Origin of the sequence: Falsiroseomonas sp., from assembly GCF_041690465.1 — a bacterium.
Lineage (GTDB): Bacteria > Pseudomonadota > Alphaproteobacteria > Acetobacterales > Acetobacteraceae > Falsiroseomonas.
Map to the genome: position 1 here is coordinate 1 of NZ_JAWLHG010000034.1, position 56,375 is coordinate 56,375.

Annotated in this window: 49 protein-coding genes; 17 read left to right on the forward strand and 32 right to left on the reverse strand. The window is 72.4% G+C overall.

Annotated features, from left to right (window positions below):
• Positions 1–93: 93 nt before the first annotated feature.
• From ACESM1_RS23225 to dusB, 15 genes are all read right to left on the reverse strand, one after another.
• Positions 94–1,053: a TAXI family TRAP transporter solute-binding subunit gene (locus tag ACESM1_RS23225; RefSeq protein ID WP_372623597.1), complete on the reverse strand. Its 960-nt coding sequence runs from the start codon at positions 1,051–1,053 to the stop codon at positions 94–96.
• A gap of 20 nt (positions 1,054–1,073) precedes the next feature.
• Positions 1,074–4,211 (reverse strand): hypothetical protein, encoded by a 3,138-nt coding sequence (locus ACESM1_RS23230; RefSeq protein WP_372623598.1) that lies wholly within the window; start codon positions 4,209–4,211, stop codon positions 1,074–1,076.
• 99 nt (positions 4,212–4,310) lie between these two features.
• Positions 4,311–5,282: a pirin family protein gene (locus tag ACESM1_RS23235; protein WP_372623599.1), complete on the reverse strand. Its 972-nt coding sequence runs from the start codon at positions 5,280–5,282 to the stop codon at positions 4,311–4,313.
• 106 nt (positions 5,283–5,388) lie between these two features.
• Entirely contained in the window at positions 5,389–6,321 is a 933-nt protein-coding gene (locus ACESM1_RS23240) for a hypothetical protein (RefSeq protein WP_372623600.1), read from the reverse strand.
• A 110-nt stretch (positions 6,322–6,431) separates the two neighbouring features.
• On the reverse strand, positions 6,432–6,962 hold the full coding sequence (gene greB / locus ACESM1_RS23245; protein ID WP_372623601.1) for a transcription elongation factor GreB: 531 nt from the start codon (positions 6,960–6,962) through the stop codon (positions 6,432–6,434).
• A gap of 3 nt (positions 6,963–6,965) precedes the next feature.
• Positions 6,966–7,805 (reverse strand): inositol monophosphatase family protein, encoded by an 840-nt coding sequence (locus ACESM1_RS23250; protein WP_372623602.1) that lies wholly within the window; start codon positions 7,803–7,805, stop codon positions 6,966–6,968.
• Complete coding sequence (gene hflX / locus ACESM1_RS23255; protein ID WP_372623646.1) at positions 7,802–9,169, reverse strand: GTPase HflX; 1,368 nt, start codon at positions 9,167–9,169, stop codon at positions 7,802–7,804. Before hflX ends, ACESM1_RS23250 begins: the two co-directional genes overlap by 4 nt.
• Entirely contained in the window at positions 9,150–9,485 is a 336-nt protein-coding gene (hfq, locus tag ACESM1_RS23260) for an RNA chaperone Hfq (RefSeq protein WP_372623603.1), read from the reverse strand. The genes hflX and hfq overlap by 20 nt, the downstream gene beginning before the upstream one ends.
• 144 nt (positions 9,486–9,629) lie before the next feature.
• Positions 9,630–10,286: an HAD family hydrolase gene (locus ACESM1_RS23265; protein WP_372623604.1), complete on the reverse strand. Its 657-nt coding sequence runs from the start codon at positions 10,284–10,286 to the stop codon at positions 9,630–9,632.
• Positions 10,283–11,155, reverse strand: coding sequence for a D-amino-acid transaminase (locus tag ACESM1_RS23270; protein ID WP_372623605.1), 873 nt, complete (start codon positions 11,153–11,155; stop codon positions 10,283–10,285). Before ACESM1_RS23270 ends, ACESM1_RS23265 begins: the two co-directional genes overlap by 4 nt.
• 55 nt (positions 11,156–11,210) lie before the next feature.
• Positions 11,211–12,617: a sigma-54-dependent transcriptional regulator gene (locus tag ACESM1_RS23275; protein ID WP_372623606.1), complete on the reverse strand. Its 1,407-nt coding sequence runs from the start codon at positions 12,615–12,617 to the stop codon at positions 11,211–11,213.
• Positions 12,607–14,859: a sensor histidine kinase NtrY-like gene (locus ACESM1_RS23280; protein WP_372623607.1), complete on the reverse strand. Its 2,253-nt coding sequence runs from the start codon at positions 14,857–14,859 to the stop codon at positions 12,607–12,609. Before ACESM1_RS23280 ends, ACESM1_RS23275 begins: the two co-directional genes overlap by 11 nt.
• A 105-nt stretch (positions 14,860–14,964) precedes the next feature.
• Entirely contained in the window at positions 14,965–16,431 is a 1,467-nt protein-coding gene (gene ntrC / locus ACESM1_RS23285; RefSeq protein WP_372623608.1) for a nitrogen regulation protein NR(I), read from the reverse strand.
• On the reverse strand, positions 16,428–17,573 hold the full coding sequence (locus ACESM1_RS23290; protein WP_372623609.1) for a two-component system sensor histidine kinase NtrB: 1,146 nt from the start codon (positions 17,571–17,573) through the stop codon (positions 16,428–16,430). The genes ntrC and ACESM1_RS23290 overlap by 4 nt, the downstream gene beginning before the upstream one ends.
• Complete coding sequence (gene dusB, locus ACESM1_RS23295; RefSeq protein WP_372623647.1) at positions 17,570–18,643, reverse strand: tRNA dihydrouridine synthase DusB; 1,074 nt, start codon at positions 18,641–18,643, stop codon at positions 17,570–17,572. The genes ACESM1_RS23290 and dusB overlap by 4 nt, the downstream gene beginning before the upstream one ends.
• 150 nt (positions 18,644–18,793) lie before the next feature.
• On the opposite strand from dusB, the gene ACESM1_RS23300 reads away from it, so the two are divergent.
• Entirely contained in the window at positions 18,794–19,939 is a 1,146-nt protein-coding gene (locus ACESM1_RS23300) for a bifunctional 2-C-methyl-D-erythritol 4-phosphate cytidylyltransferase/2-C-methyl-D-erythritol 2,4-cyclodiphosphate synthase (RefSeq protein ID WP_372623610.1), read from the forward strand.
• Between the two features lie 4 nt (positions 19,940–19,943).
• Here ACESM1_RS23300 and ACESM1_RS23305 read toward each other — a convergent pair whose 3' ends face one another.
• The gene (locus ACESM1_RS23305) at positions 19,944–20,753 is read right to left on the reverse strand and encodes an acyltransferase (RefSeq protein WP_372623611.1); all 810 of its coding nucleotides are present in this window, start codon (positions 20,751–20,753) and stop codon (positions 19,944–19,946) included.
• 193 nt (positions 20,754–20,946) lie between these two features.
• On the opposite strand from ACESM1_RS23305, the gene trkA reads away from it, so the two are divergent.
• From trkA to ACESM1_RS23325, 4 genes are read left to right on the forward strand one after another with little or no spacing between them, the layout of a single operon-like run.
• Positions 20,947–22,344 (forward strand): Trk system potassium transporter TrkA, encoded by a 1,398-nt coding sequence (gene trkA / locus ACESM1_RS23310; RefSeq protein WP_372623612.1) that lies wholly within the window; start codon positions 20,947–20,949, stop codon positions 22,342–22,344.
• Positions 22,341–23,837 carry a TrkH family potassium uptake protein gene (locus ACESM1_RS23315; protein WP_372623613.1) on the forward strand — a complete coding sequence of 499 codons (1,497 nt, stop codon included), beginning with the start codon at positions 22,341–22,343 and terminating at the stop codon, positions 23,835–23,837. Before trkA ends, ACESM1_RS23315 begins: the two co-directional genes overlap by 4 nt.
• A gap of 3 nt (positions 23,838–23,840) precedes the next feature.
• Positions 23,841–25,673: an SLC13 family permease gene (locus ACESM1_RS23320; RefSeq protein ID WP_372623614.1), complete on the forward strand. Its 1,833-nt coding sequence runs from the start codon at positions 23,841–23,843 to the stop codon at positions 25,671–25,673.
• A gap of 7 nt (positions 25,674–25,680) precedes the next feature.
• Complete coding sequence (locus ACESM1_RS23325; protein WP_372623615.1) at positions 25,681–26,361, forward strand: Crp/Fnr family transcriptional regulator; 681 nt, start codon at positions 25,681–25,683, stop codon at positions 26,359–26,361.
• A 133-nt stretch (positions 26,362–26,494) separates the two neighbouring features.
• On the opposite strand, the gene ACESM1_RS23330 is transcribed toward ACESM1_RS23325, so the two are convergent.
• The 3 genes from ACESM1_RS23330 to ACESM1_RS23340 all read right to left on the reverse strand — a co-directional run bounded on the left by ACESM1_RS23330 (position 26,495) and on the right by ACESM1_RS23340 (position 29,439).
• On the reverse strand, positions 26,495–27,244 hold the full coding sequence (locus tag ACESM1_RS23330) for a SapC family protein (RefSeq protein WP_372623616.1): 750 nt from the start codon (positions 27,242–27,244) through the stop codon (positions 26,495–26,497).
• A gap of 105 nt (positions 27,245–27,349) precedes the next feature.
• Positions 27,350–28,198 (reverse strand): HpcH/HpaI aldolase/citrate lyase family protein, encoded by an 849-nt coding sequence (locus ACESM1_RS23335; RefSeq protein WP_372623617.1) that lies wholly within the window; start codon positions 28,196–28,198, stop codon positions 27,350–27,352.
• The gene (locus ACESM1_RS23340; protein WP_372623618.1) at positions 28,195–29,439 is read right to left on the reverse strand and encodes a CaiB/BaiF CoA transferase family protein; all 1,245 of its coding nucleotides are present in this window, start codon (positions 29,437–29,439) and stop codon (positions 28,195–28,197) included. The genes ACESM1_RS23335 and ACESM1_RS23340 overlap by 4 nt, the downstream gene beginning before the upstream one ends.
• Positions 29,440–29,539: 100 nt before the next feature.
• Here ACESM1_RS23340 and ACESM1_RS23345 point away from each other — a divergent pair, with 100 nt between their 5' ends.
• The 3 genes from ACESM1_RS23345 to ACESM1_RS23355 are packed head-to-tail and all read left to right on the forward strand — an operon-like array spanning position 29,540 to position 33,107.
• Positions 29,540–30,466: a polysaccharide deacetylase family protein gene (locus ACESM1_RS23345; RefSeq protein ID WP_372623619.1), complete on the forward strand. Its 927-nt coding sequence runs from the start codon at positions 29,540–29,542 to the stop codon at positions 30,464–30,466.
• A 5-nt stretch (positions 30,467–30,471) separates the two neighbouring features.
• Entirely contained in the window at positions 30,472–31,185 is a 714-nt protein-coding gene (locus ACESM1_RS23350; protein WP_372623620.1) for a cysteine hydrolase family protein, read from the forward strand.
• A complete protein-coding gene (locus ACESM1_RS23355) occupies positions 31,185–33,107 on the forward strand; it encodes a CHASE2 domain-containing protein (RefSeq protein ID WP_372623621.1) in 1,923 nt (640 codons plus the stop codon). Before ACESM1_RS23350 ends, ACESM1_RS23355 begins: the two co-directional genes overlap by 1 nt.
• On the opposite strand, the gene ACESM1_RS23360 is transcribed toward ACESM1_RS23355, so the two are convergent.
• From ACESM1_RS23360 to rpmH, 7 genes are all read right to left on the reverse strand, one after another.
• Positions 33,100–33,720: a FecR domain-containing protein gene (locus ACESM1_RS23360; protein WP_372623622.1), complete on the reverse strand. Its 621-nt coding sequence runs from the start codon at positions 33,718–33,720 to the stop codon at positions 33,100–33,102. The two genes, ACESM1_RS23355 and ACESM1_RS23360, sit on opposite strands and share 8 nt — an antisense overlap.
• Positions 33,721–33,781: 61 nt before the next feature.
• Positions 33,782–34,666, reverse strand: coding sequence for an acetylglutamate kinase (gene argB, locus ACESM1_RS23365; RefSeq protein WP_372623623.1), 885 nt, complete (start codon positions 34,664–34,666; stop codon positions 33,782–33,784).
• Between the two features lie 58 nt (positions 34,667–34,724).
• The gene (gene yihA, locus ACESM1_RS23370) at positions 34,725–35,396 is read right to left on the reverse strand and encodes a ribosome biogenesis GTP-binding protein YihA/YsxC (protein ID WP_372623624.1); all 672 of its coding nucleotides are present in this window, start codon (positions 35,394–35,396) and stop codon (positions 34,725–34,727) included.
• A complete protein-coding gene (gene yidC, locus ACESM1_RS23375; protein WP_372623625.1) occupies positions 35,393–37,219 on the reverse strand; it encodes a membrane protein insertase YidC in 1,827 nt (608 codons plus the stop codon). Before yidC ends, yihA begins: the two co-directional genes overlap by 4 nt.
• The gene (yidD, locus tag ACESM1_RS23380) at positions 37,219–37,488 is read right to left on the reverse strand and encodes a membrane protein insertion efficiency factor YidD (RefSeq protein WP_372623626.1); all 270 of its coding nucleotides are present in this window, start codon (positions 37,486–37,488) and stop codon (positions 37,219–37,221) included. Before yidD ends, yidC begins: the two co-directional genes overlap by 1 nt.
• The gene (gene rnpA, locus ACESM1_RS23385) at positions 37,485–37,883 is read right to left on the reverse strand and encodes a ribonuclease P protein component (protein WP_372623627.1); all 399 of its coding nucleotides are present in this window, start codon (positions 37,881–37,883) and stop codon (positions 37,485–37,487) included. The genes yidD and rnpA overlap by 4 nt, the downstream gene beginning before the upstream one ends.
• A gap of 25 nt (positions 37,884–37,908) precedes the next feature.
• Positions 37,909–38,043, reverse strand: a complete 135-nt coding sequence (rpmH, locus tag ACESM1_RS23390) for a 50S ribosomal protein L34 (protein WP_109870839.1) — start codon at positions 38,041–38,043, stop codon at positions 37,909–37,911.
• A gap of 271 nt (positions 38,044–38,314) precedes the next feature.
• Here rpmH and ACESM1_RS23395 point away from each other — a divergent pair, with 271 nt between their 5' ends.
• From ACESM1_RS23395 to ACESM1_RS23410, 4 genes are all read left to right on the forward strand, one after another.
• Positions 38,315–39,739, forward strand: a complete 1,425-nt coding sequence (locus ACESM1_RS23395) for a dihydrolipoyl dehydrogenase family protein (protein ID WP_372623628.1) — start codon at positions 38,315–38,317, stop codon at positions 39,737–39,739.
• A 66-nt stretch (positions 39,740–39,805) separates the two neighbouring features.
• On the forward strand, positions 39,806–40,600 hold the full coding sequence (locus ACESM1_RS23400; RefSeq protein ID WP_372623629.1) for a 3-hydroxybutyrate dehydrogenase: 795 nt from the start codon (positions 39,806–39,808) through the stop codon (positions 40,598–40,600).
• Complete coding sequence (locus tag ACESM1_RS23405) at positions 40,597–41,715, forward strand: patatin-like phospholipase family protein (protein WP_372623630.1); 1,119 nt, start codon at positions 40,597–40,599, stop codon at positions 41,713–41,715. Before ACESM1_RS23400 ends, ACESM1_RS23405 begins: the two co-directional genes overlap by 4 nt.
• Before the next feature lie 84 nt (positions 41,716–41,799).
• The gene (locus ACESM1_RS23410) at positions 41,800–42,357 is read left to right on the forward strand and encodes a hypothetical protein (RefSeq protein WP_372623631.1); all 558 of its coding nucleotides are present in this window, start codon (positions 41,800–41,802) and stop codon (positions 42,355–42,357) included.
• On the opposite strand, the gene ACESM1_RS23415 is transcribed toward ACESM1_RS23410, so the two are convergent.
• From ACESM1_RS23415 to ACESM1_RS23430, 4 genes are read right to left on the reverse strand one after another with little or no spacing between them, the layout of a single operon-like run.
• Positions 42,300–42,740, reverse strand: a complete 441-nt coding sequence (locus tag ACESM1_RS23415) for a DUF3293 domain-containing protein (protein ID WP_372623632.1) — start codon at positions 42,738–42,740, stop codon at positions 42,300–42,302. The genes ACESM1_RS23410 and ACESM1_RS23415 overlap by 58 nt on opposite strands.
• A complete protein-coding gene (locus ACESM1_RS23420) occupies positions 42,740–43,924 on the reverse strand; it encodes a class I SAM-dependent rRNA methyltransferase (protein WP_372623633.1) in 1,185 nt (394 codons plus the stop codon). Before ACESM1_RS23420 ends, ACESM1_RS23415 begins: the two co-directional genes overlap by 1 nt.
• A gap of 19 nt (positions 43,925–43,943) precedes the next feature.
• A complete protein-coding gene (locus ACESM1_RS23425; RefSeq protein WP_372623634.1) occupies positions 43,944–44,837 on the reverse strand; it encodes a DMT family transporter in 894 nt (297 codons plus the stop codon).
• A gap of 4 nt (positions 44,838–44,841) precedes the next feature.
• Positions 44,842–45,630, reverse strand: coding sequence for an aldolase (locus ACESM1_RS23430; protein WP_372623635.1), 789 nt, complete (start codon positions 45,628–45,630; stop codon positions 44,842–44,844).
• Positions 45,631–45,686: 56 nt separating this feature from the next.
• Between ACESM1_RS23430 and ACESM1_RS23435 the strand changes: the two genes are divergently transcribed.
• From ACESM1_RS23435 to ACESM1_RS23445, 3 genes are all read left to right on the forward strand, one after another.
• The gene (locus ACESM1_RS23435) at positions 45,687–46,265 is read left to right on the forward strand and encodes a peroxidase-related enzyme (protein WP_372623636.1); all 579 of its coding nucleotides are present in this window, start codon (positions 45,687–45,689) and stop codon (positions 46,263–46,265) included.
• Complete coding sequence (locus tag ACESM1_RS23440) at positions 46,262–47,515, forward strand: Zn-dependent hydrolase (protein ID WP_372623637.1); 1,254 nt, start codon at positions 46,262–46,264, stop codon at positions 47,513–47,515. Before ACESM1_RS23435 ends, ACESM1_RS23440 begins: the two co-directional genes overlap by 4 nt.
• 104 nt (positions 47,516–47,619) lie before the next feature.
• Complete coding sequence (locus ACESM1_RS23445) at positions 47,620–49,050, forward strand: hypothetical protein (protein ID WP_372623638.1); 1,431 nt, start codon at positions 47,620–47,622, stop codon at positions 49,048–49,050.
• A 45-nt stretch (positions 49,051–49,095) separates the two neighbouring features.
• On the opposite strand, the gene ACESM1_RS23450 is transcribed toward ACESM1_RS23445, so the two are convergent.
• Positions 49,096–51,747, reverse strand: a complete 2,652-nt coding sequence (locus tag ACESM1_RS23450; protein ID WP_372623639.1) for an HAD-IC family P-type ATPase — start codon at positions 51,745–51,747, stop codon at positions 49,096–49,098.
• Positions 51,748–52,497, reverse strand: a complete 750-nt coding sequence (locus ACESM1_RS23455; RefSeq protein WP_372623640.1) for a VIT1/CCC1 transporter family protein — start codon at positions 52,495–52,497, stop codon at positions 51,748–51,750. It lies immediately after the preceding gene.
• Between the two features lie 152 nt (positions 52,498–52,649).
• Here ACESM1_RS23455 and ACESM1_RS23460 point away from each other — a divergent pair, with 152 nt between their 5' ends.
• Both ACESM1_RS23460 and tkt read left to right on the forward strand, forming a co-directional pair.
• Positions 52,650–54,233 (forward strand): hypothetical protein, encoded by a 1,584-nt coding sequence (locus tag ACESM1_RS23460; RefSeq protein WP_372623641.1) that lies wholly within the window; start codon positions 52,650–52,652, stop codon positions 54,231–54,233.
• Between the two features lie 85 nt (positions 54,234–54,318).
• Positions 54,319–56,370, forward strand: coding sequence for a transketolase (gene tkt / locus ACESM1_RS23465; RefSeq protein WP_372623642.1), 2,052 nt, complete (start codon positions 54,319–54,321; stop codon positions 56,368–56,370).
• Positions 56,371–56,375 lie beyond the last annotated feature (5 nt).

Below are 56,375 nucleotides of genomic sequence, written 5' to 3' on the forward strand. Positions count from 1 at the left end.
CATGCCTGTCGGCCTCCTCGCCGACAGACAGCTTGAATCAGATCCGCCCCGCGCCGGGGAATCCCCTTCGATTCATTCAGCTCGGAAACCGCTCTAGCGGCGCAAACCCGCCTCATGGTCGAAGCGCACCCAGCCCGGCACCCTGGCGGCCAGGTTCACCTCCCGCCATTTCGGGTGCCGCGGCGGCCGCAGGAATTCCTCGAACCGCTCATGCAGCGCCTCGACGAAGCGCGACACCTTGCGGTGCCGCTCGCTGCCGGGCTGCCAGGCATAGACGGCCATCACCGCGCCGACCGCGATCGTCTCCACCTCGGCGCCCGGCGCGATCAGCGTCGAGTAGTCCGCGGCGGCAAGCGTCGCCGGCAGGTAGGTCTCCATCAGGGCCGGCGTCGCCGGGATCGGCAGGAAGTGCAGCCCGCTATCGGCTGGCAGGCCGCTGAACAGCCGCGCCGGCTTGCCCGCCACATAGACCAGGGCCGCGATCTCGCCCCGCCGGAGCTTGGTCAGCGCGAGGTCCTGCACGTCGTTCGCCGTCCGCACGTTGAGGCCGAGCGTGTCGAAGATCAGCGAGGCGGTCATCGCCGTGCCGCTGCCCGGCACATCCACGTTCACCACCTGCCCGGCGAGATCCTCCAGCCTGCCGATTCCGGGGGCCGCCAGGATGTGGATCTCCTCGTCGTAGAGCTTGGCGATGTACTGGATGAGGTTGTCGGCCCCCGGCACCAGCTGCTGGCGGCGGGCATAGGCCAGCGCGTCTGACTGCACGATGCCGATGTCCACCCCGCGCAGCAGGATGATGTCCTGGATGTTCTGCAGCGACCCCTTGCCGAGGATGGCGATGACGCGGCGGGCATTGCCGTCGTCGAGTACGGCCGACAGATCGGCCGCGATGCGGATGTAGGTGCCGTCCACGCCGCCGGCGATGATCCCGACCGTGCCGGCGTTCGCCTCCGCCACCCGCCGGTTGAGGCGCTGCACGACGTCCTGCTGTGCCTGTGCCGGGCCCGCGGCCAGGCCGGCAAGGGCGGTGAGCAGCAGGGAGCGGCGCGGCATCGCGCCTGACTGTCCGGGGGTCATCTTTCGGCCTCGAGGCTGGAGATGCGGGAAGCGGCCTCAGTCGCGCCGAGGGCCAGGGCCTGACGATACCAGAGCAGGGCGGCGCCGCGATCCGGCGGCAGTCCGATCACGCCGCGCCGGGCAAGCATCCGGGGGTCGTAGGTCTCGGCCATGGCCAGCGCCGCCGCGGCATTGCCGGCATCGGCGGCGCGCTGGAAGAAGCGGCGTGCGCCCGAGACGTCGCCGACTTCCATCAGCGCCTGGCCGCGCCGCAGCATGGCGTCAATCAGCTCCGGACGCGGCCTTGCTGGCGCCGTCGCTGGCAGGGGTGCGGCGGGTGCCGGGTTGAGCTGCGGTGGCGCGACGGCGGGTGTCTGCGGTGCAGCGAGGCGAGCCGGCGCATCGGGAGTCGGCGCAACCGACGGGTCTGCCCGCGGCGCCCGGTCGGGCGCGCCGGAGCCGGCCTGGGCGGTCTGCGTCGCCGGCGCAGAGACCGGTGTGAGAGCGGAAGGCGGCAGCTGGCCGGGCTGTGCGGGCGGATCCGCCGCGGCCTCGCGCGCCGCCGGCTCCGCGCCATTGGCGGGTGCAGGCGCCGCGGTGAGCGCGGGCGGGCTCTCCGCCACCACCGTAGACTTGGTATCGGCGGGCGGCGGCGGCGCGAGGGCGGCTGCCGCCGAATGGTCGGGCGGCGCAGCCGCAGCCGGAGCGCCGTTAGCCTCCTGCTGCTCGGGCGCGATGGGCACCTGCCGGACCGCAGCAATGCCGGCCGGGGATGCTGGCTCCCGCACGGGCGCCAGGGGCAGGTCGGGCGTGGTTGCCGTAGGGAGCGCTGCCGGGCGCTCCGACGCAGCGGTGGACGCGGTGTCGGCCGGGGGCATCGGGTCTGAAGCGGCCGCCACCAGCGGCTCGGGGGACGCAGCCAGTTCCGCGGCAGGCGGCGCCTCGGCGCCAACGGGCGCAGGCGGGTCCGCGACCTCGTCGGCTGGCGGCGCGGCGGCGAGGGCCGAGGGAGTTCCCGACGCTGGCGGTGCCGCAAGCTCGGTGCGAGGCGGCGGGTCTGGAGCGGCCGCCACCTCCGGCTCGGGGGACGCAGCCAGTTCCGCGCCAGGCGGCGCCTCGGCGCCAACGGGCGCAGGCGGGTCCGCGACCACGGCCGGCAACGGTGGCTCGGCCGCCGACACCGCAGGCTCGTCGGCTGGCGGCGCGGCGGCGAGGGCCGAGGGGGTTTCCGACGCCGGCGGTGCCGCAAGATCGGCGCGAGGCGGTGGGTCTGGAACGGCCGGCGCCTGCGGCGCGGGGGACGCAGCCAGTTCCGCGGCAGGCGGCACCTCGGCGCCAACGGGCGCAGGCGGGTCCGCGACCATGGCCGGCAACGGTGGCTCGGCCGCCAACACCGCAGGCTCGTCGGCTGGCGGCGCGGCGGCGAGGGCCAACGGGGTTTCCGGCGCCGGCGGTGCCGCAAGGTCGGTGGGAGGCGGTGGGTCCGGGACCGTTGCCACCATCGGATCCGGCGGCGGAGCCGGGCTCGGAACCGCGGCCGCCTCCTGCTCAGCGGCGACGACGGGTGGCGGCGGCGCTTCGCCGAGCGTGGTGGAATGCGCTCTGGTGGCCGCGATATCGAAGACGGATGGCGGATCGGCGACGGCTGTCGGCGGCGGGTCCAGCGACGGCGCCTGCCCGAAGCCGCCAAGCGCCTCCCCGACGGCGGCGAGCGGTGGCGCAAGCGCGATGCTCTCCGGCGATGGCGGCGCCGCAAGCTCGGTCGGGGGTTCCGGCGACATGATTGCCGGCAGCGGATCGGGCGACGGCACCAGCCCGGGGGCGACGGATGCCTCCTGCCCGGCGGCGGCGGGAGGCGGCTGCTCGGCCGCTGGTGCTACGACGGCCGGAGGCTCTGCCGCCGCGACGGTCGACGGCGCCGGATCGGCAAGTTCTGCGGAGAGCGGCCTGTGGGCCTGGTCCGCCCTCGCAGGCGCCGGCACTTCGCCATAGGCGGGCGGCGGCGCGAGCGTCCCCTCGGGCCACGCGACCGGGACCTCGGGCGCTGGCGCCGCCTCGGCGGTCGGGGCCTCGGCCGGACCGGCCGGCGCAGCGGCGGCCGCATCAGCGCCCGGCGGCGTCTCCGCCGTGACAGGCGTTTCGGCAACCGGTGGCTCGCTCTCCGGCCCCGCTGTGGCGGGGGCGGTGGGGCCAGCGAGGTCGGAGAGAAGGACCGGCCCTCCGATGGCCGGCGCATCAGGCGAGGCGCCCTCCCCCGCGCCTGCTTCCAGCGTTTCGCCACCATCCGCGGAGGCCGTGGCGGGCGGAAGCTGGCCAGGGATGTCGCCGAAGACGGGGGCCGCGGTGAAAACCGGCGCTTCCCACCCCTGATGCAGGCTCTCCTCAGGCTCCGGGCGGAAGGACGGCGCCGATTGGCTGGCCGCCGGCGCGGCATCCACGCCGGACGCCGCGTATGCCGCAGGCGGCGCTGCGCGCGCCGCCATGTCCAGCGCAGCGGGCCCGGAGGCAACCGGCTCGGGCGCGCTCGCGCCCCGATCCCGCTGCTCGACCCGCTGGGCGACGGCGACCGGCTCCTCCACCGCATCGTGCTGTGGAAGCAGCAGCAGCGACAGCAGCAGCCCGCTGCCGGCGGCGCCTGCGGCTGCGAGTGCCACCACGCGTTTGCGGCCGGGCCGGGGGCGAGCCTTGGGCGGCGGCGCCACGGCGGGCGGCGGCGGCGGAGTCAGCGCCGCCTGCACCGCGTCCTCCCACGACCCGCGGCCCTCGATCGAGATCGCGTCCTGCCAGAGGAAGGCGTCCGACACGATGGCGTCGAATCTCGGCAGGTCCTCGACCTTGAGCCGGCGGTGGACGATCGGCAGGTAGCCGGTGAAGGTCTCGCCGAACCGCCTCGCCGCCAGGCTCTGGCGCAGCCGGGTGATCGCCGTCGGCGTCCAGGCGGGGCTGATCTCGATCAGCGCCACGCCCGCGCCGGGCTTGATCAACACGATCGGGATGAGCGCGTCGCCGAGCCGGCAATTGGCCAGCAGGCGCCAGCCATTGCGCAGTCTCTCGAGCGAGAACGACGTCTCCCTGCGATCATGCGAGGGGTGCTCCGGGGCTACCGTCGCCCGCTCTTCGATCGCGGCCCGAGAAGAAAGGTCCTGGTCCCCCACCGGTAGCGCCTGATATCCAAGTGCAACCTGAGGCTAGCAGCGGACCTCCGCCTGCCACTTCGCACCATCGCGTGATTCCGGCTCCGTCGCGACGCAGACTCAGCTCGTCGGCGAGCCTTCGGAGACGGCCGTCGAACTGCCGGCGCGCACTGCCTGGCGCTCCGGCAGCGGGATCCACTCCTGCTCGTCACCGGGCACCACAAGGCCCATGCGGTCGCGTGCCCAGGCGTGCTTCGCCTCCTCGATCCGCTCGCGCGAGGAGGAGACGAAGTTCCAGAACAGGTAGCGCGGCCCGTCCATCGCCGCGCCGCCGAGCAGCAGCAACCGCGCACCGCGCAGGCCGGCCTTCAGCGAGACCGCATCGCCGGCGCGGAAGACCAGCATCCGGCCGGCCTCGAAGCGCACGCCGGCGACATCCACATCGCCCTCCATGACCCAGGCGCCGCGTTCCTCGTGCTCGGGCAGCGGCAGGGCGGCGCCGGGGGCGAGGACGGCATCGGCGTAGAACAGCTCGGAAGCGACCGAGACCGGTGCCCGCTCGCCCCACCCCTGCCCCGCGATCAGCCGCAACCTTGCGCCGCCATCCTGCAGCACCGGCAGGCTGGCGCCGGGGTGGTGGGCGAAGTCGGGCGCCACCTCCTCGCGGTCCTTCGGCAGCGCCACCCAGGACTGGATGCCGGCCAGGCGGTGCGGTGCGGCGCGGCGGGCGGTGGCGGTGCGCTCGGAATGGGCGATGCCGCGCCCGGCGGTCATCCAGTTCACGTCGCCGGGCGCGATCGGCTGCTCCGTGCCCAGGCTGTCGCGGTGCAGGATCTCGCCCTCGAACAGGTAGGTGATGGTCGAGAGGCCGATATGGGGGTGCGGGCGCACGTCCACGCCCTTGCCGGTGAGGAACTCGCCCGGGCCCATCTGGTCGAAGAAGATGAAGGGCCCGACCATCTGGCGCTGCTTCGCCGGCAGGGCGCGGCGGACCTCGAAGCCGCCGATGTCGTGGGTGCGCGGCAGCAGGACGGCCTCCAGGCCGGGCGCCGCGGGATGCGGCATCGGGTCGGTCGGGTCGGTGGCGGACATCTCGGTTGCTCCGTCGGCGATGGCGGGAAGATGGATGAACGCAGCGGCCAGGACGAATAGGCGCCGCAGATGGTCCCCATTCACCCGGCCCATGCCGCCGCCCGGCTCACTTGGCCGGGCAGCCCGCCAGCGCCTCCTCCACCGCCCGCGTCGAGCCCTGCAGCGAGAGTCGGCCCTGGATGCCGCCATTGATGGTCAGAAGCACGCTCGCGTCGCTGCCCGAGAGCAGCCGCGGCAGCGCATTGCCGCGCAGGTCGGCGAACCAGGCATTGCCCCCGCCGGGCCCGAGCGGCGCCGCGGCGCGCAGCGTCCGCCCGGCGAGGCCGAGCGTCACCGGCCCGGCCGGCGGCGGCGCGCGCAGCGCCAGCGCCATCACCGGCACGCCTTCATGGCAGAACACCGTCACCGCCTGCACCACGCCGGGCCCGGCGGCCACGGCGATCGGGCGGCCATCGGCGCCGCGACGAACCTGCCAGACCCCGGCCGGCATGGCGTCGGCCGCCAGGACCGGGCTCTTGCTGTCGGCCGGCGGCGGTGCCGGGCGGGCGGTGGGCGCGAGGGCGACGCGCGGAGGTGTCGCCGCCAAGGGGGCGCGCGGCGGCGCGGCGCCGACGCGCGCCAGCTCCCGGCCGTTCCAGGCCGTCCGCACCTCGCAGCCCGCGAAGCCGGCGCGGCCACAGCTGCCGCCATGCAGTTGCAGCACCAGCACCGGCACTGCGCCGGCGAGGTCGAGCGACCAGGCCCGCATATGGCCGAGCCCCGTGGCTGCATGGCCGCGCGGCCCGGAGAGGAAGGCGACCAGCGGGCAGCCCGCCGAGCCGCAGAAAAAGGAGGCCGCGCCCTCGCAGTCCAGAAACGTGTAGTCGAGCAGATGGTCGGGCACGCCATCGGCGTTGAGGTCGGCCACGGTCTCGAAACCCGCCTGCAGCGACGGATTGCCGCCGGCGGAGCGGCAATCGGACATGGCCTCCGCGGCTGCGGCGGCCACCGCCTGCGGCTGCTGCGCCTGCGCCGGGAGGGTATGCAGAAGAAGCGCCATAGCCGCCGCCAACTGCCAAAGCCTGCCCATCGCCCGTCTCCGTCGTGCTCCCTGCGGCAGCCATGTTGCGCAGCCGGCACGGCCTGCCGCAAGCATGCGGCCGCGGCGGATCAGGCCGCGGGGTAGGCGATGGCCACCACCTCGATCTCCTCGAGGCCGGCCGGGGTGCGCAGCCGACGGCTATCGCCGACCTTCGCGCCGAGCAGTGCGCGCGCCACCGGCGCCACCCAGGAGATGCGGCCCGCCTCGGCGTCGGCCTCGTCCACGCCGACGATGGTGATGGTGACCTCGGCATCGTCCGAGGCCCGCGCATAGGTGACGGTGGCACCGAAGAAGACCTGGTCGCGCTTCGCCTGCTGCGCGGGATCCACCACCTGCACGCGGTCCAGCCGCTTGCGCAGGAAGCGCACGCGCGCGTCGATCTGCCGCAGGCGGCGCTTGCCGTACTGGTAGTCGGCATTCTCCGACCGGTCGCCGAGGCCGGCGGCCCAGGCAACCACCTCCACCACCTTCGGCCGCTCCTCGTCCCAGAGCCGGCGGAGTTCGGCGCGCAGCGCCTCGACGCCGGGAGGCGTCATGTAGAAGGGCGTGCCGGGGGGGAGGCCGGGCGGGCCTTCCTCCTCGTCCTCGTCGTCGGCCATCGGTCAGCCCTCGCCGAGCAGGCCGGCGCGCGCTTCTTCCCAGCCGGCGCGATCGGGGGCGCAGATCAGGCCGCCGCTGCGGTGCCGCGCCGCCTGATACGGCGTGCCGTCGAACTGCGCCGAGAAGCCGCCGGCCTCGCGGTGCAGCAGCCAGCCCGGCGCGTGGTCCCACGGCATCAGCCGGTTGTAGATCAGCAGGTGCGCATGCCCGCCGGCGGCCAGGCGATACTCATGCGCCGCGCAGCGATAGTTGATCGCGGCGGCAAGCCGCGGCAGGCGGGCGGGCACGCGGCTGCGCAGCGGCTCCGGCATCCAGCCCCAGGAGACGGCGCCGACCATCTTCCCGAGCGGCACCGGCGCCGCGACGGCGAGCGCGCCGTGGTTGCGCCCGTCGGAATCCTCGATCCAGGCGCCCTCCCCGCGCAGCGCGATGGCGGTGTCGTCGCCGAGCGGATCGTGGATCCAGCCGGCCACCACCTCTCCTTTCAGGAACAGCGCCGCCATGCAGCCGAACAGCGGCACGCCGGCGGCGAAATTCGCGGTGCCGTCCACCGGGTCCACCACCAGCGCGCAATCGGCCTCGGCCAGGCGGTCGAGCAGCGCCGGGTCGGCCGAGGCGGCTTCCTCGCCGACCACCAGGGCGCCGGGAAACAGCTTCGCGAGCCCGGCCTCGATGACGCGCTCGGCCGCCTCGTCCGCCTCCGTCACCAAGTCGAGCGGACCGGTCTTGGCACGCACCGCGTCCGGCGCCAGGCGGCGGAAGCGCGGCATGATCTCGGCGCGCGCGGCCTCGCGCAGCAGGGTTGCGACCTCGCTCGCCAGCCCGCGGGTGAGGCGGGTCACGCGCTGCGCTGCTCGAAGCGCGCGCGGTCGGCGGGCGAGAGCCGCACCTTCAGCCGGATCGCCTCCTCGGCATCATCCCGGGAGAGCACCTCGCCATGCTCGTAGAGCCAGGCGATGCCGGCTCCGTCCGAGGGGGCGAGGCGGTACTCGGCCGTCTCCATCCCCGCCGCCAGCCGCTCATCCAGCGCCGCGCGCAGCTTCTCCAGCCCGTCCCCGGTGAGCGCCGAGACGGCGATGGTGCCTTCCAGATGCGGGACCGCGTCCACCCCGCCCATCAGGTCGGCCTTGTTCAGCACCTCCACCACGCGGGACGGCCAGTCGGCATCGAGCGGCGCATCCGGCCCATCGGCCATCTCGGTCAGCACGCCGAGGACATCGGCGCGCTGCGAAGCGCTGTCGGGATGCGCGGCGTCGCGGACGTGCAGGATGATGTCGGCGACGGCCACCTCCTCCAGCGTCGCGCGGAAGGCTTCCACCAGCTGCGTCGGCAGCTCGCTGATGAAGCCGACCGTGTCGGAGAGGATCACCGTGCGCCCGGAGGGCAGCCGGATCGCGCGCATGGTGGGATCGAGGGTGGCGAAGAGCTGGTCCTGCGCATAGACGCCGGCGCCGGTCAGCGCGTTGAACAGCGTTGACTTGCCCGCATTGGTGTAGCCGACCAGCGCTACGACGGGATACGGCACGCGCTCGCGCGCCTTGCGGTGCAGGCCGCGGGTGCGGCGGACCTGTTCCAGTTCCTTCTTCAGCTTGACGATGCGGTCGCCGATCAGCCGCCGGTCGATCTCGATCTGCGATTCGCCGGGGCCGCCGAGGAAGCCGAAGCCGCCGCGCTGCCGCTCCAGGTGGGTCCAGGAGCGCACCAGCCGCGTGCGCTGGTAGTCGAGATGCGCGAGCTCCACTTGCAGCGCACCTTCCTTGGTGCGCGCGCGCTCGCCGAAGATCTCCAGGATCAGGCCGGTCCGGTCGATGACCTTGCAGCCCCAGGCGCGTTCCAGGTTGCGCTGCTGCACCGGGCTGAGCGCGGAATCCACCACCACCACGGCGACGCCGTGCCGCTCCACCGCTTCCTTCACCATCTGCACCTGGCCCTCGCCGAGCAGCGTGGAAGGGCGCATGGCGCGGAGCGGGTGGATGCCGGTGTGGACGATGGTCAGCCCGATCGAGGCGGTGAGACCCACCGCCTCCGCCAGGCGCGCCTCGGCGGCGCGGGTCGCGCCATCGCTGCGGCCTTCGGCGCCCCGCCCGACATCGGCGCGACGCTCCCGCGCGCCGTCGGCGCGACGCTCGTACGGCAGGATCACGGCGGCCCTGGTGGGGCCCCGCTCCTCCGCCTGGGGCTGGTTGCTATTCGCCGCGCCCGACAGGGGTCACCTCGCGGCCGAGAGTGAGGCGGTTCTCGCGCGCCGCAGCGGCGCCCTCGCTCGGGACGGCGCCGGCGGTGCCGGTCGTGCCCGCATCGAACAGCGAGATCGGCGCACCCGGCATCACCGTGCTGATGGCGTGCTTGTAGACGAGCTGGGTGTGGCCATCCCGCCGCAGCAGGACGGAGAAATTATCGAACCAGGTGATGATGCCCTGCAGCTTCACGCCGTTCACCAGGAAGATGGTGACGGGCGTCTTGGATTTGCGGACGTGGTTGAGAAACACGTCCTGCACGTTTTGCGACTTCTCGGCGGCCACGGAGGGTTGGTCCTTCTTGTTGTTGGCCTGCCGCGCGGCTTCTCGCCACGTGCAGGGCCGACTTCCCTCAGCTTTCCAGAGGTGCGGGCGATCTGGCAAGGGAGGGTCCCCCGCGCAGCGCGCCGGCGTGCCGCCCCGGCCAGGTCAGCTCGCCATACGCTGCAAGGCATCGGCCAGCGCCTTCGCGTCATCGAAGGCAAGGTCCGGCATCGCGTTCGCCACACCCCCATCATGCGGGGCGCCCCCGACTAGCACGGCGGTGCACCCCGCGGCACGTGCCGCGCGCATGTCCAGTGCCGTGTCGCCGACATACCAGACCTGCCGACCGTCGGCGGTCGCGCAGCAGCCCAGCGCGAGGCGGAAGGGTGCCGGATCGGGCTTGTCGGCCTCGGCGTCGCCGGCGCCGACCAGCGCGGCGAAGCGCGCATCCCAGCGGAGATGCACCGCCTCCGCCCGCAGCAGCGGGCCCTGCTTGTTGCTGATCACCCCCTGCGGCCCGAGCGCCGCCGCCGCCGCGATCGCCTCCGCCGCACCCGGCATCGGCGAGAGCACATCGAGATGGCAGGAGCGCACGGCGGCGTAGAACACATCCCGCGCGCGTTCCCATTCGGCGCCGAACATGCCGGGGAAGGTGTCGCGCAGGCTGCCGCGCACGCGTGCCAGCACCGTCTCGCGGTCCCATTCGGGCATGCCGAACTCGCGGAAGGTGACGTTCAGGCCGTGCTGGATGGCCGCCCAGCCATCCACCAGCGTGTTGTCCCAGTCCCAGAGGATGCAGACGGGCGGCGCGGGATCCTTCACGCGGCGTTCTTCAGGTCGCCCTTCACGTGGCGGGCGAAGATCTCGAACAGGCGGCGAACCACCGGCCCGACCTTGCCATCGCCCACCGGCGCGCCGTCGATCTTCGTGATCGGGCGCACGAAGGAAGTGGCGGAGGTGATGAAGGCCTCGCGCGCCTTGCGCATGTCGTCCACGGTGTAGGGCGTCTCGTCCCACGCCATGCCGAGCGCCTTCAACTCCGCCATCAGCGCGGCGCGGGTGCAGCCGGGCAGGATCACATGGTCGAGATGACGGGTGCGGATCGCGCCCTTCTCGTCCACGATCCAGAAGGTGGTCGCCGCGCCCTCGGTCACGATGCCGGTGGCTTCCTCGTACAGGATCGCCTCGATCGCGCCCTTCTCGCGCGCCGCCTGGCGGGCCAGGCAGTTGGGCAGCAGGTTCACGCTCTTGATGTCGCGCCGTGCCCAGCGGAGGTCGGGCAGCGTGATGGCGGCGGCCTGCCACTTGTCCACATCCGTCGGGTAGGGCGGGATGCGCTTCACCGTCACCACCAGCGCCGGCGGCACCGGCTTGGCCGGGAACGGATGGTCGCGCCGCGCCACGCCGCGCGTCACCTGCATGTAGAGCAGGCCCTCGGTGACGCGGTTGCGCCGCGCCACCTCGCGCAGCACCAGGCTGAGCGCGGCGCGCGACATCGGCATCGGCAGCTGGATCTCGCGCAGGCTGCGCTCCAGGCGGGAAAGGTGAAGGTCCTCGTCCACGTAGCGGCCATCGTAGAGGTGGACGACCTCGTAGATGCCGTCGCCGAACTGGTAGCCGCGATCCTCGATGTTCACCGCGGCCTGTGACTGCGGCAGGTACTGTCCGTTGACATAGGCGATCTTGGACATGGTCCGGTCGTGCCCCCACCTCGACCCTCCCCGCACCTTGGGAAGGGAGAAAACCTCACCCGTTCTGTGCCGGCTGGCGGTCCTCGGCATTGACGCCGAGGAACTTCAGCTTGCGATGCAGCGCGCTCCGCTCCATGCCGACGAAGGCGGCCGTGCGGCTGATGTTGCCGCCGAAGCGCAGCAGCTGCGCCTCCAGATACTGCCGCTCGAACAGCTCCCGCGCGTCGCGCAGGGGCAGCGTCATGATCTCGCTGGAACGATCGAGCTTCAACACCGCCGGCGCCGCCGAGCCCACATGCGGCGGCAGCATGTCCGGCCGGATCGGCTCCCGCGCCTCGCCCGGCGCCATGATCAGCAGCCAGTCGATCAGGTTGCGCAGCTCCCGCACATTGCCCGGCCACTCATAGGCCTGCATCGCCGCCAGCGCGTCCTCCGTCAGCTCGCGCGGCGGCATGCCGGAGGTCTCGACCGACTTGGCCATGAAATGCCGCGCGAGCGGCGGGATGTCCTCGCGCCGCTCGCGGAGCGGCGGGATCTTCAGCGGCACCACGGCCAGGCGGTAGAACAGGTCCTCGCGGAAGCGCCCGCCAGCGATCTCGGCCTGCAGGTCCTTGCTGGTGGTGGCGATGACGCGGACATCCACCTGCACGCGCTGCGCCCCGCCCAGGCGGGTGAAGCCCTGCTCCTGCAGGGCGCGGACGATCTTGCCCTGGGTCTCGAGCGGCATGTCGCCGACCTCGTCGAGCAGCAGCGTGCCGCCATGGGCGCGTTCCAGCACGCCGGCGCGTCGGGGCTGCCCGAGCGGATCGGTGGCCGCCTCCACGCCGAACAGCTCCTCCTCGAAGCGGGCGGGCGCGAGGGTCGCGCAATTCAGCGCGACGAAGGGCCCGTCGCTGCGGCGGGAGCGGGCATGCAGCATGCGCGCCGCCACCTCCTTCCCCGCCCCCGCCGGGCCACTGATCAGCACGCGCGAGCCGGTGGGCGCCACCCGCTCGATCGCCTGGCGCAGCTGCGAGATGGCGGAGGAGACCCCGACGAGCTCGGTTTCCGCGCCGGCGCGCAGCTTGAGCTCGCTGACCTCCCGCTTCAGCCGCGCCGCCTCGAGCGCGCGGGAGGCGATCAGCAGCAGCCGGTCAGCCTTGAAGGGCTTCTCGATGAAGTCGTAGGCGCCCTGCTGGATCGCCTGCACCGCGGTCTCGATGGTGCCGTGGCCCGAGATCATCACGCAGGGGACGCGCGGCTCCTCCTGGTGCATGGCGGCGAGGATGCCGAGGCCGTCCAGGCGCGAATTCTGCAGCCAGATGTCGAGGATCACCAGCGAAGGGCGGCGCGCACGGAAGGCCGCCAGCGCCTGGTCGGAATTGGCGGCCTGGCGCGTCTGGTAGCCCTCATCCGACAGGATGCCCTCGATCAGGGCGCGGATGTCGGGCTCGTCATCGACGATCAGAATCTCATGCGCCATGGCCGACCCGCCCCACGCCCACCCCTATCTCCTCGCGCCGGCCCTGGGCCGGCGGCTCCGCCGGCAGGATCAGGACGGCCCGCGCCCCCGGACCCTCGCTTCGGTCCTCGAGCGCCAGCCGTCCCCCATGGTCCTCCATGATCTTCTTGACGATGGCAAGGCCAAGGCCGGTCCCTTTTGCCTTGTGGGTGACATAGGGCTCGGCCAGACGGCTCCGCTCCTCCCCTTCCGGCAGGCCGATCCCGTCATCCTCGACCACGAGTGCCCACCCCTCGGGCACGGGTTCGAGCCTTAGCCCGATCCGGCCGGTGCCTTCGGCCGGCGATTCGCGCGGGCGCATGGCAACGGCGTCGGCGGCGTTCTGCAGCAGGTTGGTCAGCGCCTGGCCGATCAACCGCCGGTCGGCAGGCGCCACCGGGGCGGGGTCGGGGATACGGACGTCGTAGGCGATCTCGGGGTGGGCGGCCTTCTGCAGCACCAGCGCCTCGCGCGCGATCTGGCCGAGATTCTCCGGTCGGATCACCGGCTGCGGCATGCGGGCGAAGGCGGAGAACTCGTCCACCATCCGGCCGATGTCGCCGACCTGCCGCACGATGGTGTCGGTGAGCGAGCGGAAGGTGTCGGGGTCGGAGCCGATTTCCTTGAGGTACTTGCGTTTCAGCCGCTCGGCCGAGAGCTGGATGGGGGTCAGCGGGTTCTTGATCTCATGCGCGATGCGCCGCGCCACATCGGCCCAGGCAGCCTTGCGCTGGGCCGACTGCAATTCCGTGATGTCGTCGAAGGTCAGCACGAAGCCGGCCACCCTTCCCCGCTGCATCTCGGCGCCGATCCGCGCGATCAGGGTGCGGCGGTGGCTGGGGGGGCCGATCGGGATCTCGGCCGTGCGGGGCCGCTCGGGCGCGGCGGCGGCTTCCGCCACCAGGGGGGCGAATTCCGGCGCGACGCTGGCCAGCGGCAGCCCGATCCCGGCATCGAGGTCCACGCCGAGCAACTCGCTGGCGCTGCGGTTCGGCAAATTGATCCGGCCCTCGGCATCCAGCCCCACCACGCCGGCCGAGACGCCGGAGAGCACCGTCTCGGTGAAGCGACGGCGTTCGTCGAGCTGCCGGTAGGCCTCCATCAGCTCGCTGCGCTGGGCGGAGAGCTGGCTCGTCATGCGGTTGAAGGCGCGCGTGAGGGTGGAGAGCTCGTCCTCCGCCGTCCCCTCCTCCACCCGCGTCGCCAGGTCGCCGGCGCGCACCCGCTCGGCGGCCGAGATCAGCCGGCTGATCGGGCGGGCGAGCTGGTTGGCGAAGACCAGCCCGACCAGCACCGCCGCCAGCATCACCAGCAGCGCGGCGCAGACGAAGACCAGCGCAAAAGTGACCTGCAGGCTGTCGCGGTTGCGGTCCAGCCGGTCGTATTCCTGGAAGGCCAGCTCGGTGCGGCGCAGATGTTCCAGGATGCCGGCATCGAGCGGCCGGCCGATCATCAGCACCAGCCCCGGCTCGACATCGAGCAGCGCCAGCGCCCGCACCCGCGCATCGCTCTCGCCCGGCACCACCGCGACCTCGCCCTGGCGCAGCTGTTCCAGCGCCCAGACGGAGGGCAGGTCCACCACGCCGCTGCCGACGAAGCCGGCCTGCGCCACCACCTGCCCCAGCCGCGGCTCCACCACGATCGCCTCGGTCAGGCCGCGGATCGAGGCCTGGGTGGCCAGCAGCCGCTCGAAGGCCGGCATGTTGTGCGGCAGGAAGACCTGGGCGGCGCGGTTGAGGTCGGCCGCCATCGCCAGCCCGTCCACCCGGATCTCGTCGCGGTGCTGGTCGAGCCAGGCGCGGGAGGCGACGAGCGAGGCTTCCAGCGTGTTGCGCACGCGGTCGCTGAACCAGGCCTGGATGCCGAGGTTGAAGAACACCGCGGCGAAGGCGGCGACCACCAGGGCCGGGACCACCGCGACCACGCCGAACAGCAGCACCAGCCGGACATGCAGCCGCGCGCCGGCAATGCCCTTGCGCCGCTCCGCCCAGACGCGGACCAGCCGCGCGGCGAGCGAGGCGGCGAGCAGCGTCAGCACGCCGGCATTCGCCAGCACCATGCCGACGATCTGCCCCGGCCTTGTGGGGCCGAGCGGCGACCCGCCGGCCAGCAGCACGAAGGTGCCGAGGCCGAGCAGCAGCGCCGTCACCGCAAGGCCGAGCGTAGTGGCGCGGCCGAGCAGGATGTCGCCGATGCGGCGGCGCGGTATCGTTGTGGCGGTCATCTGGTCCGCATTATGGGGGAGCGGGGCCGCCGGGCGAAGGGCGGGTGCCGGCTCCGGCTCGGAGACCGTCTCCGCCCGTGCCGCGCGATCGTCGTACTCACGCCCTCACGGCAGCCCCCGCACCACCGGCAGGTCCAGCTCCCGCAGCTTCTTGCGCAGCGTGTTGCGGTTCAGCCCGAGCATGGCCGCGGCCTTGATCTGGTTGCCGCGCGTCGCGCTCAGCGCCAGGCGCAGCAGCGGCCGCTCCACCTCCGCCAGCACGCGGTCATAGAGGTCGCGGATCGGCATGCCGTCCCGGTGCGCCGCCATGAAGCCCGCGAGGTGGCGCTCCACCGACTGTTCCAGCGTCTCCGGCGCGCGCGGCGCCTCGTCGGAGGCCGGGGCGGCCTCCGCAAGCTCGGCGGCCACCGCATCGGCGCCGATGATCTCCTGCGGGTAGAGTGCCGCCAGCCGGCGCATCAGGTTTTCCAGCTCGCGCGCATTGCCGGGCCAGGGGTGGCCCTTCAGCCGCTCCATCCCGCCCTGGTCGAGCTGCTTGGCCGGCAGCCCGGCGGCGCGGGCGCGTTCCAGGAAGTGCCGCGCGAGCAGCGGGATGTCCTCCACCCGCTCGCGCAGCGGCGGCAGGCGGATCGGCACCACGTTCAGGCGGTAGAACAGGTCCTCCCGGAACATGCCGCCGCGGATCGCCTGACGGAGGTCCCGGTGGGTGGCGGCGACGATGCGGACATTGGCCTTGATCGGCTGGCGGCCGCCCACGGTGGTGAACTCACCCTCCTGCAGCACGCGCAGAAGGCGGGTCTGCGCCTCGGGCGGCATGTCGCCGATCTCGTCGAGGAACAGGGTGCCGCCGGCGGCCTGCTCGAAGCGCCCGACCCCGCGGTTGAGCGCGCCGGTGAAGGCGCCGCGCTCATGGCCGAACAGCTCGCTCTCGATCAGTTCGCGCGGGATGGCGGCCATGTTGATGGCGACGAAGGGCCCGCTGCGGCGACGGCCATAGTCATGCAGCGCGCGCGCCACCAGCTCCTTCCCCGTCCCGCTCTCGCCGGTGATCATCACGGTGAGGTCGGTGGTCGTGAGGCGGGCGACGGTGCGGTAGATCTCCTGCATCGCCGGGCTGCGGCCGACCAGCGGCAGGCGCTCCTCCGGCTCCTCGGCTTCGGGCGCGGCGCTGGAGCTGGGCGCGGCCAGAGCACGGCCGACCACGGCCAGCAGCTCCTTCAGGTCGAAGGGCTTGGGCAGGTAGTCGAAGGCGCCGCGCTGTGTTGCCTTCAGCGCGGTGGAGAAGGTGGACTGCGCGCTCATCACCACAACGCGCAATTCCGGCCGGATGCGGCGGATGCGCGGCACCAAGTCGAGCCCGTTCTCGTCCGGCATGATCACGTCGGTGATCACCAGATCCCCCTCCCCGTCCTCCACCCAGCGCCACAGCGTGGCGGCCGAGGAGGTGGCACGGACGTGGTAGCCGGCGCGGCCGAGCGCCTGGCTCAGCACGGTGCGGATGGCGCGGTCGTCATCCGCCACCAGGACGGTGCGCGTGGTGGCCGAGGCCGGTGGGGCGGCAACGTCACTCATGGCGTGGCTCCGGGGTCGGCGCGTCGGGGAGGCATGGGAAGCGACAGGCGGAAGACGGTGCGGCCGGGCCGGCTGTCGCATTCGATCAGCCCGCCCTGGTCGGTGACGAGCTTGGCGACCAGCGCCAGGCCCAGCCCCTGCCCGCCGCGCTTGGTGGTGACGAAGGGCTCGAACAGCGTCGCGCGCACCTCTTCGGGGATGCCCGGCCCGTTGTCGCGCACCTGCACCTGCAGGGGCAGGTGGACGCGCTCCGAGCTGCCGGGCACCGCGATCCGCACGCCGTGATGATAGGCGGTGATGAGCTGGATCTCGCCTTCGCGCGGGTCCACCGCCTCGGCGGCGTTCTTCACCAGGTTGAGCAGAACCTGCACCAGCAGGTCGCGATTGCCCCAGACCGGCGGCAGCGAGGGGTCGTATTCCTGCACGATGCGCAGCTGCGCCGCGAAGCCCGTGAGCGCGATGCGTCGCACATGATCCAGCACTTCGTGGATGTTGACCTCCTGCCGCTCCACCGGGCGTTCGGAGAACATGTCCATCCGCTCGACCAGGTTCTTGATCCGGTCGGCCTCGTCCTGGATCAGCAGGCAGAGCTCGCGATCCCCTTCGCTCGCACCCTGCTCCAGCAGCTGCGCGGCGCCGCGGATGCCGGAGAGTGGGTTCTTCACCTCATGGGCCAGCATCGCCGCCATGGCGGATGCGCCACGCGCCGCGCCGCGGAAGTTGAGCTGCCGGTCCAGCATCTGCGCAGTGGAGGCGTCCTGCAGCGTCAGCACCACGCCGCCTTCGAGCTCCGGCAGCGGCGCGCCCTGGGCGCCGACGCCGAAGCGACGGAGCCTCGGGCTTTCAAGCGAGAGATCGTGGTCGGAAACCGGCGCCTCGTAGCGGCGCACCTGGTCGAGCAGGCTGAACAGCCGGTTGTCGGGAAGCAGCAGGTCGCGCAGCGAGAGCATGGCGAGGGAGGCGGCGGAGATCTGGAAGAACAGCTCGGCGGCGGGGTTGGCGAAGTGGAACCGGTCCTCGCCGTCGAGCACCACCGCCGCGACCGGCAGCGCGCCCAGCACGGCGGTGGCCTCCGGCGGCAGCGGCGAGGCGGCCGGCTGCGGCGGCGCGATGCGCCGGCGGGCGAGCAGGCCGGCCTTCATGCGGCCATCAGCCCATCGGCGCCCGCGGCCTCCTTGACGGGCCGCTCACGCGTCACCCCGCGCTCGACCAGCGGTTCGTAGAAACCGCGGATGAGGCGGGTCACCGCGTCGGCATCGTCCAGCCGGTTCACCTCTGCGCGGAACTCCGCCGAACCCGGCAGGCCCTTCGAGTACCAGGCGACATGCTTTCGCGCGAGCCGCATGCCCGGATCGCGGCCGTGATGCGCCAGCATCGCCTCGTAGTGCGCGAGCAGCGTGGCGAGCTGCTCGGCCAGCTCCGGTTCGGCCACCGGCGCGCCGCTGGCGAGGGATTCGGCCACCAGCCGCGGCAGCCAGGGCCGGCCATAGGCGCCGCGGCCGATCATCACCCCATCGGCGCCGGATTGCCGCAGCGCCTCCGCCGCGTCCTCCGGCCCGAGGATATCGCCGTTGACGATGACGGGAATGCGCACCGCCTGCTTTACCTGGCGCACGAAGGCCCAGTCCGCGGTGCCGGTGTAGAACATCTGCCGCGTGCGGCCATGCACGGTGACCAGGCGGATACCGCATTCCTCGGCGATCTTCGCCAGCCGAGGAGCATTCAGGCTCTTGTGGTCCCAGCCCATGCGCATCTTGAGCGTGACGGGCACGGAAACCGCCTTCACCGTCGCTTCCAGGATGCGCGCTGCGGCGATCTCGTCGCGCATCAGCGCCGACCCGGCGGATTGGCCGAGTGCCACCTTCTTCACCGGGCAGCCGAAATTGATGTCCACGATGGCGGCGCCCCGATCCACCACCAGCCGCGCCGCCTCCGCCATCACCGCCGGATCGCAGCCGGCAAGCTGCACCGAGGAGGGCGCGCCGAACCCGTCGACCTCCGCCATCTTCAGCGTGTTGCGGTTCTCCCGCACCATCGCGTTGGAGGCGATCATCTCGGACACCACGAGCCCGGTGCCGAGGCCGCGGGCGAGCCGGCGGAAGGGAAGGTCGGTGACGCCCGACATCGGCGCCAGGATCACCGGCGTCTCGATGCGCGCGCCGCCGAGGTCGAGCGGACGCAGCGGCGGGATCGCCGGCTTGGACGGAGACATGCTCATGATTTAGGCGATCTAACGATGAACGGGCGTCTCGGCAATCGTGAGTATCCTCCCGTGGGAGCATTTGCCATTTTTTCCGGCAGGCGCCCTGGCCACGCAGGGCCCCCTCCCGCGGCGCGACGGCCCCGCCTAGCATGGGGCGCGATGAGAACCGTGGCATTGCTTGTGGCGGCCGGGCGCGGCGCGCGCTTCGGGGGCGAACTCGCCAAGCAGTACCTCCCCCTGCTCGGCCGCCCCGTGCTGCGTCACGCGGCCGAGGCGCTGCTGCGCGAGGGTGGCGTGGCGGCGATCCAGCCGATCGCCCCGCCGGGCGAGGAAGCGGCGCTCGCCGCGCTGCTGGAGGGCCTGCCGATCCTCCCCCCGGTCGCCGGCGGCGCCACCCGCCAGGCCAGCGTGCTGGCCGGGCTGGCGGCGCTGGAAGCCGATCCGCCCGATTGCGTGCTGGTGCACGACGCCGCCCGCCCGGTGATCCCCCCCGGCACCGTCCCTGCCCTGCTCGCCGCGCTGGCGGAGGCGCCGGGCGCCATCCCCGCCATGCCGGTCTCCGACACGCTGAAGCGCAGCGAGGGCGGGCGGATTGTCGGGACCGTCCCCCGCGCCGGCCTGTTCCGCGCCCAGACACCGCAGGCCTTCCGCTTCGCCCCGCTGCTCGCCACCCATCGGGCGGGTCCGGCCGAGGCCACCGACGACGCGCAGTTGCTGGAGGCGGCGGGGCTTCCCGTGGCGCTGGTGGCCGGGCACGACAGCAACGTGAAGATCACCTGGCCCGAGGACCTCGCCCGGGTGGAGGCCGCCATGCTCGCAACCATGATCCCGCGCACCGGCACCGGCTTCGACGTGCACCGCATTGCCGAGGGCCGGCCGATGGTGCTGTGCGGCGTGGTGGTCCCCTTCCCCTTCGGCCTCGATGGACATTCGGACGCCGATGTCGGCATCCATGCGCTGTGCGATGCGATCTACGGCGCGCTGGCCGAGGGTGATATCGGCCGCTGGTTTCCGCCCTCCGAGGCGCAGTGGAAGGATGCCGACAGCGCCCGCTTCCTGCGCCACGCGGCCTCCCGCATCGCCGCGCGGGGCGGCGTGCTGGCGAATGCCGATGTGACGCTGATCTGCGAGCGGCCGAAGATCACGCCGCACGCCACCGCGATGCGCGAAAGACTTGCGGAACTGCTGGGCGCCCCATTCGACCGCGTCTCGGTCAAGGCCACGACCACCGAGCGACTCGGCTTCGCCGGCCGCGGCGAGGGCATCGCCGCGCAGGCTGCGGCGACGGTGCTCGTGCCGGCGTGACGCCTCATCCCCCCGGCAGGTCGCGCAGCATCGCCTCGATCTGCGCCGCGGTCGGTCTGGACTGGCGGGTCCAGGTGACGCCCTCGCGGATCACCCGCGCCGGCACGCCGGCAACCATGGTGCGCGCGGGGACCTCGCGCGTTACCACCGCGCGGCCAGCGACGATCGCGCCGGCGCCGATCCGCACGCCCTTCATCACCAGCGCATCCTGACCGAGCCAGACATGCGGCCCGATCAGCACCGGCCGCGGTGCGTTCACCTGCCTGCGGCTGGCAATGTCGATGACTGCATGCGAATCCGATGTGCGAAGCGCGGTGCCGACCGCGAACATCGCGTCATCGCCGACCAGGATGGCGCTTTCCGGCCCCTCGGCGAGGAAGCTCGTGAGGTTGGAGGTCGCGCCATGGCCGATCAGCACCAGGCAACGATCACCGCGGAAGGTGCTGCGAAGATGGAACGGAACCGCCCCGCCCTCCCCGGCCGCCGCCAGCAGGCTGCCGGCCCCGGTGGCAGCGACCTCCCCAGCCAGCCGCGCTGCAGGGCCGAGCAGCAACGTGAAGTCACGCGCCCGGGCAAGATCCAGGGTCAGCCGCTGCACCGGCGTCGCTGCGTCCAGCAGAACCCGGCAGCCCGGCCCGGGCGCAGTGCGCAGCCGGATGCCCAGCGTCTCCAACGTAGCTGCGTTGGCCGCCTCGATCGGTATCTCGCGCGGGGCCGCGAGTGCAGGCGCGCTCCAGCCCTGCCCCGGCGTCAGTGCCGCCGGCCAGGCCGGATGCGCGTGCAGCAACTCGGCCCCCTGCGTCCCCCCGGACATGTCGCCTCCCGCCGTCGCGCCGCGACCATCCCGCGCGGCAAGGCCGCGACGATCCCGCGCGGCAAGGCCGCGACGATCCCGCGCGGCAAGGCCGCGACGTGCCGCGCCTGCCCAGTCATCGTCAAGGCATCCCGCTTGCGGCGCAGCGCCTGGCTGTGCAGCATCCCGCCCCCCCCCGGGAGAGCATGGCGGCATGAGGGTTATCGTCTGCGGCGCCGGCCAGGTCGGCTCGACCATCGCGCGCCACCTCGCCGGCGAGCGAATCGACGTGACGGTGATCGACAACTCGCCCGAACAGGCGCGCCGCGCCGACGAAAGCTATGACGTGCGCGGCATGGTCGGCCACGCCTCCCACCCTGAAGTGCTGGAACGCGCCGGCGCGCGGGATGCCGACATGCTGATCGCGGTGACGCGCTCGGACGAGGTGAACATGGTGGCCTGCCAGGTCGCCTACTCGCTGTTCGGCGTGAAGCGCCGGATCGCGCGGGTGCGCCACGCCGGCTACCTGGAGCCGATCTGGCGCGGCCTCTACGCCGACAACCAGCTGCCGATCGACGTCATCATCTCGCCCGAGGTCGAGGTGGCGCGCGGCATCGCGCGAAGGCTGCGCACGCCCGGCGCCTTCGACATGGTGCCGCTGGCCGGCGGGCGCGTGCAGCTGCTCGGCATCCACTGCACCGAAGCCACCTGCCCGGTGGCGGGGATGCGCTTCCGCGACCTGCCGGACCGCCTGCCGGATTGCGGCTTCGTCGCGGTGGCGATCCTGCGGGAGGGCCGCGCCTTCGTCCCGCGCGGCGAGGACCAGGTGCGCTGCGGCGACGACGTCTATGTCGTGACCGAACCCGCCGCGGTGGACCGTGTGATGGCTGCCTTCGGCCATGCCGAGCGCATCGCGCGCCGCGTGCTGCTGGTCGGCGGCGGCAATGTCGGGCTGCATCTGGCGCAGATGCTTGCAACGGAGGCGCCGCAGGTCATGCTCAAGCTAATCGAGCATGGCCGCGAGCGCGCCGATTACGTGGCGCGCGAACTCGGCGCCGGCGCCGTCGTGCTGCACGGCGATGCGCTCGACGCCGAGGTGCTGGAGGAGGCGAATGTCGCCGCCGCGGAGACCGTGGTTGCCGTCACCAATGACGACGAGACCAACATCTTCGCCTCGCTGCTGGCCAAGCGCGCCGGCTGCGGGCGCGTGGTCACGCTGGTGAACAAGGCTTCCTACCAGCCGATGCTGCCCTGGATGGGCATCGACACAGTGGTGAGCCCGAGCGCCATCACCATCTCCTCCATCCTGCGCCATGTCCGCCATCGCGCGGTTGCCGCGGTCTATACGCTGCGCGAGGATTTCGGCGAGGTTATCGAGGCGGAGGCGCAGAAGGGCTCGCCGCTGGTCGCCGCGCCGCTGCGCAGCGTCGGCATGCCGGCGGGGATGCTGGTCGGTGCGCTGGTGCGCGCGGGAGAGGTGATCATCCCCAATGGCGAGACGCTGGTGCAGCCCGGCGACCGGGTGATCGCGGTCGTCTCCTACAATGCGCTGCACGCGGCGGAGGAGATGATCGCCGGCGAGCCTTCAGCGCCGGCGGCCTCGCCCGCATGAGTGCTGCCGCCGGTGCGCGGCGCACCGCCTGGTCGCCGCCGCAGCTGCGGCCGGTGCTGTACCTCGTCTCCGGCATGCTGCTGGCACTCGGCGCGCTGATGCTGCTGCCGATGGCGGTGGACCTCTGGGCCGGGCACCGGGACTGGCAGGTCTTCGCGGCTTCGAGCCTGCTCACGCTGGTGCTTGGCGGCGCGCTGTTCCGCGCCACTCGCTGCCGGCTCGCCGGCGGGCTCACCTTGCGCCAGGCCTTCGTGCTGACGCCCTTGTGCTGGACCGCGATCGCCGCGGTCGCCGCGGTGCCGTTCTACCTCTCGGCGCATCCGGGGCTCGGCGGCCACGCCGCGAATGCCGCCTTCGAGGCGATGTCGGGCCTGACCACCACGGGCTCGACGGTGGTGACGGGGCTCGCTGGCGCGCCTCCGGGCATCCTGCTGTGGCGGGCGCTGCTGCAATGGATCGGCGGCATCGGCATCATCGCCACCGCCATCGCCATCCTGCCCGCGCTCGGCGTCGGCGGGATGCAGCTGTTCCGCACCGAATCCTCCGACCGGTCGGAGAAGGCGATGCCGCGGGTGCGGCAGATCGCGGCCCGGATCTCGGCGGTCTATCTCGTGCTGACGCTGCTCTGCGCCGCCGCCTATTTCGCCGCCGGGATGACCGCCTTCGACGCGGTGGCGCATGCGCTGACCACCATCTCCACGGCCGGCTTCTCCACCTCCGACGGCTCGCTCGGCAACTGGGACAATGCGGCCATCCACTGGATCGCGATCCTGGGCATGCTGGCCGGCGCGGTGCCCTTCGTCCTCTATGTCCGGCTGCTGCAGGGCGAGCGCGACAGCCTGCGCGATGCCCAGGTGATCACATTGCTGGCCTTCCTGGCGGTGGTGATCGCGGGACTCACCGCAACCCTCGTCGCCGGCGGGCGCTACGGGCTGGGCGACGCCCTGCGACATGCCGCCTTCAACGTCGTGTCCGTGGTCACCACCACCGGCTATGCGACCACCGACTACCTGCTTTGGGGCAATGCCGCGGCGGGGCTGTTCTTCGGCCTGACCTTCATCGGCGGGTGCACGGGCTCGACCACCGGGGGAATGAAGATCTTCCGCTTCCAGGTGATGGCGGCAATGCTGCGCGTGCAGTTCCTGCGGCTGGTGTTCCCGCGTGGCGTCTTCCCGCGCGCCTATGCCGGGCGCGTGCTGCCGGATGACGTAGTGGGCTCGGTCGTCGTGTTCTTCTCGCTCTACTTCGTCTGCTACGGGATGCTGACCATCGCGCTGATGGCGCTCGACCTCGACTTCGCCACCAGCGCATCGGCGGCGGTGACCGCGCTGTCCAATGTCGGCCCCGGGATCGGCGAGGTGATCGGCCCCGCCGGCAATTTCGCGCCGCTGCCGGATCTCGCGAAATGGCTGCTCTGCTTCGCCATGCTGCTCGGCCGGCTGGAGCTGTTCACCGTGCTGGTGCTGTTCATGCCGCGCTTCTGGCGCGGATAAGGCATGGACCGCGACCAGGCCACCATCCTTGCCATCCTGGCGGCGGCGCTCGTCATGTTCGTCTGGGGGCGCTGGCGGCACGACATGGTGGCGATGGGTGCGCTGCTCGCCGCCGTTGCCGTCGGGCTGGTGCCGGCAGCGGATGCCTTCGCCGGGTTCGCCCATCCGGCGGTGATCACGGTGGCCTGCGTGCTGGTGCTGAGCAGCGGGCTGCAATCCACCGGCGCGGTGGATGCGCTGAGCCGCGTGTCGCTGCCGCGCGCCGGCGCGCCGCTGCTGACGGTCGGCGCGCTGACCGCGCTCGCCGCGCTGCTCTCCGCCTTCATGAACAATGTCGGCGCGCTGGCACTGCTGATGCCGGTGGCGCTGCAGGCGGCCGAACGGGAGAAGCTGCCACCCGGACGGGTGCTGATGCCGCTCGCCTTCGGTTCGATCCTCGGCGGCATGACCACGCTGATCGGCACCCCGCCCAATCTCATCGTGTCCGCCTTCCGCACCGAGATCGCGGGCAGCGGCTTCGCGATGTTCGACTTCGCGCCGGTCGGCATGGCGGTGGCCGGCAGTGGCGTGTTGTTCGTCGTGTTCGCCGGGCGCTGGCTGGTGCCGGCACGCAGGGGCGCCGGGACCGAAGGCTTCGAGACCGGCGCCTACCTCACCGAGTTGCGCGTGAAGGACGACAGCAAGGCCGACGGCAAGTCCGTCCGCGAGGTCGAGGATGCGCTCGAGGAGCACGACGCGCAGGTGATCGGCCTGGTGCGCGACGAGGTGCGCATCACCGCGCCGCTGGCCTACCAGCAGGTGCGCGCCGGCGACATCCTGGTGGTGGAGGCCGGTCCCGAGGCGCTGGCCGCCACCATCGCGGCACTCGGACTGGTGCTGGAGGAGGATGTGCGCGAGGCGGACGGGAAGGAAGCCGCCGACCAGAAGCCGGCGAGGCCGAAGGAGGCCGCCCCCTCCGGCCGCGAGGCACTGCAATCGGAAGAGCTGGCGCTGGTCGAGCTCGCCGTGCTGCCCGGCGCCGCCATCGCCGGCCGCTCGGCCACCGGCATCCGCTTGCGCGACCGCTACGCCATCAACCTGCTGGCGGTCTCACGCCAGGGCCGCCGCTCCGTCTCCCGGCTGCGCACCACGGCGATTCGTGCCGGCGACGTGTTGCTGGTGCAGGGCCCGCCGGCGGCGATCAGCGAATTCGCCGCGCTGTTCGGCTGCGTGCCGCTGGCCGGCCGCGCGCTTCGCATCCCGCAGGCGCGGCAGGCCTGGACGGCCGCGGGGATCATGGCCGCCGCCATCGCCGCGGCCGCCTCCGGCCTGACCAGCTCCGCCGTCGCCTTCGCCGGTGGGGTGCTGGCGGCGATGGCGCTGCGCATCGTGCCACCGCGCGGCGTCTATCAGGCGGTGGACTGGACGGTGATCGTGCTGCTCGGCGCGCTGATCCCGGTGGCCGGCGCGATGGAGACCACCGGCGCCGCCGCGCTGCTGGCCGGGCTGCTGCTGGAGCACCTGGCCGGCGGCAATGTCCTGCTGGCGCTCGCCCTGGTGATGATGGTGACGATGACGCTCTCGGATGCCATCAACAACGCGGCCACCGCCGCAGTGATGTGCCCGATCGCGCTGCAGGCGGCGCAGCTGCTTCAGGTCAGCGCCGATCCCTTCCTGATGGCGGTGGCCGTCGGCGCCGCCTGCGCCTTCCTCACGCCGATCGGGCACCAGAACAACACGCTGATCCTCGGTCCCGGCGGCTTCCGCTTCGGCGACTACTGGCGGCTCGGCCTGCCGCTGGAGGTGCTGGTGGTGGCGGTGGCGCTGCCGATGCTGCTGCTGGTCTGGCCGCCGTGACGCGCGCATGCTGCGCGGCGTGCCCGATCCCGAAACCAGGCGGCTGCTCGGCCGCCTCCCCTTCCTCGCCGGCGTCCCGGATGCGGCTCTGGACCGCCTGGCGGAGGCCGCGCGGCCGGTGCGCCACGCCGCCGGTGCGCAGATCTTTCGCCGCGGTGATCCGGGCGAGGGAATGCTGATCATCCTCGATGGCCTGGTGCGGCTGCACCTGGCCGCCGCGTCCGGGCGCGAGCTGACGCTTGGCCTCGCCGGGCCGGGCGAGCCGGTCGGCGAGATCGCGCTGATCGATGGCGGCCCGCGCAGCGCCGACGCCACCGCGCTGACCCCGGTGCGCGCGCTGGTGCTGCGCCATGCGGATGCCGCCGCGATCATTGCCGGCGATGCGGCGGTGGCCGGCGCGTTGCTGCGCACGCTGGCCGCAAGGCTGCGGCGCACCACCGACCAGACCGAGGCGGTCGGCCTGCGCGGCCTGCCGGAGCGCGTGGCGCTGGCGCTGCTGCAACTGGCGGCCGCCGACCCCTCCGGGCTGGTGCGGCTCTCGCAGGGGCAGATCGCCGCGCTGGTCGCGGCCACGCGGCCCAAGGTCAATGCCGTGCTGGCGGAGTTCCGCGAGCGCGGTCTGGTCGAGCCCGCCCGCGCCGGGCTCAGGCTGCGCGACCCCGAGGGGCTGCGCGCGCTGGCCGGCTAGACCCGAGCTGCCCGAACTGTGTCCGGGCAGCTCGGGTCCAGCCCTTTCGAGCCGGCGATTCACGCCCTGGCGTGCCCGTCTGCGGCGTGCACACCCAGGGCGATCGCGGGCTGAGCGTCAGCAGCGGCTCATCTCAGGCCGCGGCCGGTGCGGGTGACGCGCCCTCCTTCGGCATGCGTTCGAGCATGTCCTGGAAGTGGCGCAGCGAGGCGAGGTGGAGATAGGTGCATTCCAGCTCGTCCTTGGCGACCATGTCGGCCAGCACGTCGGCCGGCAGCGTCTTCAGCTTCGCCCGGTCCACCGCCATGAAGCCCGACAGCGAGCGCTGCTCGCCGCCCGGCAGGGTGAACTGCGCCTGCATCGGCTGCAGCAGCTTCAACTCCTGCAGGCGCTTGCAGTAGGCCTGGGTGCGTCGGAAGCGCGTCTGGTAGTCCTGCAGGAAGCCGAGCACGGTCTTGAGGTACTGCGTCTGCGCGCCATCGGCATCGAACAGCCTCTCGCCGCGGCCGGCCTGGTTGCAGCCGGCGAAGGTCTCGTCGATGTTCAGCGTGAAGGTCTTCCCCTCGGCATCCTGCGAGAAGACGAAGGGATAACGGCGGACGAAGGCGGGGATGTAGCGGCCGCGCCACCTGCCCTCGGCGTCCACATGAAGGTTCTCGTTGCTGCGCGCCCCGAGGATCACGGCCGGGAACACCGTGTCCTCGCTGCCGGCGAAGACCACCGGGTATTCCGCCGTCGCCTGGGCGAACTCGACCGCCGTGACCGGGACTGAGTTGACCTCGGCGGCGAAGGCGTAGCTCTCGCCGGTCTTCACCGACCAGTCCTTGTGGCGCTGGAAGTTCACCGGAACGACACTCCGGTAGAAGAGCTGCTGCGTGCTCACTGGCTGGGTTCCCTGGTTTGGCCGCCGTGGCGCCATCCTGGGTTGCCGGCGGCGCCCGCGTCAACGCGCACGGCGATTACGGCGCGTCTTGCCTGCTTCGCGGCGTCAGCCTGGCGGCTCGCCCGCCTGCGCCAGGATGCGGCGGGCGCGGATCAGGATCGGCTCGTCCACCATCCGCCCATCCACGGTGAAGCTGCCGCGCCCCTCTCGCGCCGCTGCCTCGGCCGCGGCCAGCTGGCGTCGGGCAAGATCGAGTTCCGCTTCGGAAGGCGCGAAACCCTCGTTCAGGATCGGCACCAGCGCCGGGTGGATGCAGGTGGCGCCGAGCAGGCCGGCGCGCTTCGACCGCGCCACCACCTCCCGCACCTTCGCCGCCTCGCGGTAATCGGCGACGGTGCCGAGCGTGCCGAAGGGCGCGATGCCGGCCGCATGCGCCGCCACGATCATCTGCCGCTTGGCCAGTATGATGGTCTCGTCGTCCGCCGCGGCGTTGCATTCGGCGGCGAGGTCCTCGGCGCCGATCAGCAGCCCGGCGAGCAACGGCGAGGCGCGGGCAATCTCCGGCAGCTTCGGGATGGCGGCGGCGGTTTCCGCCATGGCGACGACGCACATCGGGCGCGGCGCCTCCGCCAGCATCTCGGCGGCCAACGCGACATGCTCGGGCCCGAGCACCTTGGTCAGCAGGATGCCATCGGCGCCGGCTGCGATGGCGGCCTCGATATCGGGCACCGCAACGCGCAACGGCCGGTTCACCCGCACCAGCACGTCGGACCCGCCGGCGCGCGCGGCCGGCACCGCCCCGGCCAGCGCGGCGCGGGCCTCCGCCTTGCGGTCGGCGGGGACGGAATCCTCGACATCCAGCACGACCGCATCCGCACCGGCGGAAGGCGCCTTGGACACGAAGCGCGGCACATTGGCCGGCACGTAGAGCATGGAGCGCCAGATGCGCCTCATTGCGCGGCACCTTCCAGGATCACACCGGCTTCGCGCAGCCGCCCGTACTCCGCCGCGCCGAGCAGCGGGCGGAGGATCGCCGCGCTGTGCTCGCCGAGACGCGGCGCCGGGTTGCGCAGGATGCCGGGCGTTGCCGAGAGGCGCGGCACCTCGCCATGCATCGGCAGCACGCCGCCCGGCATGTCGGGATCTGGCACCTCGATCAGCGCCTCGCGCCCCGCGACATAGGCATCGGCGTCGAGGTCGCGCACATCCATGATGGGGCCGATCGTCACGCCGTCGCGGTCGAACTGCGCGAGCGCCTCCGCCATCCTCATCCGGCCCACCGCTTCGCCCACCACCGCGTCCAGCTCCTCGATGTGCTGCAGGCGATCGGGGTTGCTGCGGAAGCGCGGGTCCTCGGCCAGTTCGGGCCGCCCGATGCTGCGCATCAGCCGCACGAAGACTGCCTGCGTCGAGGTGGACAGCGCCACCCAGCCGCCGTCCTTCGTCCGGTATGCGTTGCGCGGCGCAGTGTTGGTGCTGCGGCTGCCGGTGCGCGGCTTGGGCTTCCCGGTCAGGCGGAAATTCGCCATCTGCGGCTCTAGCACGGCGAACATCGGCTCGAACAGCGACAGGTCCACCACCTGCCCCTGCCCCGTCCGCTGCGCGTGGTGCAGCGCGATCATGGCGGCGGAGGCACCGTAGAGGCCGGCATAGGCGTCCGCCATGAACATCGGCGGCAGCACCGGCTCGCGGTCGGCAAAGCCGTTCATCGCGGCGAAGCCGGCATAGCCCTCCACCAGCGTGCCGAAGCCCGGCTTGTGGCGATACGGCCCGGTCTGCCCCCAGCCGGAGACCCGCACGATGACCAGCCGCGGATTGGCGGCGAGCAGGTCATCGGGGGCGAGGCCCATCTCCTCCAGCACGCCGGGGCGGAAGCTCTCGACGAACAGCGCGGCGTCACGCGCCAGGCTGCGGACGATCCCCACGCCCTCGGCTGCGCGCAGGTCGAGGCAGATGCTGCGCTTGTTGCGGCACCAGGTCTTCCAGCTGGTCTCGACGCCCTTCACCTTCCAGGCGCGCAGGCTGTCGCCGGCGGGGGGTTCGACCTTCATCACCTCGGCGCCGTGGTCGGCCAGCACCTTCGTCAGCATGTTCCCGGCGACGAGGCGCGACAGGTCCACGACGCGCAACCCGTCCAGCGCGCCGCGCGCCTCCGGCTCGAACTCCCGTTGCCGCAACCGCGCGCGATCAGCCATGCGCCGCCACCCTCCTGCGGCGCGTCTTGCCGGCCGCCACCTTACGTGGACAAGCTATGGGCCGTAGCCCGAACGGGTCAACGCCAGGGGGAGAACGAGCATGGCCTGGGAAATGCGGCGCGACTTCGTCGGCTATGGCGGGCAGTGGCCGGATCCGCGCTGGCCGGACGGCGCGCGGGTCGCGGTCAATTTCGTGCTGAACTACGAGGAAGGCTCGGAGCCCTCGGTGCAGGATGGCGAGGGGTTCAGCGAGACCAACCTGAGCGAGGCGCATGGCCGCAACCAGATCGCGCGCGGCCGCGACCTGGCGGCGGAGAGCCTGTTCGAATACGGCAGCCGGGTTGGCGCCTGGCGGGTGCTGCGCATCTTCGAGGAACGCGACCTGCCGATGACCATCTTCGCCTGCGCCCAGGCGCTGGAGCGCAACCAGCCGATGGCCGAGGCGATCGGCCAGTCCGGCCACGATATCTGCGGCCATGGCTGGCGCTGGGTGAAGCACTTCGAGCTGGAGGAGGCGGAGGAGCGCGAACACATCGCGCGCGCCATCGCCTCCCTCATCCGCACCACGGGCCGTGCGCCGGAAGGCTGGTACTGCCGCTACGGACCGAGCGTGAACACGCGCCGCCTGCTGATGGAGCACGATTGCTTCCTCTACGACAGCGACCATTACGGCGACGAGCTGCCCTTCTGGATGACGGTGGAAGGCAAGCCGCGGCTGATCGTGCCCTACACGCTGACGACGAACGACACCAAGTTCCACGGCAACCTCGGCAACTCCGACCAGTGGTTCGGCTTCTGCCGCGACCATTTCGACCTGCTGTGGGAGGAGGCCGTCTCTGCCGGGCCGCGCATGATGTCGATCGGCCTGCATGCCCGCATCATCGGCCATCCGGCGCGCGCGGTGGCGCTGATCCGGCTGCTCGACCACATGTCCAAGCGCGGCGGCGTCTGGTTCGCGCGGCGCAGCGAGATCGCGCGCCACTGGATGACGCACCACCCCTATCCCGGCAGGGGGTTGAACGAGTAGCGCGCATGCGCACCGCGCCCTGGGACCGATTCCTGACCGAAGCCGACCGTGCCGTGTTGGCGCGCGGCCGCTTCGGTCGGCGCATGGGCTTCGGAAAGTGGCCGGCGCTGCTGGTGATCGATGCGCAGCGCTACATGCTTGGCCCCGAGGGCGAGGGCGAGCACGAGGCCTGGCCTTCCTCCTGCGGCATGGCCGGGCGTGCCGCGCTGGCCGAGATCCTGCGGCTGGTCCGCGCGGCGCACGGGGCCGGCGTGCCCTGCATCTTCACCCGCTTCGAGCTCGCGGCCGATGGCAGCGATGCCGGCGTCTATGCGCTGAAGCGCGACCTGCTGCGAAGCCCGAACTGGTGCCTGGCCGGCACGCCGGGCGCGGAGCTGGCGCCGGAGCTGCGCCCCGGGTCGCGCGACCTGGTGCTGGTGAAGCACAAGCCCTCTGCCTTCCACGGCACGAACCTGCTCGGCCAGCTGATCGCGCGCGGCGTTGACACGGTGATCGTCGCCGGTGGCGCGACCAGCAACTGCGTGCAGGCCACGGTGTTCGACGCGGCATCTTACAACCTGCGCGCCATCGTCCCCCAGGAGGCGGTGTTCGACCGCATCCCCGTCAGCCACGCCATCGCGCTGTTCGACATGGACCGGCAATTTGCCGATGTGTTGCCAGCGGCCGAGGTGCTGGCCTGGCTCGCCACGCTGCAGGCCGGGGAGAGCGCAGCCCCCTGATGCGCAGGACCGGCCGCCCCGCCGCCTGCATCGCGTTGCTCGCCACGCTGCTGCTGGCGGCAATCTGGGTCGCCTCGCCCGGCGGCCTGCGCGAGGTGCTGCGCGAGCGCGCGGCGGACCTGCTGCACCGCGGGCCGGCCGATGCCGGTGCCGTCGCGGTGGTGGATATCGACCGCGCGGCATTGCTGCGGGTCGGCCCCTGGCCCTGGAGCCGCGCCAGCCTCGCCGCGCTGCTGCGCGCGGTGGCGGAGGCCCGGCCGGCTGCAATCGCGCTCGACATCCTGCTGGCGGAGCCCGACCGGCTTTCCCCAGCCGCGCTGGCGCGGCGCCTGGCGGAGGCGACGGGGCGCGCGGAGATCGCGGATCTGGCGGCGGCGCTGGAGGATGGTGATGCGGCGCTGGCCGCCGCGATCGGCGCCACGCCCGTCGCGCTCGGATTCGTGCTGGAGACGCGCGCCACGGAGGATGCGCCGCCGAGCGTGCCGCTGCTGGTTCAGGGTGTCGTGCGATTGCCGGGGATCTGGCAGGCGCCCGGCCTGCAAGGCCCCCTGCCCGCGCTGGCCGAGGCGGCGGCCGGGCTCGGCCTGCTCGCGCTCGACGCCGATGCGGATGGCCGGGTGCGCCGCGTGCCGCTGCTCGCCCTGGTGGGCGACGCCGCGCGCCCGGGCCTGGCGCTGGAGGCGCTGCGGCTGCGCGAGCGCGCCGGCGCACTGCTGCTCCTCGCCGATCCGCCGCGGCTGGTGGTGGGGGGGCATGGGGTGCCGCTCGACGCCACCGCCACCCTGCGCCTGCCGCCCAGCCCGCCGGAGACCTGGCCGGCGCGCACCGTCTCCGCCGCCGCGCTGCTCACCGATCCTGCCGCGCAGGCATCCCGGCTCGCCGGCCGGATCGTCCTGCTCGGCGGCAGCGCGCCGGAGCTCGGCGGGCTGCGCCCGGCGGCGGGCGGGACACCCGTTCCATCAGTGCAACTGCAGGCCGATGCCGTGGCGGCGCTGCTGCATGGCGGCGCGCCGATCCGCCCGGACTGGCTGGCTTCGGCCGAGGTGGCAGGTGCGGTGCTGCTGGCGTTCGTCGCGGCAGCCGCCGCGCTGCGGCTGCGCCCGCGCAACGCCGCGCTGCTGGCGTGCGCGGTCGTGCTGGTCTGGGTCGCCGCGGCCTGGCTGGCGCTGCGGGCCGGCCTGCTGCTCGACCCCGCTGGCCCGCCGGCGGTGGCAGGGCTGGCCTATGCCGTGGCCGCGCTGCTCGCCTTCGCCGAAGCCGAGCGCCGCGCGCGGGCGATGCGCACCCGCTTCGAGCAGCGGCTCGCGCCCGACATCGTCCGCCGCATCGCGGCAGCGCCGGAGGCGGTGCGCCTCGGCGGCGAGACGCGCGAGATCACCGCGCTGTTCACCGATATCGAGGGCTTCACCGCGATGACCGAGCGGGCCGCGCCGACGGAACTGGTCGCGCTGCTCGACGCCTACCTCGACGCGATGACGCGCATTGTCGTCTCGCATGGCGGCATGGTCGAGAAGATCGTGGGCGATGCGGTGCACGCCGTGTTCAACGCGCCGCTCGACCTCTCCGACCACCCGCGGCGCGCGTTGGACTGCGCACGGGCGCTGCTGGCCGCGGCCGAGGCGCAGCGCGCGACGCCGCTCGGCCAACGCCTCGGGCTCGGCCGCACGCGGATCGGCATCGAGACCGGGCCGGCGGTGGTGGGCGATGTCGGCGGCAGCGGCCGGCTGGACTACACGGCGCATGGCGACGTGATGAACACCGCCGCGCGGCTGGAGGCGGCGAACAAGCAGCTCGGCACCAGCATCTGCGTCGGGCCGGTCGCCGCCGCACGCATCGGGGTGGACCGGCTGGTGCCGCTCGGCGCGCATGCCGTGCGTGGGCGCGGCGTGGCGCTGGACCTCTACACGGTGACGGTCACCTGACCGAGGCCAGCGCCGCTGCGATGCGCGGCGTGCCCCAGCGGACCGGCGGCGTCGGTGCGGCTCCCGGTTCGCGGATGTCGGCGCCGAAGCCGGGCAGGATCTCCACCGCCTGGTCGGCGTTCGCCAGCAGCACCGCGCCGCGCTCCACGAAGACGCCGAACACGCCGTTGCTCGGCCCGGCGAAGAAGCGCGTGCCGCGCACCGCGATCAGGCCGAAGGGGCCGCGCACAGCAAGCCCCGGTGGCGTGCCGTCGCGCGCCTCGCGGTCCACCAGCATCGCCCCACGCTCCAGCACCAGCGTGCCGCCGACGCGCGCGAGGAAGCGGTCGATGCGCAGGCGCACCGCAGCGCCGAGCCGGATCTCCATCGCCTCGGCGAGACGCAAGGTGAGTCGCGATTCCTCCGCGGTCGTGACCACGTCACCGTCGAAGACCGGCGCCGCGGGGACGAGATCCCGCCGCCTGCCGGCGGCTTCCGCCAGCGCGCTGCCGCGCAGTTCCTCGACGCGGCCGATCCCGCTTCGCTGCGCGCGCACCGCGGGCGCCGGCAGCAGCGCCGCCAGCCAGAGCAGCGCGCGGCGGCCGCCGGGCCCGAAACCAAGCAAAGCAGTCATCCCGCCGCCTCCCTCTCCGCCACCGGCGCCGTCTCCGGCCCGGCGAACAGCGCGTCCCGCGTCAGGGCTTGATCAGCGTGCCCGCGCCGCCATCGGTGAACAGCTCCACCAGCACCGCATGCGGTACTCGGCCGTCGAGGATCACCGCACCCTTCACGCCGCGCTCCACCGCGTACATGCAGGTCTCGACCTTCGGGATCATGCCGCCCGAGATCCAGCCATCGGCGATGCCCTGCTTCACCTCGCCGACCGTCATTTCCGGGATCAGCTTGCCATCGGGGCCGAGCACGCCGCGCACATCGGTCAGCATCAGCAGCCGCTCGGCCGCCAGCGCGCCGGCGATCGCGCCCGCCACGGTGTCGGCGTTGATGTTGTAGGTCTGCCCGTCCTGGCCCACGCCCACGGGTGCCACCACCGGCACGATATCGGCGCCGATCAGCAGCCGCAGCACGCGCGGGTCCACGCTCTCCGGCTCGCCGACGAAGCCGAGGTCGAGCAGCTTCTCGATGTTGCTGTCGGGGTCGCGGTAAGTGCGCGTCAACTTGCGCGCGCGCACCAGCCCGCCATCCTTGCCGGAGATGCCGACCGCCATGGCGCCGGCCCGCGTGATCGCCTCGGCCACCTGCTTGTTGACCGGGCCGGCGAGGACCATCTCGACCACGTCCAGCATCTCGGCGTCGGTGACGCGAAGGCCCTGCACGAAGGTGGACTTCACGTTCAGCCGCTTGAGCATGGCGTTGATCTGCGGCCCGCCGCCATGCACCACCACGGGGTTGACGCCGACCTGCTCCAGCAGCGCGATGTCGCGGCCGAAGCGCAGCGCCGTCTCCTCCTCGCCCATCGCGTGGCCGCCGTACTTCACCACCACGATCTGGTCGTCGTAGCGCTTCAGGAAGGGCAGCGCGCCGGCGAGGATCGCCATCTGGTCGAGCGCGTCGTCGGTCATGGGTCGGCCGTTTCCCGGGACAGGGGCGGAGGCGTGTTGCGACCGGTCGCGCCCGGGGTCAAGAGGCCGCGAGGGCGGCAATCTCGGCGCGCAGCTCGGGGATGCCCTCGCCGGTCTCGCTGCTGGTGACGATGACGAGCGGGTGGGCGGCGGTGCGCTTGCGCGCGATCGCCTGCACCTCCTCCAGCCGCTTCTCCAGCTGCGCCGGCTTCACGCTGTCCGACTTGGTCAGCACCAGCTGGTAGGCGACGGCCGCCTCGCCCAGCAGGTCCATCGCGGCGCGGTCGGCGGGCTTGGTCTCGACGCGGGCATCCATCAGCAGCAGCACGCGGCGAAGCGAGGGACGGCCGCGCAGGAAGTCGAACATCAGCCCCTGCCAATCGGCCTTCACCTGCTTCGAGGCCTGCGCGTAGCCGTAGCCCGGCATGTCCACCAGCGTCAGCGCGCCCTCGCCCAGGTCGAAGAAGTTGAGCTGGCGCGTGCGGCCCGGCGTGTGGCTGACGCGCGCCAGCGCCTTCTGGCCGGTCAGCGCGTTCATCAGCGATGACTTGCCGACATTGGAGCGGCCGCAGAGCGCCACTTCCGGCACCTCGGTCACCGGCGGCAGCTGGTCGATCCGCTGGGCGGCGAAGAAGAAGCGGCAAGGCTGGGCGAACAGCAGGCGCCCGGCCTCGATCAGCGCGGCGCGTTCCTGGTCGTCCTTCGCCTCCAGCAGGCCGCCGGCGGTCACCCCTTCTTGGCCTTGGCCGGTTTCGGCGGCGCCACGGCGGTGCCGGGCGTCCCCTGGCGCTGCCGGTCCATGCGCATGATGTACCATTGCTGGGCGATGGAGAGCAGGTTGTTCCAGGTCCAGTAGATCACCAGGCCGGCCGGGAAGCTGGCCAGCATGAAGGTGAAGATCAGCGGCATCCAGGCGAAGATCTTGGCCTGGATCGGGTCGGGCGGCGTCGGGTTCAGCTTGAACTGCAGGAACATCGTGATGCCCATCAGGATCGCCCAGACAGGCATGTGGAACAGCGAGGACCACTGCATCGGGTCGAAGGGCAGCAGGCCGAACAGGTTGAACAGGTTGGTCGGATCGGGCGCCGAGAGGTCGTGGATCCAGCCGAAGAACGGCGCGTGCCGCATCTCGATGGTGACGAACAGTACCTTGTAGAGCGCGAAGAAGACCGGGATCTGGATCAGGATCGGCAGGCAGCCGGAGGCCGGGTTGACCTTCTCGCTGCGATACAGCGCCATCATCTCGGCCTGCGCCTTGGTGGGATCGTCCTTGTACCGCTCCCGGATCTCGGTCATCTTGGGCGCGAGCACCTTCATGCGCGCCATCGACTTGTAGGCCTTGTTGGCCAGCGGGAAGAACAGGATCTTCAGCAGCAGCGTGAAGACGATGATCGCCACGCCGAAATTGCCGAAGGTCACGCCCAGGAAGTGCAGCACGTGGAAGAACGGCTTTGTCAGGAAGTAGAACCAGCCGAAATCCACCGCCTTGTCGAAATCGGTGATGTCGTAGCGCTCGGCATAGGCGTCGAGCAGGTTCACTTCCTTCGCGCCGGCGAACAGCCGCGTCCCCAGCCCGGCCTCGGCGCCCGGCGGCACGGTGATCGCGCCCTGCGGGGCGATATCCACCTGCCAGCGATCCTGCCCGGCATCGGAGACGTGGCGGTAGGCGGTGCGGACGGCGGTGGACTGGTCCTCCGGCATCAGCGCGGTGAGCCAGTATTTGTCGGTGAAGCCGGCCCAGCCGCCGGTGCTGTCCTGCTGGAAGGCGGCGCCGTTGCGGCGCTGCGCCTCGTCGCGCGCGTCGGAATAGGTCCATTCATGCAGGCGGCCATCCAGCACGCCGGTGAAGCCCTCGTGCAGGATGAAGAAGCCGGCCGTCTGCGGCGTGCGCTCGCGGCGCACCCGTGCCCAGGGCAGCAGCTGCACCGGCTCTTCGCCGCGGTTCAGCACGGATTGCCGGGCGGTGAGCATGTAGTCGCTGTCGAGTTCGAAGCGGATGCGGAATTCCTGGCCCTGGCCATTGTCCCAGCGCAGCGTGACGGGCTGCCCCGGCGCGAGCGGCCCGCCCTCGGCGGTCCAGTCGGTTTCGGCATCGGGCACCCGGGTGCGGCCATCGGCCGCGGTCCAGCCCCACTGCGCGAAATAGGGGTGGGCGTCGCTGCGCGGCGCCAGCAGCCGCACGGGCGGCGAGCCGGCCTGCACCGTCTCGCGATGATCCTTCAGCACCAGGTCATCGAGGCGCACGCCGCGCAGGCTGAGGCTGCCGGCGACGCGCGGGTTCTCGATCTGCAGGCGCTGCTCCGGCGCGCGGGTCGCCTGTGGCGCGGCGGCCGTGCCGGGAATGGAGGTGCCCGGCGCGGCAACCACGCCACCGGGTGCGGCCGGCACCGGCACGGCGGGCGCGGCGGCGCTCGGCGTCGCGGCCTGCTGCTCGATGCGCTGCTGCTCCAGCCGGCGCTGCTCCGCCTCGCGCTGCGGGCGGTTCCACAGGTCGAACAGCAGCAGGATGCCGATCGAAAGGGCGATCGCCGCGAAGAGGCGCTTCTGGTCCATCACGGAAAGGGTGAGCCTTTCGTCGTCTCGCCGAAGGCGGGCGCAGGTGGAAGCGGCACCGGGTCGTAGCCGCCCGGATGCCAGGGGTTGCAGCGCAGGATGCGGCGGCCGGTCAGCCACGCACCCTTCAGCGCCCCGTGGGTGGCGACTGCCTCCAGCCCGTATTCGCTGCAATGCGGGTAGAAGCGGCAGTTGCAGCCGATGATCGGCCGCAGGGTCAGCTGGTAGGCGCGGATCGCCCCGCGCAGCGCATGCTGCTGGGGCGTCATGGCGCGGCCTGCGTCGTCGGCTCGGCCACGCGCTCCGCAGGCGGCACGCGCTCGGCGAGCGGCACGCCGGCCTGCTTCAGCGCCCCGCGCAGATCGCCGAGCAGGGTGCGGAAGTCACGGTCGGCGGTAGCCTCGCGGCCGATCAGCACCAGCTCGAACCCCTGCACCCGGCCGTCGCCGAGCAGCAGGCGGGCGGCCTCGCGCAGGCGCCGTTTGGTGCGGTTGCGCACCACGGCGTTGCCGATCTTCTTGGTGGCGGTGAACCCGACCCGGAGCGGTTGCCCCGGCGCCGGCAGCGCCTGCAGCACCAGCCCCGGCCGCGCCGCCCGCGCGCCCTTGCCGGCCACGCGCTGGAACTCGCGGCGCTGCGTCAGGCGCGGCGGTCGCGCCGGCATGGCACGTGCCTCGCCTGCCCGGCGCTCAGGCCGAGAGGCGCTTCCGCCCCTTTGCGCGGCGGTTGGCGAGGACCTTGCGGCCGCCGACCGTCTCGCTGCGGGTGCGGAAACCGTGCCGGCGCTTCCGGACGAGCTTCGAAGGCTGATAAGTACGCTTCACGACGACAACTCCCGCGGCCCCTTCGCCATCCCGCCCGCGGGCGCGCCGGCCCGGGCGGCCGGCGATCCGGCCCATCTTCCTGCAAACGGTTCCGCCGGCGGCCCGCGTGAGGAAACCTCAGGCGTACCCCGGCGAAGGTCGCGACGTATAGGGATCGGCTCGCCCCGCCGTCAACCAAGGTCGTCGGCCGCGCCGGCCGCCGGGGCCGCCTCGCGCCGCTGGCCGCCCTTCGGCCCCGGCGTTATGCACCGGCCCGAACCGAGGAGGCAGCATGCCCGATTTCGACCTGGTGGTGATCGGCGCCGGCGCCGCCGGCCTTTCGACAACGGCCCTCTCGGCCGCGCTCGGCCTGAAGGTGGCGCTGGTCGAGCGGGGTGAGATGGGCGGCGACTGCCTGAACTATGGCTGCGTGCCCTCCAAGGCGCTGCTCGCCGCCGCCCATGCCGCCGCCGCCGCCCGCCACGCCGGCCGCCTTGGCATCCGCCTGCCGCCACCCGAGGTCGATTGGGCAGGCGTGCGCGCCCATGTCCGCGGCGCCATCGCGCGGATCGCCCCGACCGACTCGGAGGCCCGCTTCCGCGGCATGGGTGTCGAGGTGATCCGCGCCTCCGCCCATTTCACCGCGCTGGACGAGATCGAGGCAGGCGCCCGGCGCTATACCTTCCGCCGCTGCGTCATCGCCGCCGGCAGCCAACCGGTGGTGCCGGACATCCCCGGGCTCGGCCCGGTGCCGTGGCTGACCAACGAGACGATCTTCGATCTGGAGGAGGCGCCGGACCATCTGCTGATCCTCGGCGGCGGCCCGATCGGGCTGGAGATGGCGCAGGCCCATGCCCGGCTCGGCTGCCAGGTGACGGTGATCGAGGCCGGGCGAATCGCCGGCCGCGACGACCCCGAACTCGTCGAGGGGCTACGCCGTGCCCTGCTGCGCGACGGGATCACCCTGCTGGAAGGCGCGAAGCTCGCGCGGGTGGAGCCGGACCGCCCCGGTCTGGTGGCGCTGCTGGAGGATGGGCGGCGCATCGCCGGCAGCCACCTGCTGCTCGCGGTCGGGCGCACGCCGCGGCTGCGCGGGCTGGACCTCGCCGCCGGACGCATCGAGGCCACCCCGCGCGGCATCGCCACCGATGCGGGGTTGCGCTCGGTCTCCAACCGGCGGGTCTGGGCGGTCGGCGACATTGCCGACCCGCGCGGGATCGGGCCCCGCGCCTTCACTCATGTGGGCTCCCAGCATGCCGGGGTGCTGGCGCGGCGGATGCTGTTCCGCCTGCCGGCGAAGGTGGACTACGCCGCCCTGCCGCGCGTCACCTATACCGATCCGGAGCTGGCCCAGATCGGCATGACGGAGGAGGAGGCCCGCGAGGCAGGCCTCGCCCCCCGCCCCTATCGCTTTCCCCTGCCCGAGACCGACCGCGCGGTGGCCGAAGGCCTGGAGGATGGCCTGGTCAAGCTGGTGGTGAGCCCCAAGGGCCGGCTGCTCGGCGTCGGGGTGCTCGGGCCGCGTGCCGGCGAGATGGCGGGGATGTTCGGGCTGATGATCGGCCGCAAGCTGCCGCTGTCGGCCCTGGCCAGCCTGGTGCTGCCCTATCCGACGTTCGCCGAAGGGGCGAAGCGCGCGGCGGGCGACTTCTACGCGCCGCGGTTGCTTTCATCCTTCTCTAAACGTCTTGTCGGCTTGCTCTGGCGCCTGCCCTGAGCAACCTTTCCGCTTCCGCCGACTTTTGCTGCGGCGCGACAAGACCCAATCCGAGGACGCAAGCACATGGCCAAGACGCTGGACGGCCGCACGGCCCTGGTCACCGGCTCCACCTCCGGCATCGGGCTCGCCATCGCGCTCCGCTTCGCGCAGGAGGGGGCGAAGGTGATGCTGAACGGCTTCGGCCAGCCGGAGGACATCGCCAAGGCCCGCGCCACCGTCGGCGCCGCGATGGGCGTGGCGGAGGCGCCCTATTCGCCCGCCGACATGTCCAGGCCCGACGAGATCCGCGCCATGGTGCAGGCCTGCCAGGCCGCGCTCGGCGGCTGCGACATCCTGGTGAACAATGCCGGCATCCAGCATGTCTCGCCGGTCGAGGACTTCCCCGACGACAAGTGGGACCGGATCATCGCGATCAACCTGGTTTCCAACTTCCACGCCATCAAGGCGGCGCTGCCGGGGATGAAGGCGAAGGGCTGGGGGCGGATCATCAACGTCGCCTCGGCGCACGGCCTGGTCGCGAGCCCCTTCAAGACCGCCTATGTCGCGGCCAAGCACGGGGTGCTGGGGCTGACCAAGTCGGTCGCGCTCGAGGTCGCGCGCAGCGGCGTGACCTGCAATGCGATCTGCCCCGGCTTCGTCCGCACCCCGCTGGCCGAGGCGCAGGTCAAGCCACTGGCCGAGAAGCACGGCGTCAGCGAGGAGGTGGCGCTCACCGACCACCTGCTGGACCGCCAGCCCACGAAGAAATGGGTGGAGGTGGAGGAGATCGCCGAGGCGGCGATGTTCCTGGTCGGCGCCAACAGCGGCTCGATCAACGGCGCGCCGATCTCGGTGGATGGCGGCTGGATCGCGCAGTGATCGAGGACGAGTTCCGCCGGGAAGCGGCGGAGACGCTGGCGAACGGCAACGGCAACGGCGCCGCCCCGCTCTCCCGGCCGGCCGTCGCGAAGCCGGTCGCGCTCAAGCGCCTGAACCTTGCTCTGCAGGGTGGTGGCACGCACGGCGCCTTCACCTGGGGGGTGCTGGAGCGGCTGCTGGAAGATGACCGGCTGGAGTTCGAGGCGGTGTCCGGCACCTCCGCCGGGGCGGTGAACGCGGCGGTCTTCGTGCAGGGACTCTGCGAGGGCGGACGCGCCGGCGCGCGCACCGCGCTGGACCGGATGTGGCGCGACGCCGCGGCGCGGCTCGCCGTGTCGCCGCTGCAGAACACGCCCTGGGAGAAGGCGATCTGGGGCCACGACCTTACCTGGTCGGTCGCCTACCAGACCTTCGAGACGCTGACGCGCATGCTCTCGCCCTACCAGATCAACCCGACGCCGTACGACTTCAATCCGCTGCGCGCCGTGCTGGAAGAGGCGATCGACCACGAGGTGCTGCGCACCGGCAGGGGTCCCAAGCTGTTCATCTCCGCCACCTCCGTCCGCACCGGCAAGCCGCGGGTCTTCACGCGGGAGGAGGTGACGGTGGATGTGGTGCTCGCCTCCGCCTGCCTGCCGCAATTCTTCAAGGCTGTGGAGATCGATGGCGAGCCCTTCTGGGATGGCGGCTATCTCGGCAATCCGGCGCTGTGGCCGCTCTACGAGCAGGGCGGCGCGCCCGACATCGTGCTGGTGCAGCTCAACCCCACGGTACGCGAGGAATTGCCGACCCACCCGACCGAGATCGTCAATCGCCTCAACGAGATCAGCTTCAATGCCTCGTTGATGGCGGAGATGCGCGCGATCGATTTCGTGCAGCGCCTGCTGGATGCCGGAAGGCTGGAACAGCCGCGCTACCGGCGCCTGTTCCTGCATGTCATCGAGGACGAGGAACGCATGCGCCAGTTCAAGCTCTCGACCAAGCTGAACGGCGACTGGGAGTTCCTGTCCAAGCTGAAGCAGTACGGCCGCGACGCGGCGGATGGCTGGCTGGCCGAGCACTTCGACAAGCTCGGCCGCGAGAGCAGCGTGGACCTGCGCGCGCGCTTCCTGTGACGTTCACGTGAGGCAGTGACCTCCCGGCCGCGCCCGCGGTAGGATCCCCTGCTACGGCTGGCGCCCGACGGGGAGGATTCTGCCATGTTCGACCTGGAGCGGTTCATCGAGGATTGCCGGACCGCCCTGGCGGCCGAGACGGGAAGCGCACAGCGCGGCGCGATGGAGGTGGTGGCGCGCGCCGTCTCCGATCCCGGCGCCCTGATGGCGGCCATCGGCGAGCCGAGCCGCGCCGGCATCACGCCGCTGCACCGCGCGCCAGACCTGACTATCCTCAACCTGGTCTGGGGCCCGCAGATGACGATCATGCCGCACAACCACCGGATGTGGGCGGTGATCGGCATCTACACCGGCGCGGAGGACAACATCTTCTGGCGCCGCCTTCCCGAGGGCCCCGTCGGAGCGGTGGAGGCGGCCGGTGCGAAGTCGCTGCGCGCGCGGGATGCGACGGTGCTCGGGCGCGACATCATCCACTCCGTCACCAACCCGCTGCCGCGCCTGACGGGCGCGATCCATGTCTATGGCGGCGACTTCTTCGGCATGGAGCGCAGCGAATGGGACCCGGAGACGCTGCGCGAGCAGCCCTACGACGTGGAGAAGGCGAAGCGGATGTTCGAGGAGTCCAACGCCATCCTCGGCTGAATCCGGACGGCAGACAGCCGCGCCGGCCGTCCGGGCGCCACCATCACCACGGCGTTCTGGCGGAACCGTCGCGCCAGCACCACGATTCCGGCTGCGTCGCCGGCGACCAGCAGGTGCTGCTCCGCCCAGCCGTCGGCGCGGCCCCAGCCTTCCGCGATCACCCGCCCGTCCGCGGCTTCGCGGAGCCGAGCCAGCATGCGCCGGTTCCAGCCCTCCGGCATGCGGCGGCTGAATGGGTTCCAGGCGGTGACGAATCCCGCCGAACGCACGCCGTTGGCACGCAGCAGCGCATCCATCGCCGCACTGTGCTTCCCGACGCGCACGACGATGCCGGCCGCCTCGTAGCCAGTGCGCGCATAGGCGGATCGCAGCGTTGCCCGCATCACTCCAGCGCCAGCAGCTGGCCCTTGAGATAGGCGCTCTCCGGCAGCGCCGGATGCACGGGATGGTCCGGTCCGGCGCCGACGCTCGCCAGGATGCGCGAGGACCGCCGCGCGCGGTGCACGCCCCAGGCCACCGCATCGGCGAATTCCGCCGGGCCGATGTGGTGCGAGCAGGAGGCGATGAACAGCATGCCCTCCGGCGCCGTCACCGTCGCGGCCAGGCGCGCCAGCTTGGCGTAGCCCTTCAGCGCCGCCGGGATGTCCTTGCGCGTCTTGGCGAAGGCGGGTGGGTCGGCAATCACCACGTCGAAGCGGCGGCCGGATGCGGCCATGCGTTCCAGGTGCTCCAGCGCCTCCGCCTTCAAGGCCGTGACTCGCTCCGCGAAGCCGGCGCGCGACGCGGCCTGCATGGCGAGGTCGAGCGCATGCTCGCTGCGTTCGAGCAGCGTCACCTCCCGCGCGCCGGCCTGCGCCGCGGCCAGGCCGAAGCCGCCGAGATGACAGAAGGCGTCGAGCACGCTGTGCCCCGCGGCGAAGCGCGCCACCAGGGCACGGTTCGGGCGCTGGTCGAAGAACCAGCCGGTCTTCTGTCCGCCGAGCAGGTCCACCGGGAAGGACAGCCCGCCTTCCTCAACCACCGCCGAGCCATCGTCGCCGTGCAGCAGCGCGACGCCTTCGTCCAGCCCTTCCAGCTTGCGCACCGCGGCGTCGTTGCGCGCCACTACCACGCGTGGATCCAGCAGGTCCTGCAGCGCTGCAAGAATGGCGGGCAGCGCGGCATCCATGCCGGCGGTGTTCGCCTGCACCGCCAGCGCATCGCCATAGCGGTCCACCACCAGGCCGGGCAGGCCATCGGCCTCGGCATGGACCAGGCGGTAGAAGGGCGTGTCGAACAGGCGCTGCCGCAGCGCCAGGCAGCGGGCGAGCTTCCGGCGGAACCACGCCGCGTCGCAGGGCGCCGCCGGATCGGCATCGAGAAAGCGCGCGGCGATCAGGCTGTGCGGGTTGAAATGCCAGGCGCCGTGCTTCACGCCGTCATCGCCTTCCAGCCGCACCACGCTGCCGGGCGCGATGGCGCGCGCGGCCCCCGTCATCGCGATCTCGTTCGAAAAGGCCCAGGGATGCCCCGCCTTCACGCGGCGGTCGGCACCGGGGTTGAGGCGGATCAACGCTCGCTCGGTCATGGGCCGGCTTATGCGGCGATCACCCCCGGATGGCCAGCACCACGCCGCCGATGATCAGCCCCAGCGCCACCAGTTCCCGCAGCCCCAGCGGCTCGCCCAGGAAGAAGGCCGCCGCGGTGACGCCGACCACCGGCGTCAGCAGCGTCCCCGCCGCCGCCGCCGAGGCCGGCAGGCGCCGCAGCGCCGCGAACCACGCCAGATAGCAAAGCCCGAGCGGCCCCAGCCCGCCGTAGAGCAGCAGCCACCAGCTCTGCGCCGACCATTCCTCCGGCGCCGGCCGCTCGGTGAGAATCGCGCCCACCAGCAGCGGCGTGCAGCCGAGCGCGGTCTGCCAGGCGGCGGCGCTCGCCGGCGGCATCGCCACCGGCCAGCGCTTGGTCACCACCGTGCCGAGCGAGAACAGCACCGCCCCGGAGAGCGCCACCGCCACCCCCGGCAGCTTCTCCATGCCGACGTCCACGCCGCGCCCGAGCACCAGCACCGCCAGCCCGGCGAGGCCGAGCGCCAGCGCCAGCACGCGCTTCGCCGTGATCCGCTCCCCCAGCACCGGCCAGGCGAAGATCGCCGCCCAGACCGGCATGGAGTAGCAGACGATGGTTGCCTCCGCCGCCGCCAGCCAGAGCAGCGAGAAGGTCGCCAGCCCCATCCAGGCGGTGACGTTGAGCAGCGAGATCATCACCAGCCGCGGGAACAGCCCGGCCGGCACGGACAGCGCTTCGCCGCGCCGCGCCGCGATCGCGAACAGCAGCGAGACGCCGATGGTCGCGCAGACCACGCGCATGGAGAAGGGCGGCACCTCCTCCAGCAGCACCTTCATCGCCGGCCAGTTCAGGCCCCAGCCGATGACGGTGACGAGCAGCAGCAGAAGCCCGGTCGCGTCGGGCCGCGGGCCAGCCTGCGGCCTCACGGGCATTGCTTCAATCCGCGAAATCAGGCTCCTCGCGCGCCAGGATGCGCTTGATGCTCTCGAGATGCAGCCGCGCGCTGTCGCGGTCGCCCTCGCGCATCTGCGCATAGGTCTTGGCGGCCATCGCCGGCGGCACCGGCTTCAGCGTGCGCCCGGTCGAAAGCGCCAACCGCTGCGCCTCCGCCGCGCGTTCGAGGTAATAGAGGTCATCCCACGCCTCGGCGCAGTTGTTGCCCACCACCATCACGCCGTGATTCTTCATGAAGACGATGTCGGCATCGCCGATGCTGGCCGCGATGCGATCGCCCTCGGCGGTGTCGAGTGCGAGGCCGTTGTAGTTCTCGTCCACCACCGTGCGGCCGTAGAATTTCAGCGCGCTCTGCCCGGCCCAGAGCAGCGGCGGGCCTTCCAGCATGGCCAGCGAGGTCGCGTTCGGCATGTGGGTGTGGAAGCACGCCTTGGCGCGCGGCACGTTCTTGTGCACCCGGGCATGGATGAAAAAGGCGGTCGCCTCCGGCACGCCGTGGCCGGCAATGACGTTGCCCTCGTAGTCGCAGACCAGCAGGCGCGAGGCGGTGACCTCGGCGAAGGCCCAGCCATAGGGGTTCACCAGGAACAGGTCGTCCCTACCCGGCACCACGAGCGAGAAGTGGTTGCAGATGCCCTCATGCATGCCAAGCCGGGCAGCCATGCGGAAGCAGGCGGCGAGATCGATGCGCGCCTGGCGCACGGCTTCCGCGTCGAGCGCGGAATTGCGAAGCAGGGCGGGGGCGGCGGGCTCGCCGAGGGCATGGGCCATGGTGATGTTCTCCTCGCCCCGATGAATCGCAGGCCGGCGCGCCGCCGGCAAGGAGTGTGATAGCCTTGTCCGACCCGATCAGCGCCTTTCCCGTTCCCGACCTCGCCTCCCTGCCGGAGGATGTCCGCGCCCGCATCCTGGCGGTGCAGGAGAAATCGGGCTTCATTCCCAACATCTTCCTGGCGCTGGCCTGGCGGCCGGAGGAGTTCCGCGCCTTCATGGCCTACCATGACGCGCTGATGGGCAAGCGCGAGGGGCTGACGGCCGCCGAGCGCGAAATGATCGTGGTCGCCATCTCGATCGGCAACCAGTGCCAGTATTGCGTGGTCGCGCATGGCGCGATCCTGCGCGTGCGCGCCAAGGACCCGGCGATCAGCGAGAAGATCGCGGCCAACTGGCGCAAGGCGCGGCTGCCGGCGCGAAGCCGCGCCATCCTGGACTATGCGACGAAGGTCGCCACGGCCTCGCACCTGGTCTCGTCCGAGGACCGCGCGGCCCTTGCGGCGGCGGGGCTGACGCAGGACGAGGTTTGGGATGTCGGCGCCATCGCGGCCTTCTTCTCCATGTCGAACCGGCTTGCGAATGCCATCGACCTGACGCCCAATCCAGAATTCCAGGCGATCGGAAGGGGATGAGCACGGTGTCGGGCACCAACCAGCGCATCGACGGCAAGCGGCTGTGGGACAGCCTGATGACGATGGCCGAGATCGGCGCCACGCCGAAAGGCGGGGTGAAGCGGCTGACGCTGACCGAGGTGGACAGGCAGGGCCGCGAACGCTTCACCGCATGGTGCGAGGCGCTCGGCCTGACGGTGCGGGTTGACGCCATCGGCAACATGTTCGCCCGCCGCGAGGGGCGCGATCCCGCCCGCAAGCCGGTGCTGTTTGGCTCCCACCTCGACAGCCAGCCGTCGGGAGGGAAATTCGACGGCGCGCTCGGCGTCATCGCCGGGCTCGAGGTGATGCGCACCCTCAACGACCTCAACATCACCACCGAGGCGCCGCTGGAGCTGGTGAACTGGACCGACGAGGAAGGCAGCCGCTTCGGCCATTCGCTGATGGGCAGCGGCGCCTGGGCGGGCGTCTATCCGCTGCCGAAGGTCTACGGCCTGAGGGACGTGGACGGCGTCACGGTGGAGCAGGCGCTCGAGGCGATCGGCTACAAGGGGCCGCACAAGGCCGAACCCTTTCCGGCGGACGCCTATTTCGAGCTGCACATCGAGCAGGGCCCGATCCTGGAGAAGGAGGACCGGCTGATCGGCGTGGTCACCGGCGCACAGGCGCAGGTGTGGTGGGATGCGCGCATCACTGGCCAGGACAGCCATGCCGGCACCACGCCGCCCTATGCGCGCAAGGACGCCCTGCTCGCCGCCGCCCGGGTGATCGAGCTGGTGGACAAGCGCATGCGGGAACGCGGCGATGACGGCCGCGGCACCGTCGGCTTCCTCAAGGTTCTGCCCAACAGCCGCAACGTGATCCCGGGCGAGGTCGCGTTCAGCGTCGAGTTCCGCCATCCCGACACCGACCAGATCGAGCATCTCGCGCAGAGCTTCCCGGCCGAGGCGCAGGCGCTGGTCGCGGCCACCGGCTGCACGCTGGAGCTGACGGAACTGTTCCGCTTCGCCGCACAGCCCTTCGACGCGGACTGCGTCGCGCTGGTGCAGCAGGCGGCCGACCGGCTCGGCCATCCCTCGCGGCGGATCGTCTCCGGTGCCGGGCATGACGCGGTGTATGTCGCGCGCCGCGTGCCGGCCGCGATGATCTTCACCCCCTGCAAGGACGGCCTCAGCCACAATGAAGCCGAGAGCATCCGCCCGGAGGAGGCGGAAGCCGGCTGCCAGGTGCTGTTCGAGGCCGTGGTGGCGCGCGCCAACCGCGCAATCTGACGCACGCTCCCCAACCCGTGATGCGGTGCAACTGTCACGTGAGTGGCGGCGGCCGCGTCCCGTAGCATGTCCTGCGTTCGAGCACGCAGGAACGGGACCGCCCCATGAATCCACTCGCCTGGCCTCGCCAAGCCCAGATCGCCGCTGGTGTATTGCTGCTTCTGCTGATCATCGGCTGGGGGCTCGCCATCAGCCGCGGCGGTGATGTGCGGGAGGCCCGGCAGCAGGCGCGCGCGGCGGAAGAGCGGATCGCAGGGCTCGACCGCACGCTGGCGGCCGAGCGGCAGGCCGCCGGTGACTTGGCTGCCATCCTCCGCCGGCGCGAAGTCGCGGAGCGCGAGCTCGCCGAGACCGTGGCGCGCCTCCAGCAGCTCACCGCCGAGGCGAACGCTGCGCAGCAGCGGCTGGAGGAGCTCCGCCAGCAGGTCGCTGCGGTGCAGCAGGCGCTGGAGCAGGCGCAGGCGCAGGGCGGGCAGGCGCGCCAGGCCATGGAAGCGGCGCAGCAGCAGGTGCAGCAGCTCACCGCACGGAGCGAGCAGCTGATGCAGCAGACCCAGCAGACCCAGGCGCAGCTCGCGCAGCTTCGTCAGTCCGTGCAGGAGACTGAACAAGTTCTGGCCGCGCGGCAGGAAGCGGTGGGCCAGGCCGAGGCCGAGCAGCAGCGCGCTGCCGCCGCCCGCGACGCCACCGCCGAGGCGCTGCGCACGCTGGAAGGTCGCGCCGCCGAGACCGCTGCGGCCGTGCAGGCGGCCGAGGTGCGCCTTGCCACCATCGTCGCCGAGACCGGCCGCGCGCAGGAGATGATGACCAGCCGCGAAGCCGCGGCCGCGGCAGCGGCGCAGCGGCTGCGCAGCCTCAACGACCAGCTCGCCCTGGCGGAGTCCGACCTCGCCGCCCGCCGCACCGCACTCGCCGAGGCCGAAACGCGGCTCAATCAGGCAACGAGCGGGGCGCAGGAGGCCGAGACGCGCGCCGCCCAGCTCAGAACCGCACTCGGCGAGCTGGAGAACGCACTATCCGAGCGGCGCCAGCTTGCGGAGCGCGCACAGCAGGAGGCGACGCGTCTCACCGCTGAACGCAGCGAGGCCGAGCGCGCCCTGCTGCAGGCACAGACGCAGCTGCAGGAAGCGGCGCGCCAGCTCACCGACTCGCAGCAGCGTGGCACGGAGCAGGACCGCCGGCTGGCCGCCGCGCGCGAGGAGCTGGAACGCGCCGCCGCCGCGTTGGAGGAGCGCCAGCAGGCGGTGAGCGAGGCGGAGCGGCGCCTGGCAGCGCTGTCGCAGCAGGCGCAGCAGACCGAAGCGGCGGCGCGCGAGGGCGAGGCGCGGCTCGGCCAGCTTCGCCAGTCCATCGCCGAGATCGAGCAGCGGGCGCAGCAGCAGCGCCAGCAGGCGGAGGCGGCACTGTCGCAGAACCAGGCGCGGTTGGCGCAGTTGAACCAGGCGATCGCCGAGGCGGAGCAGCGCCTGCGGTCGCAGCAGCAGATTCAGCAGCAGCCGGCCCCGCAGCCCGCCCCGGCACCCAGCCCGAATTGAGCGGGTCTCTCCCTCCCCCGCGGCTGCGGGGGAGGGATTCGATCGCTATTCCCGGCGCCGCCGCAGCGCCTTCTCCGCCTCGACGATCAGCAGCAGCACCGCGCCGGCGGCGATGCAGAGGCCAATGCCGCTCGCATCGAGCGGCGCCGTCCCGAACGCCGCCTGCAGCGGGGGTGCATAGGTCAGCAGCAGCTGCGCCACTGCCACGATCGCGATGCCGATCCACACCGCGGGCGTGCCGCGGAACCCTTCGGCCGAGAGGCCGGACAGCCGCGCCTGCCGCGCGGCGAAGAGATAGCCGATCTCCATGGCCACGATCGCATTGACCACCAGCGTGCGCGCGGCCTCCACCGTCAGCCCCGCCTCCGTCGCCCAGGCATCCAGGCCGAAGGCGATCGCCGCCATCACCAGCGAGACCAGCAGCACGCGCCACAGCAGGACGCGCGGCAGCAGCGGTGCCGAAGGCGCGCGCGGCGGACGCGACATCACGTCGCGCTCCGGCGGCTCGAAGGCCAGGGTCAGGCCGAGCGCGACGGCGGTGACCATGTTGATCCAGAGGATCTGCACCGGCGAGATCGGCAAGGCGATGCCGAGCAGCAGCGCGGCGATCACCACCAGCGACTCGCCGCCATTGGTCGGCAGCGTCCAGGCGATCACCTTCTGGATGTTGTCATAGACCGTCCGCCCCTCGCGCACCGCCGCGGCGATCGAGGCGAAATTGTCGTCGGCGAGCACCATGTCGGCGGCCTCCTTCGCCGCCTCGGTGCCCTTGCGGCCCATTGCCACGCCGACATCGGCGCGCTTCAGCGCCGGCGCGTCGTTCACGCCGTCGCCGGTCATCGCGATCACCGCGCCCTCGGCCTGCAGGGCGGTGACCAGGCGCAGCTTCTGTTCCGGGCTGACGCGGGCGAAGACATCCGTCCCGGCGGCGGCGCGGCGCAGCCCATCCTCGTCTAGCGCGTCGAGGTCGTGGCCGGTCAGCGCGCGCTCGGTGCGTGCCAAGCCGAGCCGCGCGGCGATGGCGCGCGCGGTGCCGGGATGATCGCCGGTGATCATCTTCACGCGGATGCCGGCGGTCTTGCACTCCGCCACCGCCTCGATCGCCTCCGGCCGGGGCGGGTCGAGCAGGCCGACCAGGCCGAGCAGGTCGAGTGGCGGCAGGCCGCCGAACTCGAGCTCCGCGCGCTGCGGCAGGCGTGCCTCGGCAATCGCCAGCACGCGGAAACCTTCGGCGGCGAGGTCTTCGGCCGCCGCCTGCCACGGCGCGGGATCGGCCGTGGTCAGCGGCAGCACCGCTTCCGGCGCACCCTTCAGCGCGATCAGCGCGCCGTCCTCGGCATCGTGCAGCGTCGCCATGTAGCGGTGGCGCGCATCGAAGGGGATGGCGTCGCGGCGTGGCAGGTCCGGCTGCACGCCGGCACGCACGGCGAGCGCCTGCAGCGCGCCCTCCATCGGGTCGCCCAGCACCTCCCAGCCGCCATCCTCGCGGCGGGAAAGCGTTGCATCGGTGCACAGCGCAGCCGCGCAGGCGAGGCTGCGCAGCGCCGCCATCGGAGCCGGCGCCGGGTGCGCGCCGTCCTCGCCGCGGATCTCCGCGTCCGGGCCGTAGCCCTCGCCGGCCAGGTGAAGCGTGCCGGCCGGCGTCACGACGGCGCCGACCACCATCTCGTTGCGGGTGAAGGTGCCTGTCTTGTCGGAACAGATGATGCCGACGGCGCCCAGCGTCTCCACCGCCGGAAGGCGCCGGATGATGGCGTTGCGCGCGGCCATGCGCCGGACGCCGATCGCGAGCGTCACCGTCAGCACCGCCGGCAGGCCCTCGGGGATCGCCGCCACGGCCAGGCCAACCACCGCCATGAAGGCTTCCGTCATGTCGCGCCCGGTGGCCGCCACCGCGAAGCCGAAGGCCAGCGCCGAGACGGCGAGGATCGCGACGGTGGCGACCCGCGCGAACCGGTCGATCTGGCGCAGCAGCGGGGTCCTGAGCGTCTCCACCCCGGCCAGCAGGGCGCTAACCTTCCCGATCTCGGTGGCGGCCGCCGTCGCGACCACCACGCCCCGCCCCTGCCCGCCCACCACCAGCGTGCCGGAGAACAGCAGCGGCGCACGGTCACCGAGCGGTGCCGTCTCCGCAACCGGCGCCGGCGCCTTGTCGGCGGGCACCGATTCGCCGGTCAGCATCGCCTCCTCCGCGCGCAGGCCGCGCGCGTCGAGCAGGCGAAGGTCGGCGGGCACACGATCGCCGGCCTCGACCAGCACGATGTCCCCGGGAACGAGCTCCGCCGCCTCCACATCCCGCCGGCGGCCATCGCGCAGCACCGCGGCGTGCGGCGCGAGCAGGTCTCGGATCGCCGCCAGCGCGGCTTCAGCCCGCCCCTCCTGCACGAAGCCGACGATGGCGTTGACCAGCACGACGGCCAGGATCACCGCCGCGTCGAGCCAATGGCCGAGCAGCGCGCTGATCGCCGCCGCGCCCAGCAGCACATAGATCAGCAGGTTGCGGAACTGGTCTAGGAAACGTGCGAGCGGCCCGCGCCGGGGCGGCTCCGGCAGCCGGTTCGGCCCGTGCCGCGCGAGCCGCGCCGCCGCTTCCTCGCCGGTCAGTCCCTCGGCGGTGCTGCCGAGCCGCGCCAGGGCCTCGGACGCGGGCAGCGCGTGCCAGGCCGGTGCCGGCCGCTCTCCCTCCTGGTCCGCCATTCAGTGGCCGAACAGGGAGGCGACAAGGAAGGCGACGATCGCGGCGGCACCGCCGATGGCGAGCGTCTGCAGCGCACCGCGCAGCGGCGGCAGGCCGGTGGCGCGCGCCTTCAGCCAGCCGAAGCCCAACAACGCGATGGCCGTGACGCTCGAGGAGAGCACCAGCGCCGGCGCGGTGGTGCTGAACACCATGTAGGGGAACAGCGGGATCAACCCGCCGATCACATAGGCGCCGCCGATCGTCGCGGCGGATTTCGCGGCGCGGTTCGGATCGGGCTCGCTGAGGTCCAGCTCGAAACGCATCATGAAATCCACCCACTTCCTGCGATCGGAGGCGATCGCTTCCACCGCCTGGCGCAGCACCTCGCCGCGCACGCCGTAGCGGTGGAGGATGGCTGCCACCTCCCACTTCTCGCGGTCCGGGTAGACGCGGCTCTCCTCCTCCTCCCGCGCACGTTCGGCGGCGTAGTGGTCCGCCTCGGTACGCGCGGCGAGATAGCCGCCGAGCCCCATGGCGACGCAGCCTGCCGCAATCGCCGCCATGCCGGCGGTCACGATCAGCGGATTGGCCGCCACCACGCCGGAGAGCGCCGCGGCCAGCGCGAAGGGCACGGTGAGGCCGTCGGCGGTGCCGATGACCAGGTCGCGCACCGTCGCGTTCTGGGGGAAGTGCTTCTCCTCATGTGGCGGGCCGGGCGGCATGGGGGGCAGCCCGTCGCGCGTCGGCTCCGGAGTGGCGGTGTCCTGCATGGCGCCGAGAGTAACGGCAGCGCCCCCGCGGCGCCACCGCCCGCGCCGCGCCGGATCGCGTGACCGGCCGTTGCGCACGCCTTGGCAACCGCGCTTCGGAGCAAAACGTATACGATCGAGGTCCGCGGCCGGGACGGGGAAAAGACCGAAAGATGGGGTTTGCCACCGGCCGCCGGGCGCCAGGCCTTGTCGCGGCCTTGCTGCTCGCGGCGTTTTTCCTGCATGCTGTACTGCTGGCCGCCGGCTTCGAGCGGTTGTCGAACGACGACGCGGCACGGGTGCTGATGGCGCTGGAGCTCACGCCCGCGAACGCGCTGGAACCCTTGATCTGGCCGCCGCTGCACCGGCTGCTGCTCGGCCTGGCGCTGGACCTGCACGGGGATGTGGTCTGGGTGCCGCGGCTGTTCTCGGTCGCGCTCGGGCTGGGGCTGCTGCTGGCGCTGCTGCTGCTGGCGCGGCGCCTCTCCGACGATCCGCGCGTGCTGCTGGCGACAGGGTTGCTGGCGCTGGTCGCGCCGCATCGGCTGCTGCTCGGCAGCGTCCCGCTCGCCGATATCCTGATGCTGCTCCTGCTGGTGGTGGCCGCCGAGCGTGTGCTGGGCTGGCTGCGCGAGGGCCACGCGCCGATGCTGCTGGCCGGCTGCACGCTGGCCGGGCTGGCCACCGCCGTGCGCTACGAGGCCTGGTTCGTCGCCCTCTGCCTCGGCGCGATGCTCGCCTGGCGCTGGTGGCGCGGCGGGCTGGGCTTCGGAAGGCTTGTCGCCGCCGGCGTGCTGTTGTCGGCCTTTCCGCTGTTCTGGATCGGCAATTCGCTGGCCTGGTACGGCTCGCTCGACAACCTCGCCATCACCGCGCAGCAGTTCCGCGCGATCACCGGGGAGCAGGCGGCAACCCAGGCGGTGCTGCTCAACCCGCTCGGTCCGCTTCTATGGCGCGAGCTCGCCTGGAACCCCGCGGCGGCGCTCGGCGGGCTGGCGCTCCTGGCGCTCGCGCGTCGCGACCCGGCGCTGCGCGCCTTCGGCCTCGCCTTCTTCCTGCCGCTGCCGGTTCTGGCACTGGCGATGCTGGCAAGCGGCAGCGCCCCGCTGGCGGCGAGCTGGCGGCTGGTCGGCATCTGGATCCTGCTGGCCCTGCCCTTCGGTGCACTGGTCCTGGTGCGGCTGGCGGATATCGTGGCCGCCCGGTTGCGAGCGCCGGGCCGCGCGGCGCTGGCACTGGTGCTGCTGCCGGCGCTTGCCCTACCGGCGCTGCGCGACATCCGCGTCGCCCGCTCGGCGATGTTCAACTGGGAGACGATGAGCTGGCGGCACGACACGCCGGCCGGCCGCGCCGCGGTGGCCGAGCTCGCGCGGCTCGGCGGCGGCCGCGTGGTGGTGGACAGCCTCGACAACCTGGATTTCCTGGACGTGATGGTCGGCTCCGGCGCGCCGGAGCTGTTCGTCACCAGCGCCGACGCGCCGGCGTCGGACGTCGCGCTGCACGTGCCGATGGCGGAGCATCTGCACGAGGCGGGCGAGGAGGAACTCGTCGCCCGCTACCTCGCGGACAGGTTCGAGCTGCGCGCGGGCGGCGGCCATGGCGCCCACGCGCAGCACGAGATACGCGGGGCGGACATCCGCGCGGCGGCGGGGCGGCCGGCGCTGGAGGCCTCGCCGCTGGCCGAGAGGGTGGCAGGCTGGCCGGACTGGACGCTCTACCGCCTTCGCCCGGAAGCGCTGGCCGGCGCGCAGCGCTGATCCGCACTTCGTTGCGCCGGGTTGTCCGGGCGGCGGGGCGCCTCTATGACGGCGGCGCCCGGAGGCGCCTGTTAGGATCCCTGTCTTGGCCACCACGGAACCCGATACCCTGCCGCGCATCGAGCCCAGCGCGGCCCAGACGCGCCAAACCGAACTGCTCGCCCGCCCCGCCACCGAGGCGCGGCGCATGGCAGACGCCATCCGCGCGCTGGCGATGGATGCGGTCGAGGCGGCGAAATCCGGCCATCCCGGCATGCCGATGGGCATGGCCGATGCGGCGACGGTGCTGTTCACCCGCTTCCTGAAATACGACGCCGCCGATCCCCGCTGGCCCGACCGCGACCGCTTCGTGCTCTCGGCCGGCCATGGCTCCATGCTGCTCTACGCGCTGCTGCACCTCACGGGCCAGCAGGGCATGGGCATCGACGAATTGAAGCGGTTTCGCCAGCTGCATTCGCCGGCCGCCGGCCATCCGGAATTCGGCGAGCACCCGGGCATCGAGACCACCACCGGCCCGCTCGGCCAGGGCATCGCCACCGCGGTCGGCATGGCGCTGGCCGAACGCATGCTGGCGGCGCGCTTCGGCAAGTCGCTGGTGGACCACCGCACCTGGGTGATCGTGTCCGACGGCGACCTGCAGGAAGGCATCAGCCACGAGGCGGCCTCGCTCGCGGGCCACCTGAAGCTCGAACGGCTCTGCGTGCTGTGGGACGACAACAGCATCTCCATCGATGGCGACACCGCGCTCTCCTTCACCGACGACACGCTGAAGCGCTTCCAGGCCTATGGCTGGGCGACGCGGCGGGTGGATGGGCACGACCATGAGGAGGTGGCGGCGGCGCTGTCCTGGGCGATGCGCAACCGCAAGCCGACGATCATCGCCTGCCGCACCATCATCGGCTTCTCCGCGCCGACCAAGGCCGGCACCGCCGGCAGCCATGGCGCGCCGCTGGGTGCCAAGGAGATCGAGGCGGCGAAGTCCGCGCTCGGCTGGAACCATCCGCCCTTCGAGGTGCCGGAAGGGCTGAAGGCGCGCTGGGAGGAGGCCGGCCGCCGCGGCGCCGGCACCCGCCGCTCCTGGCTCAAGCGCCTGACCCGGCACCCGCAGCGCGAGGAGTTCGATCGCGCCATCGCCGGCAAGCTGCCCGAGGGCTGGCACGAGCCGCTTGCCGCGCTGCGGGCGAAGCAGGCGGAGGAGAAGCCGAAGCTCGCCACCCGCGTCGCCAGCCAGCGCGCGCTGGAGGCGCTGGTGCCGGCAGTGGCCGAGATGGTGGGCGGGTCGGCCGACCTCACCGGCTCCAACAACACGAATGTGAAGGGTATCCCGGCGATCTCGCCGGGCAACTATGGCGGCCGCTTCATCCATTACGGCGTGCGCGAGCACGGCATGGCCGCGGCGATGAACGGGATGGCGCTGCATGGCGGCATCATCCCGTATTCCGGCACCTTCCTGGTCTTCGCGGACTACATGCGGCCCGCCATCCGCCTGGCGGCGCTGATGCGCCAGCGCGTCATCCATGTGCTGACGCATGACAGCATCGGCCTTGGCGAGGACGGCCCGACGCACCAGCCGGTGGAGACGCTGGCCAGCCTCCGCATCATCCCCAACCTCTGCGTCTTCCGCCCGGCCGATGCGCTGGAGACGGCGGAATGCTGGGAACTGGCGGTGAAGCGCGCCGATGGCCCCTCCGTGCTGGCGCTGTCGCGGCAGAACCTGCCGGCGCTGCGGTCCGAGGCCGGCGAGAACCGCGCCGCCCGCGGCGGCTATGTCCTGGCGGAGGCGGAAGGCGCGCGCCGCGCCACGCTGATCGCCACCGGCTCCGAGGTGCACCTCGCCATGGCGGCGCGCGAGGCGTTGCAGGCGGAGGGCATCCCGACCGCGGTGGTTTCGCTGCCCTGCTGGGAACTTTTCGCCCTGCAGGACGAAGGGTACCGGGCGATGGTGCTCGGGGAAGCGCTGCGTGTCGGGATCGAGGCGGCCCTGCCGATGGGGTGGGAACGCTGGCTCGGCCCCGATGGCGTGTTCATCGGCATGCAGGGCTTCGGCGCCAGCGCGCCGGCCGAGGCGCTGTATCGCCATTTCGGGATCACCGCGGAGGCCGCGGTCGCGGCCGTGAAGAAGCGGCTGGTCGGATAATCGGG

Coding starts and splice junctions, on each gene's coding strand:
- ACESM1_RS23410 (WP_372623631.1), top strand. CDS start 41,800: ATGTTCGACCTGGAGCGGTTCATCGAGGATTGCCGGACCGCCCTGGCG.
- ACESM1_RS23420 (WP_372623633.1), bottom strand. CDS start 43,924: ATGACCGAGCGAGCGTTGATCCGCCTCAACCCCGGTGCCGACCGCCGC.
- trkA (WP_372623612.1), top strand. CDS start 20,947: ATGAGGGTTATCGTCTGCGGCGCCGGCCAGGTCGGCTCGACCATCGCG.
- dusB (WP_372623647.1), bottom strand. CDS start 18,643: ATGTCTCCGTCCAAGCCGGCGATCCCGCCGCTGCGTCCGCTCGACCTC.
- ACESM1_RS23450 (WP_372623639.1), bottom strand. CDS start 51,747: ATGGCGGACCAGGAGGGAGAGCGGCCGGCACCGGCCTGGCACGCGCTG.
- ACESM1_RS23360 (WP_372623622.1), bottom strand. CDS start 33,720: ATGACTGCTTTGCTTGGTTTCGGGCCCGGCGGCCGCCGCGCGCTGCTC.
- argB (WP_372623623.1), bottom strand. CDS start 34,666: ATGACCGACGACGCGCTCGACCAGATGGCGATCCTCGCCGGCGCGCTG.
- ACESM1_RS23270 (WP_372623605.1), bottom strand. CDS start 11,155: ATGTCCAAGATCGCCTATGTCAACGGACAGTACCTGCCGCAGTCACAG.
- ACESM1_RS23400 (WP_372623629.1), top strand. CDS start 39,806: ATGGCCAAGACGCTGGACGGCCGCACGGCCCTGGTCACCGGCTCCACC.
- ACESM1_RS23455 (WP_372623640.1), bottom strand. CDS start 52,497: ATGCAGGACACCGCCACTCCGGAGCCGACGCGCGACGGGCTGCCCCCC.
- ACESM1_RS23440 (WP_372623637.1), top strand. CDS start 46,262: ATGAGCACGGTGTCGGGCACCAACCAGCGCATCGACGGCAAGCGGCTG.
- ACESM1_RS23235 (WP_372623599.1), bottom strand. CDS start 5,282: ATGTCCGCCACCGACCCGACCGACCCGATGCCGCATCCCGCGGCGCCC.
- ACESM1_RS23445 (WP_372623638.1), top strand. CDS start 47,620: ATGAATCCACTCGCCTGGCCTCGCCAAGCCCAGATCGCCGCTGGTGTA.
- ACESM1_RS23415 (WP_372623632.1), bottom strand. CDS start 42,740: ATGCGGGCAACGCTGCGATCCGCCTATGCGCGCACTGGCTACGAGGCG.
- ACESM1_RS23305 (WP_372623611.1), bottom strand. CDS start 20,753: ATGTCCGGGGGGACGCAGGGGGCCGAGTTGCTGCACGCGCATCCGGCC.
- ACESM1_RS23225 (WP_372623597.1), bottom strand. CDS start 1,053: ATGCCGCGCCGCTCCCTGCTGCTCACCGCCCTTGCCGGCCTGGCCGCG.
- ACESM1_RS23335 (WP_372623617.1), bottom strand. CDS start 28,198: ATGAGGCGCATCTGGCGCTCCATGCTCTACGTGCCGGCCAATGTGCCG.
- ACESM1_RS23275 (WP_372623606.1), bottom strand. CDS start 12,617: ATGGCGCATGAGATTCTGATCGTCGATGACGAGCCCGACATCCGCGCC.
- ACESM1_RS23395 (WP_372623628.1), top strand. CDS start 38,315: ATGCCCGATTTCGACCTGGTGGTGATCGGCGCCGGCGCCGCCGGCCTT.
- ACESM1_RS23315 (WP_372623613.1), top strand. CDS start 22,341: ATGAGTGCTGCCGCCGGTGCGCGGCGCACCGCCTGGTCGCCGCCGCAG.
- ntrC (WP_372623608.1), bottom strand. CDS start 16,431: ATGAGTGACGTTGCCGCCCCACCGGCCTCGGCCACCACGCGCACCGTC.
- ACESM1_RS23345 (WP_372623619.1), top strand. CDS start 29,540: ATGGCCTGGGAAATGCGGCGCGACTTCGTCGGCTATGGCGGGCAGTGG.
- yidD (WP_372623626.1), bottom strand. CDS start 37,488: ATGACGCCCCAGCAGCATGCGCTGCGCGGGGCGATCCGCGCCTACCAG.
- ACESM1_RS23240 (WP_372623600.1), bottom strand. CDS start 6,321: ATGGCGCTTCTTCTGCATACCCTCCCGGCGCAGGCGCAGCAGCCGCAG.
- ACESM1_RS23325 (WP_372623615.1), top strand. CDS start 25,681: ATGCTGCGCGGCGTGCCCGATCCCGAAACCAGGCGGCTGCTCGGCCGC.
- rnpA (WP_372623627.1), bottom strand. CDS start 37,883: ATGCCGGCGCGACCGCCGCGCCTGACGCAGCGCCGCGAGTTCCAGCGC.
- ACESM1_RS23300 (WP_372623610.1), top strand. CDS start 18,794: ATGAGAACCGTGGCATTGCTTGTGGCGGCCGGGCGCGGCGCGCGCTTC.
- ACESM1_RS23290 (WP_372623609.1), bottom strand. CDS start 17,573: ATGAAGGCCGGCCTGCTCGCCCGCCGGCGCATCGCGCCGCCGCAGCCG.
- ACESM1_RS23350 (WP_372623620.1), top strand. CDS start 30,472: ATGCGCACCGCGCCCTGGGACCGATTCCTGACCGAAGCCGACCGTGCC.
- ACESM1_RS23430 (WP_372623635.1), bottom strand. CDS start 45,630: ATGGCCCATGCCCTCGGCGAGCCCGCCGCCCCCGCCCTGCTTCGCAAT.
- ACESM1_RS23320 (WP_372623614.1), top strand. CDS start 23,841: ATGGACCGCGACCAGGCCACCATCCTTGCCATCCTGGCGGCGGCGCTC.
- yidC (WP_372623625.1), bottom strand. CDS start 37,219: ATGGACCAGAAGCGCCTCTTCGCGGCGATCGCCCTTTCGATCGGCATC.
- ACESM1_RS23425 (WP_372623634.1), bottom strand. CDS start 44,837: ATGCCCGTGAGGCCGCAGGCTGGCCCGCGGCCCGACGCGACCGGGCTT.
- greB (WP_372623601.1), bottom strand. CDS start 6,962: ATGGCCGACGACGAGGACGAGGAGGAAGGCCCGCCCGGCCTCCCCCCC.
- ACESM1_RS23340 (WP_372623618.1), bottom strand. CDS start 29,439: ATGGCTGATCGCGCGCGGTTGCGGCAACGGGAGTTCGAGCCGGAGGCG.
- ACESM1_RS23355 (WP_372623621.1), top strand. CDS start 31,185: ATGCGCAGGACCGGCCGCCCCGCCGCCTGCATCGCGTTGCTCGCCACG.
- ACESM1_RS23460 (WP_372623641.1), top strand. CDS start 52,650: ATGGGGTTTGCCACCGGCCGCCGGGCGCCAGGCCTTGTCGCGGCCTTG.
- ACESM1_RS23280 (WP_372623607.1), bottom strand. CDS start 14,859: ATGACCGCCACAACGATACCGCGCCGCCGCATCGGCGACATCCTGCTC.